Source organism: Bradyrhizobium oligotrophicum, assembly GCF_051168495.1.
Classification (GTDB): domain Bacteria; phylum Pseudomonadota; class Alphaproteobacteria; order Rhizobiales; family Xanthobacteraceae; genus Bradyrhizobium; species Bradyrhizobium oligotrophicum_A.
Window position 1 is genome coordinate 1 of sequence record NZ_JBNPVB010000030.1, and the last position, 56,190, is coordinate 56,190.

General features: G+C 65.3%; 49 protein-coding genes, 1 tRNA gene, 2 pseudogenes and 1 riboswitch (1 of these 53 only partly in view). Of the genes and pseudogenes, 27 read left to right on the top strand and 25 right to left on the bottom strand.

What is annotated here, in order from left to right; all coding sequences use genetic code 11:
• The 11 genes and pseudogenes from ACQR1B_RS33820 to ACQR1B_RS33870 all read left to right on the top strand — a co-directional run.
• Positions 1 to 189, top strand: a pseudogene (locus tag ACQR1B_RS33820) (acetolactate synthase 3 large subunit); the annotation flags it as partial.
• Positions 190 to 556: 367 nt separating this feature from the next.
• Positions 557 to 1,540 carry a threonine dehydratase gene (locus ACQR1B_RS33825; RefSeq protein ID WP_434837182.1) on the top strand — a complete coding sequence of 328 codons (984 nt, stop codon included), beginning with the start codon at positions 557 to 559 and terminating at the stop codon, positions 1,538 to 1,540.
• A gap of 175 nt (positions 1,541 to 1,715) precedes the next feature.
• Complete coding sequence (gene ilvN / locus ACQR1B_RS33830; protein WP_434837183.1) at positions 1,716 to 2,258, top strand: acetolactate synthase small subunit; 543 nt, start codon at positions 1,716 to 1,718, stop codon at positions 2,256 to 2,258.
• A gap of 3 nt (positions 2,259 to 2,261) precedes the next feature.
• Positions 2,262 to 2,951 (top strand): class I SAM-dependent methyltransferase, encoded by a 690-nt coding sequence (locus tag ACQR1B_RS33835; RefSeq protein WP_434837184.1) that lies wholly within the window; start codon positions 2,262 to 2,264, stop codon positions 2,949 to 2,951.
• Positions 2,952 to 3,217: 266 nt separating this feature from the next.
• Positions 3,218 to 3,820 carry a LysE family translocator gene (locus ACQR1B_RS33840; RefSeq protein ID WP_434837185.1) on the top strand — a complete coding sequence of 201 codons (603 nt, stop codon included), beginning with the start codon at positions 3,218 to 3,220 and terminating at the stop codon, positions 3,818 to 3,820.
• Between the two features lie 148 nt (positions 3,821 to 3,968).
• On the top strand, positions 3,969 to 4,988 hold the full coding sequence (gene ilvC / locus ACQR1B_RS33845) for a ketol-acid reductoisomerase (protein WP_434837186.1): 1,020 nt from the start codon (positions 3,969 to 3,971) through the stop codon (positions 4,986 to 4,988).
• A 518-nt stretch (positions 4,989 to 5,506) separates the two neighbouring features.
• Positions 5,507 to 6,433, top strand: coding sequence for a pyridoxal-phosphate dependent enzyme (locus ACQR1B_RS33850; RefSeq protein WP_434837187.1), 927 nt, complete (start codon positions 5,507 to 5,509; stop codon positions 6,431 to 6,433).
• The gene (locus ACQR1B_RS33855) at positions 6,378 to 7,544 is read left to right on the top strand and encodes a serine O-acetyltransferase (RefSeq protein ID WP_434837188.1); all 1,167 of its coding nucleotides are present in this window, start codon (positions 6,378 to 6,380) and stop codon (positions 7,542 to 7,544) included. The genes ACQR1B_RS33850 and ACQR1B_RS33855 overlap by 56 nt, the downstream gene beginning before the upstream one ends.
• Entirely contained in the window at positions 7,541 to 9,067 is a 1,527-nt protein-coding gene (locus ACQR1B_RS33860; protein WP_434837189.1) for a GTP-binding protein, read from the top strand. The genes ACQR1B_RS33855 and ACQR1B_RS33860 overlap by 4 nt, the downstream gene beginning before the upstream one ends.
• A gap of 16 nt (positions 9,068 to 9,083) precedes the next feature.
• Positions 9,084 to 9,827, top strand: coding sequence for an alanine--tRNA ligase-related protein (locus tag ACQR1B_RS33865; RefSeq protein ID WP_434837190.1), 744 nt, complete (start codon positions 9,084 to 9,086; stop codon positions 9,825 to 9,827).
• A 73-nt stretch (positions 9,828 to 9,900) separates the two neighbouring features.
• A pseudogene (locus ACQR1B_RS33870) lies at positions 9,901 to 10,134 on the top strand (ketol-acid reductoisomerase); the annotation flags it as partial.
• Between the two features lie 321 nt (positions 10,135 to 10,455).
• Here ACQR1B_RS33870 and ACQR1B_RS33875 read toward each other — a convergent pair.
• The gene (locus ACQR1B_RS33875; protein ID WP_434837191.1) at positions 10,456 to 11,034 is read right to left on the bottom strand and encodes a hypothetical protein; all 579 of its coding nucleotides are present in this window, start codon (positions 11,032 to 11,034) and stop codon (positions 10,456 to 10,458) included.
• A 70-nt stretch (positions 11,035 to 11,104) separates the two neighbouring features.
• Positions 11,105 to 13,171: a TonB-dependent receptor domain-containing protein gene (locus ACQR1B_RS33880; protein ID WP_434837192.1), complete on the bottom strand. Its 2,067-nt coding sequence runs from the start codon at positions 13,169 to 13,171 to the stop codon at positions 11,105 to 11,107.
• Between the two features lie 111 nt (positions 13,172 to 13,282).
• Positions 13,283 to 13,498, bottom strand: a riboswitch (cobalamin riboswitch).
• Positions 13,499 to 13,710: 212 nt separating this feature from the next.
• Between ACQR1B_RS33880 and ACQR1B_RS33885 the strand changes: the two genes are divergently transcribed.
• On the top strand, positions 13,711 to 15,663 hold the full coding sequence (locus ACQR1B_RS33885; RefSeq protein ID WP_434837193.1) for a sulfatase-like hydrolase/transferase: 1,953 nt from the start codon (positions 13,711 to 13,713) through the stop codon (positions 15,661 to 15,663).
• Between the two features lie 398 nt (positions 15,664 to 16,061).
• On the opposite strand, the gene ACQR1B_RS33890 is transcribed toward ACQR1B_RS33885, so the two are convergent.
• Entirely contained in the window at positions 16,062 to 17,174 is a 1,113-nt protein-coding gene (locus ACQR1B_RS33890) for a DUF2336 domain-containing protein (protein WP_434837194.1), read from the bottom strand.
• Between the two features lie 543 nt (positions 17,175 to 17,717).
• On the opposite strand from ACQR1B_RS33890, the gene ACQR1B_RS33895 reads away from it, so the two are divergent.
• The 4 genes from ACQR1B_RS33895 (at position 17,718) to ACQR1B_RS33910 (ending at position 21,557) form a co-directional block, all read left to right on the top strand.
• Positions 17,718 to 18,575: an SDR family oxidoreductase gene (locus ACQR1B_RS33895; protein WP_434837195.1), complete on the top strand. Its 858-nt coding sequence runs from the start codon at positions 17,718 to 17,720 to the stop codon at positions 18,573 to 18,575.
• Positions 18,575 to 18,886 (top strand): hypothetical protein, encoded by a 312-nt coding sequence (locus ACQR1B_RS33900; RefSeq protein WP_434837196.1) that lies wholly within the window; start codon positions 18,575 to 18,577, stop codon positions 18,884 to 18,886. The genes ACQR1B_RS33895 and ACQR1B_RS33900 overlap by 1 nt, the downstream gene beginning before the upstream one ends.
• Before the next feature lie 176 nt (positions 18,887 to 19,062).
• Complete coding sequence (locus tag ACQR1B_RS33905) at positions 19,063 to 19,806, top strand: DUF3592 domain-containing protein (protein WP_434837197.1); 744 nt, start codon at positions 19,063 to 19,065, stop codon at positions 19,804 to 19,806.
• A 41-nt stretch (positions 19,807 to 19,847) separates the two neighbouring features.
• On the top strand, positions 19,848 to 21,557 hold the full coding sequence (locus ACQR1B_RS33910) for a sulfatase-like hydrolase/transferase (protein ID WP_434837236.1): 1,710 nt from the start codon (positions 19,848 to 19,850) through the stop codon (positions 21,555 to 21,557).
• Between the two features lie 28 nt (positions 21,558 to 21,585).
• Here ACQR1B_RS33910 and ACQR1B_RS33915 read toward each other — a convergent pair whose 3' ends face one another.
• The 4 genes from ACQR1B_RS33915 to ACQR1B_RS33930 form a co-directional block, all read right to left on the bottom strand.
• A complete protein-coding gene (locus ACQR1B_RS33915) occupies positions 21,586 to 22,806 on the bottom strand; it encodes an ABC transporter substrate-binding protein (RefSeq protein WP_434837198.1) in 1,221 nt (406 codons plus the stop codon).
• Between the two features lie 30 nt (positions 22,807 to 22,836).
• Positions 22,837 to 23,823, bottom strand: coding sequence for a Bug family tripartite tricarboxylate transporter substrate binding protein (locus ACQR1B_RS33920; RefSeq protein ID WP_434837199.1), 987 nt, complete (start codon positions 23,821 to 23,823; stop codon positions 22,837 to 22,839).
• Positions 23,824 to 23,910: 87 nt separating this feature from the next.
• Positions 23,911 to 25,107, bottom strand: coding sequence for a CaiB/BaiF CoA transferase family protein (locus ACQR1B_RS33925; protein WP_434837200.1), 1,197 nt, complete (start codon positions 25,105 to 25,107; stop codon positions 23,911 to 23,913).
• A 12-nt stretch (positions 25,108 to 25,119) separates the two neighbouring features.
• The gene (locus tag ACQR1B_RS33930; protein ID WP_434837201.1) at positions 25,120 to 25,956 is read right to left on the bottom strand and encodes an IclR family transcriptional regulator; all 837 of its coding nucleotides are present in this window, start codon (positions 25,954 to 25,956) and stop codon (positions 25,120 to 25,122) included.
• A 240-nt stretch (positions 25,957 to 26,196) separates the two neighbouring features.
• On the opposite strand from ACQR1B_RS33930, the gene ACQR1B_RS33935 reads away from it, so the two are divergent.
• The gene (locus tag ACQR1B_RS33935; RefSeq protein WP_434837202.1) at positions 26,197 to 26,592 is read left to right on the top strand and encodes a rhodanese-like domain-containing protein; all 396 of its coding nucleotides are present in this window, start codon (positions 26,197 to 26,199) and stop codon (positions 26,590 to 26,592) included.
• A 2-nt stretch (positions 26,593 to 26,594) separates the two neighbouring features.
• Here ACQR1B_RS33935 and ACQR1B_RS33940 read toward each other — a convergent pair whose 3' ends face one another.
• The 6 genes from ACQR1B_RS33940 to ACQR1B_RS33965 all read right to left on the bottom strand — a co-directional run bounded on the left by ACQR1B_RS33940 (position 26,595) and on the right by ACQR1B_RS33965 (position 31,678).
• Positions 26,595 to 27,824, bottom strand: a complete 1,230-nt coding sequence (locus ACQR1B_RS33940; protein WP_434837203.1) for an MFS transporter — start codon at positions 27,822 to 27,824, stop codon at positions 26,595 to 26,597.
• Positions 27,821 to 28,150: a hypothetical protein gene (locus tag ACQR1B_RS33945; RefSeq protein WP_434837204.1), complete on the bottom strand. Its 330-nt coding sequence runs from the start codon at positions 28,148 to 28,150 to the stop codon at positions 27,821 to 27,823. The genes ACQR1B_RS33940 and ACQR1B_RS33945 overlap by 4 nt, the downstream gene beginning before the upstream one ends.
• Before the next feature lies 1 nt (position 28,151).
• Positions 28,152 to 28,718: an isochorismatase family protein gene (locus ACQR1B_RS33950; RefSeq protein WP_434837205.1), complete on the bottom strand. Its 567-nt coding sequence runs from the start codon at positions 28,716 to 28,718 to the stop codon at positions 28,152 to 28,154.
• Positions 28,719 to 28,764: 46 nt separating this feature from the next.
• Positions 28,765 to 29,223, bottom strand: coding sequence for a MarR family winged helix-turn-helix transcriptional regulator (locus ACQR1B_RS33955; protein ID WP_434837206.1), 459 nt, complete (start codon positions 29,221 to 29,223; stop codon positions 28,765 to 28,767).
• A 107-nt stretch (positions 29,224 to 29,330) separates the two neighbouring features.
• Positions 29,331 to 30,887 (bottom strand): ABC transporter permease/substrate-binding protein, encoded by a 1,557-nt coding sequence (locus tag ACQR1B_RS33960; RefSeq protein WP_434837207.1) that lies wholly within the window; start codon positions 30,885 to 30,887, stop codon positions 29,331 to 29,333.
• Positions 30,884 to 31,678 (bottom strand): ATP-binding cassette domain-containing protein, encoded by a 795-nt coding sequence (locus ACQR1B_RS33965; RefSeq protein WP_434837208.1) that lies wholly within the window; start codon positions 31,676 to 31,678, stop codon positions 30,884 to 30,886. The genes ACQR1B_RS33960 and ACQR1B_RS33965 overlap by 4 nt, the downstream gene beginning before the upstream one ends.
• Before the next feature lie 124 nt (positions 31,679 to 31,802).
• Here ACQR1B_RS33965 and ACQR1B_RS33970 point away from each other — a divergent pair, with 124 nt between their 5' ends.
• The 5 genes from ACQR1B_RS33970 (at position 31,803) to ACQR1B_RS33990 (ending at position 36,294) form a co-directional block, all read left to right on the top strand.
• Complete coding sequence (locus ACQR1B_RS33970; protein WP_434837209.1) at positions 31,803 to 32,609, top strand: ABC transporter ATP-binding protein; 807 nt, start codon at positions 31,803 to 31,805, stop codon at positions 32,607 to 32,609.
• Positions 32,609 to 33,394 (top strand): ABC transporter permease, encoded by a 786-nt coding sequence (locus tag ACQR1B_RS33975; protein WP_434837210.1) that lies wholly within the window; start codon positions 32,609 to 32,611, stop codon positions 33,392 to 33,394. The genes ACQR1B_RS33970 and ACQR1B_RS33975 overlap by 1 nt, the downstream gene beginning before the upstream one ends.
• A gap of 228 nt (positions 33,395 to 33,622) precedes the next feature.
• Complete coding sequence (locus tag ACQR1B_RS33980; protein WP_434837211.1) at positions 33,623 to 34,651, top strand: ABC transporter substrate-binding protein; 1,029 nt, start codon at positions 33,623 to 33,625, stop codon at positions 34,649 to 34,651.
• Positions 34,652 to 34,654: 3 nt separating this feature from the next.
• The gene (locus ACQR1B_RS33985; RefSeq protein ID WP_434837212.1) at positions 34,655 to 35,371 is read left to right on the top strand and encodes an NUDIX hydrolase; all 717 of its coding nucleotides are present in this window, start codon (positions 34,655 to 34,657) and stop codon (positions 35,369 to 35,371) included.
• A complete protein-coding gene (locus ACQR1B_RS33990; RefSeq protein WP_434837213.1) occupies positions 35,368 to 36,294 on the top strand; it encodes a polyphosphate kinase 2 family protein in 927 nt (308 codons plus the stop codon). Before ACQR1B_RS33985 ends, ACQR1B_RS33990 begins: the two co-directional genes overlap by 4 nt.
• Positions 36,295 to 36,354: 60 nt before the next feature.
• On the opposite strand, the gene ACQR1B_RS33995 is transcribed toward ACQR1B_RS33990, so the two are convergent.
• Both ACQR1B_RS33995 and ACQR1B_RS34000 read right to left on the bottom strand, forming a co-directional pair.
• Entirely contained in the window at positions 36,355 to 39,120 is a 2,766-nt protein-coding gene (locus ACQR1B_RS33995; RefSeq protein WP_434837214.1) for an EAL domain-containing protein, read from the bottom strand.
• A 146-nt stretch (positions 39,121 to 39,266) separates the two neighbouring features.
• Positions 39,267 to 40,478 carry a FecR domain-containing protein gene (locus ACQR1B_RS34000; protein ID WP_434837215.1) on the bottom strand — a complete coding sequence of 404 codons (1,212 nt, stop codon included), beginning with the start codon at positions 40,476 to 40,478 and terminating at the stop codon, positions 39,267 to 39,269.
• A gap of 229 nt (positions 40,479 to 40,707) precedes the next feature.
• On the opposite strand from ACQR1B_RS34000, the gene ACQR1B_RS34005 reads away from it, so the two are divergent.
• On the top strand, positions 40,708 to 42,408 hold the full coding sequence (locus ACQR1B_RS34005; RefSeq protein WP_434837216.1) for a ShlB/FhaC/HecB family hemolysin secretion/activation protein: 1,701 nt from the start codon (positions 40,708 to 40,710) through the stop codon (positions 42,406 to 42,408).
• On the opposite strand, the gene ACQR1B_RS34010 is transcribed toward ACQR1B_RS34005, so the two are convergent.
• The gene (locus ACQR1B_RS34010; RefSeq protein ID WP_434837217.1) at positions 42,405 to 43,652 is read right to left on the bottom strand and encodes a multidrug effflux MFS transporter; all 1,248 of its coding nucleotides are present in this window, start codon (positions 43,650 to 43,652) and stop codon (positions 42,405 to 42,407) included. The two genes, ACQR1B_RS34005 and ACQR1B_RS34010, sit on opposite strands and share 4 nt — an antisense overlap.
• 210 nt (positions 43,653 to 43,862) lie before the next feature.
• Here ACQR1B_RS34010 and ACQR1B_RS34015 point away from each other — a divergent pair, with 210 nt between their 5' ends.
• Entirely contained in the window at positions 43,863 to 44,183 is a 321-nt protein-coding gene (locus ACQR1B_RS34015; RefSeq protein ID WP_434837218.1) for a hypothetical protein, read from the top strand.
• Here the strand turns inward: ACQR1B_RS34015 and ACQR1B_RS34020 are convergent.
• The 4 genes from ACQR1B_RS34020 to ACQR1B_RS34035 form a co-directional block, all read right to left on the bottom strand.
• Complete coding sequence (locus ACQR1B_RS34020) at positions 44,180 to 45,046, bottom strand: MBL fold metallo-hydrolase (protein ID WP_434837219.1); 867 nt, start codon at positions 45,044 to 45,046, stop codon at positions 44,180 to 44,182. The genes ACQR1B_RS34015 and ACQR1B_RS34020 overlap by 4 nt on opposite strands.
• A gap of 35 nt (positions 45,047 to 45,081) precedes the next feature.
• Positions 45,082 to 45,696, bottom strand: coding sequence for a glutathione S-transferase family protein (locus ACQR1B_RS34025; protein WP_434837220.1), 615 nt, complete (start codon positions 45,694 to 45,696; stop codon positions 45,082 to 45,084).
• A gap of 152 nt (positions 45,697 to 45,848) precedes the next feature.
• Positions 45,849 to 46,691, bottom strand: a complete 843-nt coding sequence (locus ACQR1B_RS34030; RefSeq protein WP_434837221.1) for a fumarylacetoacetate hydrolase family protein — start codon at positions 46,689 to 46,691, stop codon at positions 45,849 to 45,851.
• Between the two features lie 77 nt (positions 46,692 to 46,768).
• Positions 46,769 to 47,632, bottom strand: a complete 864-nt coding sequence (locus ACQR1B_RS34035; protein ID WP_434837222.1) for an MBL fold metallo-hydrolase — start codon at positions 47,630 to 47,632, stop codon at positions 46,769 to 46,771.
• 119 nt (positions 47,633 to 47,751) lie between these two features.
• Here ACQR1B_RS34035 and ACQR1B_RS34040 point away from each other — a divergent pair, with 119 nt between their 5' ends.
• Complete coding sequence (locus ACQR1B_RS34040; protein ID WP_434837223.1) at positions 47,752 to 48,207, top strand: DUF3775 domain-containing protein; 456 nt, start codon at positions 47,752 to 47,754, stop codon at positions 48,205 to 48,207.
• Positions 48,208 to 48,477: 270 nt separating this feature from the next.
• On the opposite strand, the gene ACQR1B_RS34045 is transcribed toward ACQR1B_RS34040, so the two are convergent.
• Together ACQR1B_RS34045 and ACQR1B_RS34050 are read right to left on the bottom strand one after the other, a co-directional pair.
• The gene (locus tag ACQR1B_RS34045; RefSeq protein ID WP_434837224.1) at positions 48,478 to 49,260 is read right to left on the bottom strand and encodes an SDR family oxidoreductase; all 783 of its coding nucleotides are present in this window, start codon (positions 49,258 to 49,260) and stop codon (positions 48,478 to 48,480) included.
• A 125-nt stretch (positions 49,261 to 49,385) separates the two neighbouring features.
• Positions 49,386 to 49,901 (bottom strand): CvpA family protein, encoded by a 516-nt coding sequence (locus ACQR1B_RS34050; protein ID WP_434837225.1) that lies wholly within the window; start codon positions 49,899 to 49,901, stop codon positions 49,386 to 49,388.
• Positions 49,902 to 50,012: 111 nt separating this feature from the next.
• Here ACQR1B_RS34050 and ACQR1B_RS34055 point away from each other — a divergent pair, with 111 nt between their 5' ends.
• The gene (locus ACQR1B_RS34055; RefSeq protein WP_434837226.1) at positions 50,013 to 50,774 is read left to right on the top strand and encodes an SDR family oxidoreductase; all 762 of its coding nucleotides are present in this window, start codon (positions 50,013 to 50,015) and stop codon (positions 50,772 to 50,774) included.
• A 27-nt stretch (positions 50,775 to 50,801) separates the two neighbouring features.
• On the opposite strand, the gene ACQR1B_RS34060 is transcribed toward ACQR1B_RS34055, so the two are convergent.
• Both ACQR1B_RS34060 and ACQR1B_RS34065 read right to left on the bottom strand, forming a co-directional pair.
• A complete protein-coding gene (locus ACQR1B_RS34060; protein ID WP_434837227.1) occupies positions 50,802 to 52,397 on the bottom strand; it encodes a GMC family oxidoreductase in 1,596 nt (531 codons plus the stop codon).
• Positions 52,398 to 52,545: 148 nt separating this feature from the next.
• Entirely contained in the window at positions 52,546 to 53,979 is a 1,434-nt protein-coding gene (locus ACQR1B_RS34065; protein WP_434837228.1) for a coniferyl aldehyde dehydrogenase, read from the bottom strand.
• Between the two features lie 518 nt (positions 53,980 to 54,497).
• Here ACQR1B_RS34065 and ACQR1B_RS34070 point away from each other — a divergent pair.
• Positions 54,498 to 54,574, top strand: a tRNA-Met gene (locus ACQR1B_RS34070).
• On the opposite strand, the gene ACQR1B_RS34075 is transcribed toward ACQR1B_RS34070, so the two are convergent.
• Positions 54,531 to 56,190: the 3' portion of a recombinase family protein gene (locus ACQR1B_RS34075; RefSeq protein WP_434837237.1), read on the bottom strand. Its footprint extends 35 nt past the window's final position; the window shows 1,660 of its 1,695 coding nt (coding positions 36–1,695); the start codon falls outside the window, past its right edge; its stop codon occupies positions 54,531 to 54,533. The genes ACQR1B_RS34070 and ACQR1B_RS34075 overlap by 44 nt on opposite strands.

Sequence of the window (56,190 nt, forward strand, 5' to 3'; positions counted from 1 at the left end):
GGCGATCTCGACGGCGCGATCAAGGAGATGATCTCGGTCAGGAAGCCGGTGCTGTTCGACTGCCGCGTCGCGGCGCTGGAGAACTGCTTCCCGATGATCCCATCGGGCAAGGCGCACAACGAGATGATCCTGCCGGCCGAAGCGTCCGATCCGGCCGCGGCGTTCGCCGGCGGCAAGGCGCTGGTGTGAGGACTGATCGTGAGCTCAGCGCGCCCGACACACTCAGCTGTCATCGCCCGGCTTGACCGGGCGATCCAGTACGCTGCGGCCATTGTGGGTCTCACGACGGCCGCGGCGTACAGGATGCCCGCTTTCGCGGGCATGACACGGTGGTGCGGCAGCGGCGCTCTTCACCTCTCCCCGCCTGCGGGGGCGCGACGAGCTTCGCTCGCGCTGAGAGCTCGGATTGCATCGTCAGATGCAATCCGGGTGAGGGGGGCTCCCCGCACGGCCGGTGCGTGTGGCTGCCCCTCACCCCAGCCCTCTCCCCGTAAGAACGGGGAGAGGGAGCGCAGCGGCGTTCGCGGCTATCGGCGAACAACAAATGAGCAGTCCCATGTTCACGCTCGCTGAGCTCGAAGCCGCCCATGCCATCGTCGGCGCCGCCGTGCCGGCGACGCCGGCGCATGCGTGGCCGCTGCTGGCGCAGCGGCTGGGGACACATGTCGTCGTCAAGCACGAGAACCACACGCCGGCCGGCGCCTTCAAGGTGCGTGGCGGGCTGGTCTATGTCGATCAGCTGAAGCGTGCGCAGCCGGATGTCCGTGGGCTGATCACCGCGACGCGCGGCAATCATGACCAGAGCATCGCGTTTGCCGGCCGCCGCAACGGCCTGCCGGTGACGATCTACGTGCCCCAGGGCAATTCGGTCGAAAAGAACCGCGCGATGGCGGCGTTCGGCGCCCAACTGATCGAGCACGGCAGCGACTTCCAGGAGGCGCGCGAGGAGGCCGGCCGGCACACCGCGCGCGAGTCCTTGCGCATGGTGCCGTCGTTCCATCCGGATATCGTGCGCGGCGTGGCCACCTATGCGCTGGAGCTGTTTCGCGCGGTGCCCGATCTCGACGTGCTCTATGTCTCGATCGGGCAGGGCTCCGGCATCTGCGGCTGCATCCTGGCGCGCGACCTGCTCGGGCTGAAGACGGAGATCGTCGGCGTGCAGTCGACAGAGGCGCCGTCCTATGCGCTGTCGTTCGCGGCCCGCACCGTCGTGACGACCAACAGCGCCGACACCAACGCCGACGGGCTCGCCACCCGCAGCCCGGATGCGGATGCGCTGGCGATCATTCTGAAAGGCGCCTCGCGCATCGTCCAGGTCAGCGACGCCGAGATCGCCGAGGCGATCCGTATCTTCTGGACCGATACGCACAATCTCGCCGAAGGTGCCGGCGCGGCGTCGCTCGCAGCTGCGCTGCAGGACAAGCACAAGCTCGCCGGCAAGCGCGTCGGCCTGGTGCTCACCGGCGGCAACATCGATCTCGACCTGTTCAGGCGCTGGGTGATGCCGGCGGCTGCTCATGCCGAAGCCGGAGCCGCATAATGAGCGCTCCGCTTGCCACACACACCGCCGTCATGCCCGGGCTTGACCCGCCTGCGCGGCCGAAGCCGCTTCGGCGCGGCGAAGGCCCGGGCATCCACGAGCCGCGGGCGCGACGCTCGACGTGGATGGCCGGGACAAGCCCGGCGATGACGGCTGAACTACAACGGGGACACCAATGAACCAGCCAGCGTCAGCCTATTTCATGGAAGAGCGTCACGATCCCAACGAGACGCACACGCTCTCAGTGCTGGTGCAGAACGAGCCCGGCGTGCTCGCGCGCGTCATCGGCCTGTTCTCGGGGCGCGGCTACAACATCGAGAGCCTCACCGTCTCCGAGACCGAGAGCCAGAAGCATCTCTCGCGCATCACCATCGTCACGACCGGCACGCCGATGGTGATCCAGCAGATCAAGCATCAGCTCGACCGCATGATCCCGGTCTACCGCGTCGTCGACATGACGCTGACGAAACGGGCGATCGAGCGCGAACTCGCGATGGTCAAGGTGCGCAGCACCGGCGAGCCGCGTGTCGAGGCGCTGCGGCTGGCGGATGCGTTCCGCGCCCGCGTCATCGACGCCACGACGGAAAGCTTTGTGTTCGAGATCACAGGCGACACCGACAAGATCACGCAATTTGTCGATCTGATGCGACCGCTCGGCCTGGTGGAGGTCGCCCGGACCGGCATCGCAGCGATCGGGCGGGGACCGGAAGGGATGTGAGCCATGCTGGCGCGCGACTGGTACTACAACGAACGCAACCGGATCGGGCTCGACCACGCCGTGGCCTCGATCTACGGCTCGGGCGATGATGCCGACGAGCGCGCGCGCGCCGCGCTGAAGATGCTGGGCGTCAAGCCCGGCTGGCGGGTGGCCGACATCGGCTGCGGCAATGGCGTGCTGGCGACGGAGGCCGCGCTGCTGGGGGCCGTCGTCGACGCCATCGACATTTCGCCGGCCATGCTGGCGCTGACCAAATTGTACACCCGCGATCGCCGCACCGCGGTGCGCACGCAATCGGCCGGCCTGCTGTCGTTCGCCTCCGCGCCCGCCACCTATGACCTGATCGCCAGCGAGTTCACGCTGCATCATCTGCCGGACTTCTGGAAGGCGGTGGCGCTGTCGCGCATCTTCGCGGCGCTGAAGCCGGGCGCACAGTTCTTCCTGCGCGACATCGTCTATGTCAGCATGCCCGACGGCGCCGAGCGCTCGGTCGAGCAGTGGGCCGATTTCAACATCAAGAACCACGACTTCTCCCGCGATAGCGTCATTACCCACATGCGCGACGAGAACTCGACCTTCGCCTGGGTGATGGAGCGCATGCTGACGGAGGTCGGCTTCGTCACGGTCTCCGCCGACTACCACGCGCCGATGCATGCGACCTATGTGCTGCAGAAGCCGGCAGGGCAGGGCTGAAAGATGAAGTGTTTGTTGGTGGCGCACGCTGCCGCGCAGCAGCCGGTGCGCCCCCTCTCCCCGTTCTTACGGGGAGAGGGTTGGGGTGAGGGGCAGCCGCGTCCACCGACCGTGCGGAGAGCCCCCCTCAACCGGATTGCATCTCGCGATGCAATCCGACCTCTCCCCGCAAGCGGGGCGAGGTTGCACTGCCCGCGCCGCGACAGGCGCGGCCGTCATGTGCAGGTGACCGCGAGTCACTGCGGGCTTGCCATGGGTGTCCACTAATGTCCCAGCAGCTCCTCATCGCCTTCGTCACCTTCGCCTTCGTGATGGCGTTCACGCCGGGGCCGAACAACATCATGCTGCTGTCGTCGGGCGTGACCTACGGCTTCCGCCGCACCGTGCCGCACATCATGGGCGTCAGCTTCGGCTTCGCCTTCATGGTCGGCGCGGTCGGCTTCGGGCTGGCCACCGTGTTCATCAACTATCCGGTGCTGCAGCAGGTTCTGAAATATCTCGGCGCCGCCTATCTGATCTATCTGGCCGTCGCGATTGCCATGTCGGGCGCGACCAAGCCCGAGGAGAGCCGCGGGCGCGGCCCGATGTCGTTCTGGGGCGCGGTGCTGTTCCAATGGGTGAACGCCAAGGGCTGGGTGATGGTGCTCAGCACCATCACCGCCTATGCGGCGATCGCGAGCTTTCCGGCCAACGTCGCGCTGCAGGTCGCGATCAGCTTCGTGATGGCGGTCGGCTCGACCATCACCTGGACCCTGTTCGGCACGGCGCTGCGGCCGCTGCTGAGTTCGGAAGGCGCAGTACGGGCCTTCAACATCCTGATGGCGGTGCTGTTGCTGGCATCGCTCTATCCCGTGTTCACGGACGCATGAGGGGATGCGCGCCATGCGAGATCGGGGTTTCCAACTCTGCCCAAAATGCTCTAGACACGGGCCGGATTTCGTTCGGGCCCGGCCGTCGATGCGGCACCCAAGCTTCTGATTGTCCAGCCAATTCCGGCATCTCAAAGAGGAAACGACAATGCGTGTCTACTACGATCGCGACGCCGATCTGAACCTGATCAAGGGCAAGAAGGTCGTCATCGTCGGCTACGGCAGCCAGGGCCATGCCCACGCGCTGAACCTGAAGGATTCCGGCGTCAAGGACGTCGCGATCGCGCTGCGCAAGGGATCAAGCTCGGCCAAGAAGGCGGAAGCTGCCGGCTTCAAGGTGATGGAAGTCGCCGAGGCCGCCAAATGGGCCGACCTCGTCATGATGCTGACCCCGGACGAGCTGCAGGGCGACATCTACCGCGAGCATCTGCACGACAACATGAAGCAGGGCGCCGCGCTCGTCTTCGCGCACGGCCTCAACGTCCACTTCAACCTGCTCGACCCGCGCGCCGACCTCGATGTGCTGATGATCGCGCCGAAGGGCCCCGGCCACACCGTCCGCTCCGAGTACCAGCGCGGCGGCGGCGTGCCCTGTCTGATCGCGATCGCCAAGGACTCCTCGGGCAACGCCCATGACCTCGGCCTGTCCTATGCATCGGCGATCGGCGGCGGCCGCGCCGGCATCATCGAGACCACCTTCAAGGAAGAGTGCGAGACCGATCTGTTCGGCGAGCAGGCGGTGCTGTGCGGCGGCCTGGTCGAACTGATCAAGGCCGGCTACGAGACGCTGACCGAGGCCGGCTACGCGCCGGAGATGGCCTATTTCGAGTGTCTCCACGAGGTCAAGCTGATCGTCGACCTGATCTATGAAGGCGGCATCGCCAACATGAACTACTCGATCTCCAACACCGCCGAGTACGGCGAGTACGTCACCGGCCCGCGCATCGTGACGCCGGCGACCAAGGCGGAGATGAAGCGCGTGCTCGACGACATCCAGTCCGGCAAGTTCGCCCGCGACTGGATGCTGGAGAACAAGGTCAACCAGACCTCGTTCAAGGCGACCCGCGCCAAGCTTGCCCAGCACCCGATCGAGGAGGTCGGCGCCCGCCTGCGCGACATGATGCCCTGGATCAAGAAGGGCGCGCTGGTCGACAAGAGCAAGAACTGAGGCCTGATCCAAGGTCTTGCCGTGCGAGATCGCGGCCATACCGCGATCTCGCACGGCAACAGACAGTTGATTGCCGCGTCGTCGACCAAGTCGGGCTAGCAGCCGTTGACCTGGAACAGCTGGGAGCTGCGCGCGTCATTTGGGAATGTAAGCGGCGAGTTTGCGCTAGTTTCACCCGGCTAAATTCAACCGGTGTATTTGCGACGTGGATCTCGGCATATTGCGCCAGGACGCAGCATCGGAGCGCAGATGTGCCATTCAAATCTTAGCGCAACTGAAATTACAACTTGCGCGATATTCCAAAGCATTGTACATTAATCTTGTAGTCGATCCGGCCCGTCGCGAAGCAGACACGCCGTCGCCCTGCACCACGCGCCCTCTGATAGTGCGATACCGTCGAGTCCGATACTTACCGTTCGAATTCGATATTGTTCGAGTTCGATATTCGTCTGAATAATATATTTCCCAATCAGGGCTTTTGACTTCCGCGGGAACGCTCTGTGGATTGGGGGAATCCCATGAACGTCGCGCGCACTCCCATCAAACTTCTTCCTGACGAGACATTCATCAAGTTAGAACACCTTCAGTTGGGAGGTAGCCATAAAGCAAGGGCCGCAAGGCGCGTTATCGCCGCGGCAGAAGCCGAGGGGGCTCTCAAGCGTGACGGCAAGCATCTGATCATCGAAAAGAGCGGAGGAAATTTCGGCCTCGGTCTCGCGACATACGCAGTACCTTGCGGATACCCGGTCAAGCTCGTCGTCAGGCCCGCGTTCAGCGCCTATCGAAGATATCTCCTGGCGCAGCTCGGTGCCGATCTGATCGGTCGCAAAGAAATGGCAAGCGGTTGCAGCAACAAGGAAATCATCGACCTGCATATGGCGAGCTATCGTCATATGGGCCTTGTTCCATTTTTCACGGACCAGTTCAACAATCAAGCCTGCATCGAGGCGCATGAAGAGGGGGCATCCGAGTACGTCAGTCAGTTGATTGAGTGCGGCGTTTCGCCGGAGGAGACCATCTCTCTCGTCAAGTGTGTCGGCAGCGGAGCAAGTCTTTGTGCGTATGAGCGCATATTTCGACGGACATTCTCCAAAGTCAGGGTTGTCGTCGTCCAGCCCAAAGGCTGCGATTTCAAGACGCAGACGTTTGTCGATCATCCGTTCGAAGGCGCTGCCGTCGGGTTGACGCCGCCGTTTTTCACGCGACCGAAATTGGACGACTTCATCACGATCGAACACGCCGACGCTTTGACCGCCTGCGCCGAGCTGTTTGCGACGGCGGGGATATTTGCTGGAAGAACTACGGGGTTGGCGTTTGCTGCCGCGAAATCCCTGAGGACGAGGGGCAGCGGACCAATTGTCATTTTGGCCTATGACGGCGGCGAGGCCTATGCCGCCGACGCTTTCCGTCGATGCGGAGATAGCGATGCTACCTGCAGCGTTTGATCAATTTCAAGCCGAGCAACTCAGAAGTGCAATTGAAGACATTGTAAGCGACGTCAGAGAAAAGATGTCTTCCGTGCTGGCAACGGACGATATGCTCATGAGTTGGGTGAGTGAGGCGACGCCGCAGATTCAGGAGGATCTCACTCGTTACATTTCGATTGATCCCGCAGCCCATGGGTCTTACGAGTTGGTGCATCAGGCCTGCGTGGCGTTTCGCGCGGTCGCGGCCTACCGGATCGCACGCGCTATCTGGCAAGACCAAAACCTGGGCGACGAGTCCGCGCGTATACTGCCGCGATATGTGTCGGAGCGGGCCAAGGTGCGAAGTGGGGTAGAAATACATCCGGGTGCAAGCATCGGCCGCCGATTCGTGGTAGACCATGGCTTCAATACCGTTGTCGGAGAAACTTGTGAAATTGGAGACGATGTCACAATTCTGAACAATGTCGTCCTTGGCGCATTGGCGATCAGTCACAGCGAGCAAAAAAAACGGCATCCGACATTGGGTCATGGCGTCAAGGTGGCAGGCAACGTCAAGATATTCGGTCCTGTCGTCATAGGCGATAACGTCGTGGTGAACGCCGGCGTGATCGTGGTGGGACGCAATATCGCGGCAGATACGCGTCTGAGCCTGGTTGCAATGATCCAGGTTGACCGCGGTGCAGGCCCGAACGCGCGCGCCAGGAGGATCTATGGAGTCGTGCCGGATAGCCCAGGCACCTTCGCGATCCATGGCAAGGGGTTGTCAGAGGCGGACGTCTCGATGCAGATATGTCGGTGGCCGACCGGGCGGGTGCCCCGGGGCGCGCCTGCCGACTGTACCGCCGTCACCGAGGTCGCGTCTGTAGGGAAGGATAGTGCGAACTGGCACATGCAGTGCGAAGTCGTATCCGACAGGCTGTTGCGGGTGGCTGTATCGCGCATTCGTCAGCCCGGGATACATGATGAACAACAGGTGCAGCCGCCGGAATTGCGCGGGGACGACGTCGAGCCAGATCATTTGGAACAAAATGTACGCCTGATTCTGGCGTTCGACGATGGTCAGCATGTCGAATTGGAATCGGAAGAGCTCACGACCGCGGTAATCGAAAGTACGGGGTGTGCAACATGACCCCCTCGGATGTCAAAATCGTTCTGTTTGGGCCGGCCCACTCGGGTAAATCGACCTTGGCCGGCTATCTGTACTATCAATCGCAACCGAGGGTAGCGGAGGCGCAGATCAGGAAGGTCCGCGCGGAGCTCGAGCAGAATTTCGATGAGGCCCAAGCTCTTGCGTACCTGGTCGACATATCCAACGACGAGCGCCGTCGAACGGGCCGCCTGAAGCAGGGGACATCGAAGCGGCTACACGTCAGCCGGTTTGAGATATTGCATCGTGCCAACGTGACCTTCCATACGCTCGATACGCCTGGTGCCGAGCATGGCGCCAACCAGAGGTATAGCGGTATTTTGTTCTCGGATGCCGGCATCTATTGCGTCGAAGCCGCGCAAATCTTCGAAATCATGGCTGCTGATAATCCAAAAACTGCCCTGAGCAGTTCATTATCGCATGTGCTTTCATGGTCGATCATCAGGCCCGGTGCCCCGTTGGTCATTGCGCTGACGAAGATGGACAACACGGAGTGGGATACGAAGCGGCTGGACGACTTCTCGCTCTTAGCTTCGGAGATCTTCAAGATCGAGGACGTCGTCCCGATCTCGATAGATGTTCGCAATCGCGTCGACTTGAACATCAAGGGGCGACGTGAAAGCAGTCGTCCCTGCCTGTTCGATGTCGCTGAAAAGCTATCGCAGAAGTTGATCAAAGCTCCTGAACAGCTGTCCGGGACCATGCCGTTTGTTTTTGTCGGAAGCCGGGCGCAGGAGGATCGAGGGGTTGGCCATCGGATTCTCGGCAAGGTGATGTCGGGTGGCATCAGAGTTGCCGAGACGATCGTGATATATCAACGGTCGAGCCCGAGCGGAATCAGCGCCAGGATCAAAAAGCTTGCGGAGTCGCCGGAACTCCATCCCGGCGTGGAAGAGCTGCACGCGGGTGACCTCGGGGCAATCTCGATAGCGGAGCCTGTGGAGCATGTCTCGGGCACGTTGATCTGCCGGGAAAGCATGGTGGTAAGATGCGGAACGATCTTGAACATCGCCTCGCACGAACTCTCACAGTCATGGCGGGCGATCGGACGAAACATATCTCTGTTGCATCTGGGCGCATCGTTCAAGGCGAGAATTGTGGATCTGCAACGATTGCCGGTCGATGAATCATTCTCGGGCGAACATCGAGACCGGTGGACCCTGACGGTGGTGCTACGGGCCGACTATGTATGGATGCCCATAACGGAAGGCCACGGCATGCTTAATTTGAACACGGTGATGCTCTCGTTTGATGAGACCGGACAGTCCTACGACGTCGGCGGCACGATCGCCGCGTGCGGGAGGCGCGCGAGATTTCAGTTCCGCGATCAGGATTTTGCCAAGGATGCGTCAGAGGCGATCAAGCGATCTGACAAAGATTTGGTCGATCTCGATCAGCTGGAGGTTGGCAGCGAGGGTATTGAATATCTTCTGGGCGTTTGGGCGCACAGGAGCGCGCAACAGAGCAAGGGTATCGCACCGCTAGAGATTTCGATTTGTGGTTAAAACCCTGGAGCAAGCGATGGCGTTCGAACGATTAAAGCTCCTCAATCCGGCCAAAACCGAGAAGCTGTTTCATCGGGACGTCGATTTGGTCGAGTGCCGAGCGAAGGTCCTGGAAGTGCAGAACGAGTATGTCGTTCTCGATAGAACGGTGTTCTACGCGGAGTCGGGCGGCCAGGAGTTCGACACCGGATATATCAACGACATTCGTGTGAGTGACGTGCAGGATCAAGGTGGCCGACTCTTGACGGCTCGGGGCACACGTGTCGAAATTCCTGCAATCAAGATCGATACGACGGTTGTGCATCAGTTGGCGGGGCCGGCCGGGTTCGCAGTCGGCGAAGAGGTGCTTCTTCGCGTCGATCAAACGCGTCGGCGCAATCTGATGCGAAGTCACAGTGCGGCTCATTTTCTCTTTCAGGCTGCGAAGACGGTGGTGAGCACACCGGAAGACCCTCTCTATGTCAAAGGCTGCCATATTGCGGAAGACGCTTGGCGGTTCGATTTTGCAGGTGACATCAAAGCCGATGTTGTTCAAAAGATCGAGGAGGTCGCGAACGGGCTCATATCTCGCGGTGGTGTGATGGAGATGGTGCCGTCCGAGGTTTCAGATGAGGTGTTCTACTGGACCTGGGAGGACGTGGTGATCCCTTGCGGAGGGACACACGTCAGGAAGGTCGATGAGCTGAAGAAAATGCGGCTATCTCGGACAAAGAAGGGCGCGAACCTAACAAGGATCAAGGGAGTTTTCGTCCAGGGGTAGCAAGGAGAATAGCCGGGTTCCTTCAAGAGTGATGGGCCGAAGGGCCAAGGCCGCACCGTCCGCTCCGGAAATCGGCCCGCGCATCGTGACGCCGGCGACCAAGGCGGAGATGAAGCGCGTGCTCGACGACATCCAGTCCGGCAAGTTCGCCCGCGACTGGATGCTCGAGAACAAGGTCAACCAGTCCTCGTTCAAGGCGACCCGCGCCAAGCTTGCCCAGCACCCGATCGAGGAGGTCGGCGCCCGCCTGCGCGACATGATGCCCTGGATCAAGAAGGGCGCCCTGGTCGACAAGTCGAAGAACTGATCGATCGAGAGTGCTGGTCGAGACTGCCTGTCGTGCGGTCTTGACCTTGAGCTCAATCGAAAGCCTCCGTCCTTGTTGGACGGAGGCTTTTTGTTGACGGCGATAGCAAACGGCGTGGTTCAGACCGGCTGCTTGCGACAAACAACGCTGCCGTCCTTGCAAATGCGGGACCCGTAACCGCGTCGTTCGTGGTGACGAACGGTGGTGACTCAGGACCTGTTTCCGCCAGCTCACATCACGCGGTATGGGTCCCCGCGTTCGCGGGGACGACAGCGGAGGACGAGGACACGACTGTCCTCTCCCTCGCTGAAGCTGGTCCGGTCAGGCCACCGTGCGGCGCGAGGCGTGCGGGCTCAGCAGGCGAACGATCTCGCAAACGGCGACGAGGCCGACCAGCCAGGCGGCGCTGGTCAGTCCGAGGCGGGCGACGATCGGCAGCGTGAAGCTCGCGGCGCCGCCGAGTGCAGGCGTCGCGGCGAGCAGCACCAGCTCATAGGCTGCGTAGGCGCCGAGCAGGGCGGCGGCAAAAGCCAGTGGGGCTGGGCTGGAGCGCAGAGCTCCCAGGGCGACACGTGCCACGACGGTGGCCACGAGCGCCGCGGCGCCGATCACTGCACCCCAGGCGAGCGTGGTGGCGTCGACCGGATAGTGCAGGGCGCCGAAGCCGATGCCCTGATTGACCATGAAGGCGCCGAGCATCACCGGCAGCGCCGCGCGCAGCGGCAGCAGGACGGTGGCGATCACCGCGAACGCCGCAAACGGCGTGGCACAGGCGAACACGAAGCTCGCCAGCGCACAGGCGCTCGTCAGCAGCACGAAGCAGAACGCGGCGGCGTGGCGCTGCGAAACCGGCGCGAGGCGGGCCTCGGAACGGGCGGGAGCGAGAATGTCGAGAGCCATGGAACATCTCCTGTTGGTGGAATTGTAGTCCAGTTTTGAAGCGGCTGACAGCCGCTTCGAAAGGTTTGCGTCACTGCAGCCCGGAGGTCGCCACCCCGATGCCGCCGAACACGCCGAGGCCAGGCGCCAGGAACCCGGTCGGGTTCTGATCGTGGCGGTTGAACAGATTATCGATCCGGCCGAACAGCTTGACCTGGTCCGACAGCGCGTAGTCGCCGCGCAGGTTCACGACCGTGGTGCCGGGGGCGATGATCCCGGTCGTCATGCCGTCGCGGCTGACGTCGAGCCAATCGCCAACGCGCAGCACGGTGGCCGACAGGGTCAGTGCATCGGTCGGCAGCCAGGTGGCGGTCGCGCTCCATTTCTCCCTCGGTCGCCGCCGCAGCTGCTGGCCGGTCGCCGCATCGACCGCGCGCGTGAACGTATAATCGGCGCGCAGCGAGATCCGGTCGGTGAGCCTGGCGGCCACGAAGCTCTCGGTGCCCTCGGTCGTGGCGAGGCCGACATTGGCGTAGGACGTGAAGGCCGTGTCGTAGTTGATCAGGTTGGTGATGCTGTTGTGGAAATAGGTCGTGCCGAAGCGGACGCGATCGGCGAACAGCGGCTGCTCGAAGCCGGCATCCCAGCCGGTGCTCTCCTCCGGCTTCAGGTTCGGATTGGCGAAGAAGTTGAACGCCGGAAAATCCTGGTGCAGCTGGCTCAAGGTCGGCGCCTTGAAGCCGGTGCCGTAGCTCGCCTTCAGCTTCGTCTCCGTGACAGGCAAAATGACTGCCGGTGCGACTCGGTAGGTTGCGTGCCCGCCAAACCGGTCCTTGACGTCGTTGCGCAGGCTCGCGACCACGAACCAGCGTTTGGCGAACTCGGTTTGCAGCTCGATGAAGCCGGCCTTGTTGCCATTCTCGGCCGTGAGGTCCGCGGTCTTCAGCCGCTCGCTCTGCTGCTCCAGGCCGACGACGAGATTGTTGTGCGGCGCCAGCTCGGTCACCGCGTGCCAATCATATTTGATGCGCTCGCCGGTCGCGACGGTGGCGATCGGATTGCCGGCCGTCAGATCCGACGACCAGTCGTTCACATAGTTGACGCCGAAATAGTTCCTGATGCGGCCGTCGAGCAGCGACCAGACCGCTTCCTGGCGCGTCGCCAGCTGGTGAACAGTGTGGTTGCTCTGGGTGGCGTCGGGTATGCTGGGAAAACCGCTGTCGCCGGTGAACAGCAGCGTCGCGTCGGTGTAGCGGACCACCGAATTCAGCGTCCAGGCTTCGTTGAGGTCGACGCCGAGCTTGGTCGAGGCGGTGACGTTGTCGTAGGCGTTGCCGATCGCCTTCTGCCCCGGGGGCAGCAGCTGCCACGGCGTCACCGGCACGTCGCCGGCATGCAGATGCGCGACGTTGACCGCGTAGTTGAAATTGTCCTGCGAGCCGCTCAGTCCGGCGCTCTGGTTGAACGTCTTGAACGATCCGCTCTCGACCGCGGCGGTCGCCCGCGCCGGGCCGTCGCCCTTGCGCGTGATCACGGAGATGACGCCTCCGATCGCGTCGGAGCCGTAAAGCCCGCTCTGGGGCCCGCGCAGCACTTCGAACTGCTGGATGTCGGCGGCCAGCAGATGGGCGAAGTCGAACGCGCCGTTGCTGTTGGTGACGTCGCCGACATCGATGCCGTCGATGATCAGCTTGGTATGGTTGGCATTGGTGCCGCGCATGAAGACGTTGGTCTGCCCACCGGGACCACCGGCCTGCACAACGTTCAATCCAGGGACGGTGCTGAGGATGTCCGGCACGGTGCGCGCCTGCTGCGTGGCGATGTCCTTGTCGGTCACGACCGTGATCGCATTCGCGACATGGGCGACCGGCGTGGCAACGCCGGTGGGGCTCACGGCGACAGGGCCGCTGCCCGGTGCCGCCGGCTTGGCAGGCTGCTGAAGAGGTGGCTGCCCGGTGGCGCGCGTCTGAGATCTGCCGGGCACTGCCGGCCTGGCGGAGGCCGGCTTGCGCGGCGGGTCGACCTCGACCGGCGGCAGCAGATTCGGCGAGGCGGATTGCTGTGCAGCTGTCGGGACAGCACCGAGCAGCACGAATGACGTGAGAACGCAGAACGACGAAACGGCGCGATGGCGCCGGGCATGGCAAACGGAAGACACGAGTGACCTCGGCATGACGTCAGTGGCACGTCACCGCGAACGAGGTCTCATGCCGGCCTTTGCAGACCTGCCTGAAAACGATGCCAATAACGCCCCGACCGGCATCCTCGCGTGTGACCACGGCTGACGGCAGGTCTCCTGGCTCGCGGGTCATCACCTCAACGTCGCCTTCCCGGGACCGAGTCTCCCAGTGGCCTGTGACGCGAGATTCGCCGCTTACAGTTGCGGGGGCAGCTGCGGCCTTCGATCACGTCGCTTGCGAGACGCGTCCGGCACCGCATTCCCTTTTGAGCCCCTGTCAGGGGCACCGTCGCGATCACCGTAGAAGCCGGTGCGCGGCGGAGTCAATCGCCGACGAAATCAAACCACTGATCAATCCAATCGATGCGGATTGCGCGACGGCCGGAGCATCCGCCCAAATTTCCACAATGGAAAACTACCTGAGATTGTGATCGGCTTCATATCTCTCCCCTTGGCTGCGTGGGAGAGAACGCGTCGTCCCCGGGTGTCCTCCCGGGGACCGTCCATTGGAGCCTGTCATGAGCCGTCCGAACATCCTGCTCGTCACCTGCGATCAGTATCGCTTCCCGCGCTTCTCCTACGGCGCCGACCACGGCTTCGCCGAGCCGCTGAAGCGCATCCTCGGCTTCAGCGAGGACATCGGCGCCGACAATCCCTATGCGAAATTCTTTCCGGGCCTGCTGCGGCTGCGCCGCAACGCGGTGCTGCTGCGCAACCATACCATCGCCGCCAGCGCCTGCACGCCGAGCCGCGCCACCATCTACACCGGGCAGTACGGCACCAGGACCGGCGTCACCCAGACCGACGGCCTGTTCAAGAACGGTGATTCGCCGAACTTCCCCTGGCTCGCCGCCGACGGCATCCCCACCCTCGGCAGCTGGATGCGCGAGGCCGGCTACGCCACGCATTATTTCGGCAAATGGCACGTCAGCAATCCGCCGGACCATTCGCTGAAGCGCTACGGCTTCGACAATTGGGAGCAGTCCTATCCCGAGCCGCATGGCGCGCAGACCAACAATCTCGGCCTCTATCGCGACGCCGGCTTCACCGATGCGGTGTGCGCCTTCATCCGTCGCCAGGCGCTGGCGCTCAACTACAACCGCGTCGTCGCCGAGGCCGATGCGCGCGATCCGGATGCGGCGGCGCCCGATCCGTCCGACGTCAAGCCGTGGTTCGCGGTCGCGTCCTTCGTCAATCCGCACGACATCGCGACCTATCCTGCCGTGATCAGCCAGGCGCTGCCGACGCCCGATCAAGTGGGCAAGCAGCAGTCGGTGTTCGGGCCGCTCACCGTGCCGCGCGAAGGGCAGGGCACGCCGCCGCCGACGGCCGGCACGGCGGTGGTCCCGCTCAACCCGCTTGACTTTCCGCAAGGCAGCGCCAACGCGCCGCCGACCATGAACGAAGCGCTCGACGGCAAGCCGTCGTGCCAGCACGACTACGCCTACAAGATGGGTTTGGCGCTGGCGGCGAAGACCGGCTACAACGCGCTGTCCGGCAAGGACAAGGGCGACTCCAATGCCGCCGTGGATCTCGCGCTGCGCAGTTCGATCCCGTTCCAGCTCACCGACCATCCCGACGAGGCCTGCCGCAAGTTCATCCAGCTCTATGCCTGGCTGCATGCGGTGGTGGATTCCCACATCGACCAAGTGCTGCAGACCTTGGAGGAGACGGGGCAGGCGTCCAACACCATCGTCGTCTTCCTCAGCGACCATGGCGAATACGCCGCCGCCCACGGCATGATGATGGAGAAGTGGCACGCCGCCTACCAGGAGGCGCTGCACGTGCCGGTGGTCGTGCAGTTTCCGCCCCACCGCCACGACAAGAAGCTGCGGGCGAGCGACGCCCTGACGAGCCATATCGACATGCTGCCGACCGTGCTCGGACTCGCCGGAGTCTCGGCCGGGGAACGCGAGGACATCGCGCGAAAACTGTCCGAGAGCCGGCCGGTGCCGGCGCTGCGCGGCGTCGATCTCAGCCCGCTGCTGCGCGGCGAGACCGATATCGTGATCGAGCCCGACGGCAAGCCGCGCCAGGGCGTGCTGTTTATCACCGACGACGAGATCACCGAGCCGCTGCCGCCGGAGAACAACGCCCATAACCGGCAGTCGCTGGCGGAGTTCGAGCTCTACAACAAGACCGTCGCCGCGGTGCGCGAGGGCCATCATGGCAAGGGTCCGGTCAGGACGCTTGCGCCGGGACCGGTGCGGCAGCCCAATCACGTCCGTTGCGTGCGGACCCAGGACTACAAGCTGTCGCGCTATTTCGATCCCTCCGGCAAGGCAGCCCAGCAATGGGAGATGTATGATCTCAAGCGCGATCCCAACGAGGTCGAGAACCTCGTCCGGGTGGACGGGACGCCGCCGAAGGCGCGCGACCGGCTGCCGGCGTGGACCAGCCAGCCCGTCGTGCAGAAGGCGGCGGATGAACTCGCCGTGCTGCTCGCGGCGCTGGAGCGGCGGGACTTGTAGCTTTGATGGATGCGGTGTTGCTCTTCAGCGCGCGATCGTCCGCGCCATGGCCGCATTGACGGTCTGCTCCCTCTCCCCGTTCTTACGGGGTCGCGACGAGCTCCGCTCGCGCTGAGAGGGCGGGGGTGAGGGGCAGCGGCACGGGCAGTGCAGCTACGAGGCGCCGACTCATGAGTCCGATAGAGCTCCGATCGGGCTCCGTCAGTGCCATGCCCCCCGGATTGCTGCGCAATCCGACCTCTCCCCGCAAAGAGCGGGGAGAGGTTTGCACCGCCCATGCCCGAAAGAGATTGCCTCAATCAGCCAAAACGCTGCGCTCTCTCTCCCCGCAGGCGGGGAAAGGTTTGAAGCGAGCGAGAGGCATTCGTGGCCGGCAGCGAGGCGGAAGCGACTCCCGCTCACTTCTCGACCTTGTTGTGCACCATCCAGAACCGCAAGGTGCGCTGGGCGGTCTCGAGGGACAGCCGGCCGTAGTCGCGCTCGGCGAGCTTCAAGGTATCGCTGTCGATGGCGTGCTTGATCGGGCGGTGGGTCAGAATCTTGGCCACCACCGCCCAGGTCAGCCCGGCGGCGCGGCAGGGGATCAGCACGATGTCGGTGCGCGGCCCTTCCAGCACCTTGGCCATCATTTCGGTCGGGACGTTGTTGAGCAGGCCGAGCGCGGCGGCGACCTCGCCGAAGCGGCGGGTCTCGGCGAAGAAGGCAAGCGCAGAATCGTTGAGCTCGTTCAGCCCCTTCATGCGCTTGACGGCCTCTTCGGCCAGGGTGAAGTCGCGGCCGATCAGGCCGCCGTCGCTGCGTGCGACGTCGGCGATCGCCTTGAGGACTTTCTTGATCTCCTGCTGCAGCGCAGGCGGCGCCGAGGCGGTCAGCTTGTTGCGCACGGCGTCGGTGGCGCGGCGCAAGAGGTCGCGCAAGTGCTTGTTGGGGAGGTCGACCCGCAGCCCGATGATCTCGGTCAGCTCGTCGTCGTCCTCGGCATGCGCCATCATGCCCGAATAGCCGGTCTCGGAGAAGCGGGCGGTCTGGTTGTTGGCGAGCTTGCGGATGACCCGGCGTTCGCCGCGGTCGACGATGATGTCGGTCACCGCTTCGGTCAGATGTGGGCGGCTGGAGATCGCCATCAGGTGGTCCTGGCCCTTGGTCGTCGCGACCTCGACCAGCGTATGCTCGCTGAGCCGGGTCGAGTGCATCAGCACGTTCCCGGCGACCGAGATCTCGTCGTCGCGGGCCAGTTGCTGGATGACGTCTACGGGAGCGTAGTCGACCGGCGCGAGATGCTTGCTGAGCTCGGCGCGGGCACGGGTCTCGACCCGGGCGACCAGCATGCAGAGCACGTTGTCGAACACCTTGATCTGATCCTCGCTGAGGCGTTCGCCGTCATGCAGGAACAGGTTGGTGACCTGGCGCAGGGTGTTGACGCGCTTCTCGGAAGAGCCGCCGCGGACGGCCTCTTCGAGTTCGCTGATGATCGAGTGTTCTGAAGGCGGAAGCTGTTCTGGCTGGTGCACGTTGGCGCTCGTCTGGTCCGGATATCCGGGAGCGGCAGCATGCGCTTCTGGTCCGCTGCAGGGCTCTCGGCGGCCCCAGTCTTCGGCACGGGCGATAACAATGTGTTAGGGCAGCGGAACGTAGTACTCCGGGGAAACACGGATACGGAAAATTAAGACGAAGCGTGTAGCGCTTGCAGAAGACTGAAAGCGGCGCTCGACCTGCGCCGCAGAGACACTCGATCGATCGGGCCGTTCTACCCTCGCGCGGACGTCGCGCGGCCAGCGTGAGAGACCGAAAGGTTAATGATCCCATGAGGTCATTGGCCTTCCTTCATCCGGTTTCATCGCCGCCATCGATTTCACGTCAGCTGTCATCCCCTCAAGGATCGAATTTTAAATCACATTCTTGACATGGCCCGTTTTGCCCCGGCCGTGCCGGATCCGGCGTTGTCTGCGGAGCTTCGATCGACGAAGCTCCGGGCACGATCCGGCGTTGCAAAACAGCGTCAGCATGATGCCGCATCCCGTGCGATAATCGGTTCGCAACCATCTGAGGCCGCCATGAAATCCGTCGTCATCACCGGGGCATCCACCGGCATTGGTCACGCCTGTTCGAAGCTGCTGCTCGCACGCGGCTTCCGCGTGTTCGGGAGCGTTCGCAAGCCTGAGGACGCGGAGCGGCTGCGCAGCGAGTTCGGCGCCGGCTTCACGCCGCTGCTGTTCGATGTCACCGACGAGGCGGCGGTGAAGGCTGCGGCGCAGGAGGTGCGGGCGGCGCTCGACGGCGAAGCGCTCGCCGGGCTCGTCAACAATGCCGGCATCGCGGTCGCCGGTCCCGTGACGGAGCTGCCGATCGATCAGTTTCGCCATCAGATCGAGGTCAACGTGATCGGCCCGGTCATCGCCACCCAGGCGTTTGCGCCGCTGCTCGGCGCCGATCCCGCGATGACCGGCGCGCGCGGGCGGATCGTGATGATCAGCTCGGTCGCGGGCCGCAACGGCAATCCGCTGCTGGCGCCCTATTCGACCTCCAAGCATGCGGTCGAGGGGCTGTCCGAGAGCCTGCGCCGCGAATTGATGCTGTTCGGCATCGACGTCATCATCATTGCACCGGGGGCGGTGAAGACGCCGATCTGGGCCAAGGCGGAGGAGGTCGACCTGTCGCCGTATCAGGCCTCGCCATTCTTTCCGGCGCTGCAGAGAGTGCGCAACTTCATGCTGAAGCTCGGCAAGACGGGATTGCCGGCCGAGACCATCGGCGAACGCGTGGTCGAGGCCCTGACCGCGCCGACGCCCAAAGTGCGCTACGAGATCGCTCCCGATGCTCTGCAGCAATGGATCGTGCGCGTGCTTCCGAAACGGACGGTCGACCGCATCATCGCCAAGCGGCTCGGCCTGATGCCGGTGACGAAGGCCTGATGCCGGCGGTGGTGACGATCGGCAAGACCCAGGCGGAGCTCACCCGCCTGGTGGAGGACGCGATCCGCGAACAGCCGGGATGCGACACGGCGCGCGTGCCCGCCGTCCAGGGACTCGACGTGCGCAGCGGCCGCAACTGGCAGATCCCGCACGTCATCCTCGGCGACAGCCTGATCAGCGACATCGACCGCGCCGTGATGAGCGTGCAGCGCCGGCTGGGGCGGGCGTTTCATCTGGTCGAGGATCAGGACACCGCCGACTCGGCAATGCCCGCACGGCAGACGCAACACATCACCTCGGACGACTCCTAAGGCGTGTGTGGGCGCGGTGCGACACCCGCCGTCAAATGTGATGATCGCAAATTTGGACGCGGCCATTGCATGACGCGTAAGCCGCGGACTTCACGCGACTATCGGATCGGTGGCGCGCGCGATCGATGGTTGCAGGGGATTCGCGTGTCGTATTTTGCCCATGTTTGGTTTTTTCGATGCGGCTTTCCGCGGAGCGCATCGATATGTTCGATCATCAATTCTTCGACGGGCCTGCTCACGACCAGATCGCCCTGCTGGTCAGGGCCGCCGTGGCGAAGGCGTCCCGCCGGCACGCGGCGCGTGTGCTGGCATTGTTGGCCGCCATCGCAGCGGCCGTTCTGCTCGTCGCGACGATCGTCATGGCGTGGTACGTCTGCCGGCTGGAATTGGCGGGATGGCGGACCGGCGGCCAGGTGATCGCGATCCGGGTCGATGCCGGCGATCGTGACCGGGAGCCGATCTATTACCCCGTGATCGAGTTCACGACCGCGTCCGGTGCGCGGCTGCGTTTCGAGGATTTCGGCGGCAGTTCGCCGCGCTACCGTGTCGGCGACCGGGTGACGGTGCTCTATCGCAGCGATGAGGCGTCGCGGTTCGCGGTCGTGGATCGTGGCCGGGGTTCGAACCTGCTGCTTCCGCTGCTGCCGTTCGGCGGGGCGGTCCTGGCCGGCTGGCTCTTCGTCCACCGCATGTGGCCGGCTCCGAGGTTCAGGACATCCGGCCGTGCGGCACCTCGGATGGCGCGGCGCGGTGCGGCCGCACCGGCGGCTGGTGAACGTCGGCCCACGATCGCAGCAATGTCGGCGGTCATCGCATCGCTGCTGAGACGCGAGAGGAGACCGCTCGCTCCGGGCAAATCCGGACTGTTGTCATTTGTGACGATTTCACTACGGTCACATGACAGGATAGAGCGTTCTTGATCTGCCGGCATGCGCCGGCGAAGGACGCCTTCGACCGCCGCATGTCACTGACCCCGAACCACGAACCGATCACGACGCTCGCCGCGGCGAACGCGACACGGTCGGCCGTCGTGCGGATGTCGGCCGTGGCTGCCCCGCACGTCGCCGCGCTGGCCTTGATGCTGCACACCGAGACCGATTTTGGCTCCCGGCTCGGCTTTGTGCTGGCCTGGGGCATCCTGAACGGCTTCTGGCTGGTGCTGCTGCGGCGGCCCGCAGTGTCCGGCGCGCTGGCGCTGACCATGGTCGTGGTGCTGGTGCTGCTGTCGCAGCTCAAGCACGCCGTGGTCCAGATGACCGCGAACTTCGTCGACGTGATGCTGATCGACCACGACAGCGCGGCGTTTCTGTTCACGATCTTTCCGAACCTCAAGCTGTCGGTGCTGGTGGCGGCGGCGGTGGTGCTGCCGCTGATGGGACTGCTGTGGTGGGCCGATCCGTACCGGATCGCGCGGCTGCCGGCGCTGGCCGGCAAGCTCGCCTGCCTGGCGGCGCTGACGCTGTATTCGCTCAACTGGCGCGACGAGGCCTGGCGCGGCTATTACGACGACGGCTACCTGTCGAAGTTCGCGCGCTCCGGCGTCACCGCGGTGTCGGATTTCCTCGCCAACGGCTTCATGGAATCCGACGCCACCGCCGATCGCAAGCTGGCCGCTGCGATCCCGGATTCGTGCCATCCCGCCGGGCGGCGCCCGAACATCGTGCTGATCCACGACGAATCCAGCTTCGACATCCGCTCGGCCCCCGGCATCAAGGTGCCCGCGGGCTATGGCGGCCACTTCCAGTCCTTCGACGGCAAGGCGCGCCGGTTCATGGCCGAGAGCAATGGCGGGCCGAGCTGGTTCACCGAATACAACGTGCTCGCCGGCCTGTCGTCGCGCTCGTTCGGCCGCTTCGCCTATTTCGTGACCCGGATCGCCTCCGGCCGTGTCGAGCGAGGCCTGCCGCTGGCGCTGCGCCAATGCGGCTACGAGACGGTCTCTTTGTACCCGGCGCACGGCGCCTTCATGAGCGCGCGCAGCTTCCAGACCACGGTGGGCGTCGACCGCTTCCTCGACGCACGCGATCTCGGCGCCAAGGGCGTCGAGCCCGACGGCTTCTTCTATGACGCGGCGCTCGACCTGATGCAGCAGCGGCAGCACGGCAAGCCGCTGTTCATGTTCGTCTATCTCGCCGCCAATCATTTCCCGTGGGAGACCACGTTCCGGCCCGATCTGACGCCGTCCTGGCGCGCGCCGGGCAATGTGCCGGCGATCGACGAATATCTGCGCCGGCAGGCGATGAGCGCGTCGGACTATCAGCGTTTCGTGGCGAGCCTGAAAAAGCGCTTCGGCGACCAGCCGTTCCTGATCGTGCGCTATGGCGATCACCAGCCGGAGTTCTCGCCGCACATCCTCGATCCCAAGCTCGACGAGGCCGGCATCGGCGAGAGGCTGGAGAGCTACGATCCGCGTTACTACGCGACCTATTACGCCATCGATGCGGTCAATTTCGAGCCGCGCCGCAGCGACGTCGTAATGGACAGGATCGACGCCGCCTATCTGCCGCTGGTCACCTTGGAGGCCGCCGGCATTCCGCTCGATCCGTCCTTTGCCGAGCAGAAGGACATCATGCTGCGCTGCAAGGGCGTGTTCTACACCTGCGGCGACGGCGCCGAGGCGCGCCGCTTCAACCGCATGCTGATCGACGCCGACCTGATCCGGGGGCTGTGACCGGCCGGCGTGATCATCCGGGCCGCAGCTACTCCGCAGCGGAATCGGTGACGATGCCGCCGATGTTCTGCCAGTGGGCGCCGTCGAACTGGATCATCTGCAACTGCTTGTTGACGCGATAGTCGGTCGGCGAGGTCGTGATGCTGATGCCCGGCAGCAGCATGCCGAGCTCGACATGGTCGAGATGGGTGGCCTGCTTCAGCACGTTGTCCCGCGTCAGCTCGTCGCCGCACTGCTTCAGCACCTGCACCAGCAGCTCGGCGGTGATGTAGCCATAGACGTTGAAGTTCGAGCCCTTGTCGCCGTCGGGATAATACTTCTCCATGAAGGCGAGATAGCGCTGCACGCCGGGGTCGCTCTTGAAGCTCTCCTCGAGCGGGTCCTTGACATAGCCGACGCTGATCAGGCCCTTGGCGTTCTCGGGCCCGGCCGGCTTCAAGGTCGCGCCCATCGAATTGGCGTTGATGTCGACGATGTGAACCGGCTTCCAGCCGAGCTCGGCGACCTTCCTGATCGCCTGCGCCGCCTGCTTGGGCGTCGAGGCGCTGAACAGCAAATCGGCGCCGGCGTCCTTCAGCTTCAGGATCTGCGAATCGATCGTCGGCTCGGTGATCTCGTAGGACGTCTCGGCGACGATCATCTTGGCGGCCTTGTCACCCAGCCCCGCCTTGATGCCGGCGAGATAGTCGCGGCCGAGATCATCGTTCTGGTAGAGCACGCCGATCCTGGCGTCGGGATAAGTCTTGAGAATGTACTGGCCGTAGATGCGGCCTTCGACGACGTAGCTCGGATTGAAGCCCATGGTCCAAGGAAATTGCTTGGGATCGGTGAAGCGCGAGGCGCCGGTGGCCGCGAACAGTTGCGGCACCTTCTTGTTGTTGAGGTATTTCTGCACGGCGACGTTCGGCGCGGTGCCGATGATCTGGAACGTCAGCAGCACCTCGTCGCTCTCGACCAGCTTGCGCACCTGTTCGACCGTCTTCGGCGGCGAGTAGGCATCGTCATACTGGATCAGGTTGATCTTGCGCCCGTTCACGCCGCCCTGGTCGTTGACCATCTTCATGTAGGCGGACTGCGCCTTGCCGATGGTGGCATAGGCTGAGGCCGGGCCGCTCAGCGGCACGGTCTGCCCGACCTTGATCTCGCTGTCGCTGGCGCCGGTGTCGTACTTCTTCTCGGCGGCAAGCGCCGGCGCAGTGCACGCGAGCGACAACAGCGTGAGCGCGGCCACAATAATCCCATTCCTCATGACGTCGTTCCCTAATTTCATTTGTGAAACTCATTCGGCCTTGATGGCGGCGTCGCGGATGACCGCGCTCCACTTCCGGGTTTCGTCGGCGATGAACTCGCCGAACGCGGCGGCGTCGCGCGGCTGGGCGTCGAGCCCCTGGGCGAGCAGCTTCTGCTTCACGTCCGGCGCGGCCAGGTCGGCGAGGATTTCGCGCGACAGCCGGTCGACGATCGGCTGCGGCGTCGCGCCCGGTGCCATGAAGCCGTACCAGCCGGACGCAACCACGTTCGGCAGGCCCTGGTCGCGCAAGGTCGGCGCCTGCGGATAGATCGCGCTCGGTGCGGTGGCGGCGACGCCGAGCACGCGGAACTGTCCGGCTTGGATATAGGGCAGCGCCGTGCTGAGCGCGGTCAGCGTCGCATCGACGCGGCCGGCGAGCAGCTCGGTGTAGGCCATCGAATCGCCGCGGAAGGGAATGTTGAGGCCGGTGACCTTTGCATCGCGGAACAGCAGCTCGGCGGCGAGATGCGGCTGCGAGCCGGCGCCGGGCGAGGCGAAGGTCAGGCCTTCGGGCCTGGATTTGCCGTAGGCGATCAGCTCGGCCAGCGTCTTGAACGGCGCGCTGGCGCTGATCATCAGGAAGATCGGCGCCACGACGGTGCCTGCGACGGGGCGCAGGTCCTTCGCCGGATCGTAGGTCAGCTTGCCGAACAGGGCCTCGGCGGTGACGTAGGGGGCGGCAGCGTAGAGCAGGGTGTAGCCGTCGGGGGCGGCGCGGGCGACGAGATCGTTGGCGATGCGGCTGCCGGCGCCCGGCTTGTTCTCGATGATGAACTGCTGGCCGAGATGATGCTCGAACTCGGTGGCCAGGAGGCGCAGCGAGATGTCGCTGGCGCCGCCGGCGCCGTAGGGACAGATCAGTCGCACCATGCGGGTCGGCCAGTCGTCCTGCGCCTGCGCACGATGGGCGTGGCCCAGCGCCAGCGCGGCGCCGGCGCCGAGCAGGGCCCGGCGCGTCATCGTCGGTGGTCTCATCACGTTTCTCCCTGGCTGCAGCGTCCTCTGTCTGCATTGTCCGGCGCGTTCTTCTGGCGCCTTGTGGTCGTTGCTTCTCTGCCGCCTTCAGATCACTTTCCTGCGGGCGAGATCGTCCATCTCCTCGTCGGACAGTCCGAGCCAGCCCTGGTAGACGTCGCGGTTGTCTTGGCCGATGTCGCCGGCGGCGTGGCGCAGCGCCGCAGGATCCTTACCGAAGCGCGGCACGACGTTCGACATCGCGACCGAGCCGAAGTCGCGATCGGGCACGCGCGTGATCATCTCGCGCGCGATCGCCTGCGGATCGGCTGCGATCTGGTCGATCGCGTAGATCGGCGCGATCGTTCCCTTCGCCGCGGTGAAGCGGGCGAGGACGTGCTCCAGGTCGTGCGCGGCGCACCAGGCGGCGAAGATCGCGTTCAGCTCCGCGGCATGCGTCACGCGGGACGCGTTGTCGGCGAAGCGCGGATCGTCGATCAGATCAGGACGATCGATGGCGCGGCAATTGGCGGCGTAGAGCACGTTGGTCGAGCCGGCCAGCGTCACCCAGCGGTCGTCACGGGTGCGGTAGACCGCGGCCGGCGCCGAGTAACCGTTGGCATTGCCGATGCGGCTGCGGCTGAAACCGAGCTGGTCGTGCTCGACCGGCAGCACGTCGAGCAGCCGGAACACCGCTTCTGTCAGCGCCAGATCGATCTCTTCGCCCGGCGCGTCGGGATCGCGTGCCCGCTTCCACAGCGCCGCCAGCACGCCGAGTGCGCCGAACGCGCCGCCGATGGCGTCGCCGATCGGATAGCCCGGATGGGTCGGCTCGCCCGCGGCCTCGCCGGTGATGTAGGTGAGCCCGCCCATCGCTTCGAAGATGCGGGCAAAGCCCGGCCGGTCCTTGTAGGGCCCGTTTTGGCCGAAGGCGGTGGCGCGCAGGATGACGAGGCGTGGCTGGATCGACCACAGCACCTCCTTCGACAGTCCCCAGCGATCGAGTGTGCCGGGACGGAAATTCTCGATCAGCACGTCGAAGCGCGGCAGCAGCCGCTTGAACAGCGCCAGCCCGTCCGGCGTGCGCAGGTCGAGCGTGGCGAAGCTCTTGTTGCGGTTGGCGGTCTTCCACCACAGCGGCTTGCCGTCCTTGAACGGTGGAAAGGTGCGGACGCCGTCACCATGGCCCGGCATCTCGATCTTGAGCACATCGGCGCCGTAGTCGGCGAGCAGCGTCGCCGCCAAGGGTGCAGCGATGATCGTCGCGATGTCGAGAACCTGCAAACCCTGGAGCGGCCCGGCCATGTCGTACCTGTCTCAGCCGCGTTCGGCGGCGGGTGCCGGCCGTGGCGCGCGGCTGATGATCTCGGGCTCCGCCTCGCCGATGAGCGCGCGGATGCCGGCTGCAAGCGCCTTGATGCGCGGGCCGATCTCGGCCTCGAGCTGGCCCGGCTGCAGCCGGAAGGCGGGAATGCCGCAATTGATCGCGAAGGCGCGGCCGGAGTTGGCCACGTAATGCAGCGGCGCAGCCACCGCATGGATCGCGGGCATGTATTCGCCGGCGCAGGTGCAGAAGCCGCGATCGGCACATTGCGCGATACCGCCGAAATAATTCTCCCCAAACCTGCTCCATTGCTCGGCATCGCCGGCCGCCAGCCCTGCGTCGAAACGTGCGGCCTCGGCGGGCGGCAGGATTGCAGCCGCCGCGCGGCCCATCGCGGTCGCGACCACGGTGATCGGCATGCCGATGTCGGGAACATGCGGCCCGACGTCGCCGGAGCGCGCCGTCTCGACATAGATCACGGCGCTGCCGTCGAGCAGACCGATCGAGACCGTCCCGCGCACGCTCGCGGCGAAGTCCTGCATCAGCGGCCGCGCGATCTGGCGAAACGGCATGTCGGCGAGCAGCGGATGCGCCATCCGCAACGCCCGGACGCCGAGGCGATATTTCGCAAGGCCCTCGTCGAAGGAGAGGTAGCCGAGCTCGGTGAGTGTATGGGTCAGCCGGGCAACGGTCGGCCGCGGCATGCCGGTACGCACCGAAATGTCCATGTTGCCGAGCAGAGGTGATCCCGTCCCGAACGCCTCCAGCACGAGCAGGCCCTTGGCCAGCGTCGTCGCAAAGGCAGCATCACCGGCGCTCTCGGCCAGCATCGTTTCGACGGGGCGGTCGCGAACGGCGGGGGAGGATGGGGGGGCGGCAAACATGCCCTAAAGATGATGCATTGCCCTTGTCATGTCCATATAATTGTAATTTTCTGAGAGTATCGTCCATTATGTGGACGATTATCGCTGCAAGCGGCTGTGGCGCAAAGCCTCGCTCCTCCGATCGGGGGTTGTGAGGCAGCTCCAGGCTCGCTACCGCTGCCGTCTCAACTTTCGGGAGGCCAATCGATGCCGACATCCGTCAAGCAGATGCTGGAAGCCGCCAACGCCGTGGTGCCGAAGATCTCGCCGGCCGAGGCGCAGGCGATGATCGCCAAGGGCAACACGCTCGTGCTCGACGTGCGCGATGCGCCGGAGGTCGAGAAGAGCGGCAAGATCGAAGGCGCCGTGCACGTCTCGCGCGGCATGCTCGAATTCCGCGCGGACCCTGACTCGCCCTATCACGACAAGACTTTCGCCAAGGACAAGAGCGTCATCCTGTATTGCGCCTCCGGCGGTCGCGCAGCGCTGTCCGGCAAGACGCTGAAGGATCTCGGCTACGACAAGGTGTTCAACGTCGGCGGCTTTAAGGACTGGGCCGACAATGGCGGCGCGGTCGAGAAGCCGATCGAACCGGGGATGTGAAACTACGCTTGCCGCGGCGCTCGCATCGCTGCGATTGCAACGAGCGCCGCGGCGAGACCTGACGCCGCGCCGACGCCGAGCGCCCAGCGCGGGCCGAAACCGTCGGCCACCCAGCCCACGATCGGCGCGCCAATCGGCGTGCCGCCGAGTGCGACGCCGACGCGCAGCGCCATCACCCGGCCGCGCATGGAGGGCTCGGTCGCGAGCTGCATCAGGCTGTTGGTGGGGTTGGTGAACATCAGCGCAGCGACGCCGATGACGACGAGCGCGGCGCCGAACAGCCAGATGGTCGGGGCGAGCGCGGCCAGCGTGCAGCCTAATCCGAACAGGCTGGCGCCCGCGAGCAGCGCGCCAAATCTCGGCCTGTGCTGGCTGGCGTTGAACAGGGCGCCCGCGACAGTGCCGACGGCCATGATCGAGGACAACAGGCCGTAGCCGCGTGCGTCGCTGTGGAAGACCTTGATCGCCATGGTCGAGACGAAGATCTGGAAATTGAGCCCGAACGTTCCGATCAAAGCGAGCATGATCAGAGTGGCCCGAAGCTCCGGATGCGACCATGCATAGTGAAAGCCGGCGGTGACGCTCGCCAGGACGTCGCCCTTGACGTGCTGCGCCCGCGGGTTCGGACGCAGATCGGCGATGCGCAGCAGGCACAACGACGCCAGCACGGCCATGAAAGACGCGCCATTGATCAGGAACGCCCAGCCGGTGCCGAAGGCGGCGATCACCATGCCGGCGATGGCAGGCCCGATCATCCGCGCGGCGTTGAACGATGTCGAGTTGAGCGCGATCGCGTTGGGTAGATCGTCGTTCCCGACCAGCTCGGCGACGAAGGTCTGGCGCACCGGGGCATCGAAGGCCGCCGCGCAGCCGAACAGGAAGGCGAAGATGTCGACCTGCCAGAGCTGGACGACGCCGCTGACGGTGAGAAGGCCGAGTATCAGCGCGAACGCGCCCATCGTCGCCTGGGTGGCCATCAAGACCCGTCGCTGATTGAAATGGTCGGCCACGTAGCCGGTCAGAGGCAACAGCAGCAACTGCGGCCCGTATTGCAGCGCCATCACCAGGCCGACGGCGGAGGCGTTGTGCGACGTGAGCTGGATCAGCACCAGCCAGGTCTGGGCGGTGCGTTGCATCCAGGTGCCGATATTGGAGACGAACGCGCCGGCCGCCCAGATCCGGTAGTTGAACTTGTACAGCGACCGGAACATGCCCGGCGCCGTGCCCGTCATGACCGCTCCCGCAGGTCGCCGCCATGGAGTGCGCCGAAGTGTCGGGCGAGCATCAGGCCGATGGCGAGCGAGCCGAGGCCGAGGGCCACGACGTCGCTCGTATTCCTGAGTTCGAAATCGCCGACGCGGCAGACGAGCACATAGCCGACGGCGACGTTGAACAGGCCCCAGAGCACGTTCACCGTCGACGAGGAGAGGCCGCGTCCCGACGGTTTCGCGAACGGGCTCTGGAACGGCTGACCCATCAGGCCGGCGACGACATGCGGAACGGCGTTGGCCAGGAAAGCGCCGCCGAAGAAATAGCAAACAAGATCGAGCCAGCCCATGTCAGGATTTCCTCGCATCGAGCAATCTGATGATGTCCGCGGACGTGCCGGTCTCGCCCAGTCGCGGAAAGACCTGGGCGATGCTGTACTGATGCGCCTCGGGGCGCGTGTCGGTCATGGCGTCGACGGCGAGCGTGACGTTGAAGCCCTGCTCATAGGCCTGCCGCGCCGTGGACTCGACGCCGGTGCCGGTGGCCACGCCGGCAACGACCACCTGCGTCACCTCGCGCGCCTTCAATTGGGCTTCCAGATCGGTGCTGGCGAAGGCGCCCCAGGTCCGCTTGGTCACCACGATATCGGTCGGCTGCGGTTTCAACTCGGCGATGAGTTCGATCCAGTCGGCAGGGAACGGCGTGGTGTGGCGTGGCGGCCGCTCGGTTCGCCCCGGCGCGGTGCCGGCCACGTTGACCAGCACGACCGGAAGCCTGAGCGCGCGGAAACGTTCCGCCAAGGCGGACGCGCGTGCGACGATCTCGCCGATCGGATGCAGCAGGGATGCGCCGACGACGCCTTTCTGCAGGTCGACGACGATGAGCGCGGTGTTCGGATCGAGCTGCGTGAGCGCCATCGATCATCTCCTTTTGCATGGGGCGCGTTCGCGCGGCCGTGACGCGTCAATCGTCGACCAGCCGCTTGAGCAGACCCATGGCCGAACCGAGCTGCTGTTGCTCTGCCGGTGAGAGCCGCGCCGCGATGGTACGCGACAGCCAGTCCTGCCGCGCGGCGCGCCCTTCGTCGATCCGCACGCGGCACGCCGCCGTCAGCGAAAGGATGGTCTGCCGGCCGTCGCTGGGATCCGGGGATCCGCGCACCAGGCCCGCGCTTTCCAGCGCCGCGATGATCGGCCCCATGGATTGCGGCCGCATCCCCTCGATCCGCGCGAGGTGCGAGGCCGTCGCAGGCCCGTCTTTCTCGAGGCGAAGCAGCACGGACACCTGTGACGGCGTCAGATCGCCCGCGTCGGCAGCCTGTTCGCGCAGCCGGCGCTTCAGCTTCCCGGCGAACGCCCGCAGCTCGCCAGCCAGGGCATGGGCATCGGACGGGGCGACTTTCCGCGGCGGCTTTCGGTTCATGCCGCAAAGCTAAGGCAGGTGGTTTATAAAGTCAATCTGATAAGTTTAACTGAATATATCGGCGCGTGATGTCCAGGGCGATCTTGGAGAGATCGCAAAGCGAGGCTCTATTTCCGTATCTTTTCCCACAGCCAGCGCGCCACCGCCTGCGGCGAGGACTCCGCGTCGTTGCCCGAGGCCCGCAGATTGGCCTGCTGCATGGTCGCGATGTCGATGCGGCCGAGCAGGGGGCGCAAGGCATCCTGCAGCGCGCGGTCGTCACTGCGCTTCGGCGCCAGCAGCAGGATCGCGTCGTAGGGCGGGATCGCCTGCTTGGGATCGTCGAGCACGACGAGATCGTATTTCGCGATCAGCCCGTCGCTGGTGTAGCCGGCGATGACGTCGACCTCGCCCGAGGCCACCGCGGCATACATGAAATCCGGCTGCATCTGGCGCTGCACGCGGAAGGCAAGGCCGTAGGCATCGCGCAAGGCCGCCCATTCCGGGCGCGAGAAGAACTCGTAGTCGCCGGCAATCGACATCGTCGAGGTGTGTCGTGCGAGATCTTCGATCGAGCGGATGCCGAGCGCCTCGGCCTTCTTGCGCGGCATCACCAGCGCGTAGGCGTTCTCGAAACCGAGCTCGCCGAGCAGGGTCACCTTGTCCTTGGCGAGATCGGCCTTCAGTGCCGCGAGCAGCGCGTCGCGCGGCAGCTGTTCGGTGTGGTGAAACTGGTTGGCCCACAATGTGCCGGAATAATCAATATAGACGTCGATGTCGCCGCTCTTGAGCGCCTCGTAGATCACGCTGGAGCCGAGGCCGGCGCGCGAGGCCGCGGAGAGGCCGGCGGCCTGCAGCCGCTCGCTCAGCAGCGCGGACAGCACATATTGCTCGGTGAAGGTCTTGGCGCCGATCGTGTAACGCGCGGCGCTGTTGGCGAGCGAGGGCAGGAGGCTGACGCCCACCATCAGCGCGATGGTCGCCGTCCCCAACCCGACACGGGCGCGGCTGCGCGCGCGCAGCCCATTCTCGATCAGCGCCAGCAGTTGATCGACCGCGAGCGCCAGCACCGCGGCGGCAACGCAGCCGAACACGACCAGCACCCAGTTCTGCGTCTGCAGCCCCGCAAAGATGTAGTTGCCGAGCGAGGTCTGCCCGATCGGCGTCGACAGGGTCGCAGTGCCGATCACCCACACCGCAGCGGTGCGGATGCCGGCCATGATGACGGGCAGCGCCAGCGGCAGCTCGACCATCGTCAGCGCCTGGCGCTCGGTCATGCCGACGCCTTTCGCGGCTTCGATCAGGCCGGCATCGACACCGTTGAGCCCGGTGATGGTGTTGCGCAGCACCGGCAGCATCGAATACAGCGCCAGCGCCAGCACCGCCGGCAGAAAGCCGAACGCGGAGAACGACAGTCCGAACCAGCGCAGGCTTACGGCGGCGAGCGCCAGCAGCAGCGGATAGAACAGCGCGAGCAGCGCCAGTCCCGGCACGGTCTGCACCACGCTGGCGAGGCCGAGCAGAAGATTGCGCAGCGGGGGGCGGTTGCGCGCGAGCAGCGCCAGCGGGAAGCTGACGGCAAGGCCGAGCGCGAGCGCTGCGATGCTGACGCGCAGATGGCTGCCGAGATAGTCGGCGAGATGTGAAAGCGCCTCGGCGAAGCGTGGATCCGACAGTGTGCTCATGCGGCGCCACTCTCGGGCAGCAGCGCCTTCAGCCGCGCGGCCTGCCGGCGCGGCGTGCTCATCAATTCCGTCACATAGGGCTCGCGACTCGCTGCGAGCAGAGCCGGCGTGCCGACCTCGACCAGGCGTCCGCTGCGCATCACCGCGATCCGGTCGGCGAGCAGCAGCGCTTCGGTGATGTCGTGCGTGATCATGATGGTAGTCAGCGCGAGCCTGTCATGCAAAGCCCGGTAGTCGCCGCCGAGCGCATCGCGCGTCAGCGGATCGAGCGCGCCGAACGGCTCGTCCATCAGCACGATGGCAGGCCGGGCGGCGAGCGCGCGGGCGACGCCGACGCGCTGGCGCTGACCGCCGGAGAGTTCGTCGGGCAGGCGGTCGCGATGCGCCTTGCGGTCGAGCTGGACGAGGTCGAGCAGCTCGTCGACGCGGGCGGCGATCTCGTCGGCCGGCGTGCCCAGCAGCCGCGGGGTGATGCCGATATTGGCGGCCACCGTCATGTGCGGAAACAGCGCGCCGTTCTGGAACACGTTGCCGATGCGGCGGCGCAGGCCGACCGGCTCGAGGCCGCTGATGTCCTCGCCGGCGATGCGGATCGTGCCGCTGTCCAATTCGATCAGGCGATTGGTAAGCCGCAGCAAGGTGGTCTTGCCCGAGCCGGAGCCGCCGACAATGGCCAGGAACTCACCCTCGGCAATCTCCAGCGCAACGTCGTCCACCGCGGCCACGGCGCCCGCCGGGCCGGGGAAGCTCTTGCGAACGTGGTCATAGGCGATGAGGGGCGTGCGCGGCATGCGGCGTTTCGGGGCGGGAGACCTCGGCTTGGACTGACCTAGCACGTCCGGCGCCTGCGTTGAACTTCGCCGCGCAAGCGGCTAAGCCGTCCCGGCCATTTCGGGGAGGAACTTGGACGTGACGATGCCTATGGCTACCGCGGTTTCGCTGGACGGGACCACGGTTGCATTCCGTCTCGCCGGCGGACGCACCTACACTGCCGTCGAGACGGCGGATCTCGCCGTCGCCGACGGCGAGTTCGTCGCCATTGTCGGCCCGACCGGCTGCGGCAAATCTACGCTTCTCAACGTCGCGGCCGGCCTGCTGAAGCCGGCGGCCGGCAGCGTGCGCATCTTCGGCCAGCCGCTGGCGGGCCTCAATCGCGACGCGGGGTACTTGTTCCAGGCCGATGCGCTGTTTCCGTGGAAGACGGCGCTCGAGAACGTCGCGATCGGGCTGGAGGTCGCCGGCACGCCATCGCAAGAGGCGTCGGCCAAGGCCCAGCAATGGCTGACCTCGGTCGGCCTCGGCGCGTTCGGCAACCGCTATCCGCACATGCTGTCGGGCGGCCAGCGCAAGCGCGTCGGCCTCGCGCAGGTCCTGATCCGCAATCCCCGCATCATCCTGATGGACGAGCCGTTCGGGCCGCTCGATGCGCAGACGCGGCAGATCATGGGCAATCTGCTGCTCGATCTCTGGAATGCCGACCGTAAGGCGGTGTTGTTCGTCACCCATGATCTGGAAGAGGCGATCGCGCTCGCCGACCGCGTCGTCATCATGTCGGCAGGCCCCGCTTCGCGCATCATCGGCGACTGGCGCGTCACCCTGCCGCGCCCACGCGACATCTTCGAGGTGCGCATGAAACACGAGTTCCACGAGCTGCATCGCGAGATCTGGCAGACGCTGAAGTCGGAGGTCGAGAAGACCTACAAGCAGGCGGAGGCGGTGTGATGTCGCGTCTCGGTCTGCTCGCGCTGCAACTGCTGGTCGCGATCGTCGTGATTGCATCATGGCAGTTCCTTGCCACGGTGCCGGTGTTCGGGCGCATTCTGCTGCCGCCGTTCTTCTTCTCCAACCCCGTCGACGTCTCAGCTCAGGTCGTCAAATGGTTTTCGACCGGCGCGATCTGGAAGCATCTTGCGATCACATTGTGGGAATCGATCCTGGCGTTTGCGATCGGCTCGCTCGGCGGCGTGCTGGTCGGCTTCTGGTTCGCGCGCAAGCCGCTGGTCGCGGCCGTGTTCGACCCCTACGTCAAGATGGCCAACGCGCTGCCGCGCGTGGTGCTGGCGCCGATTTTCACGCTGTGGCTCGGGCTCGGCATCTGGTCCAAGGTCGCGCTCGGCGTGACCTTGGTGTTCTTCATCGTGTTCTTCAACGTCTATCAGGGCGTCAAGGAGGTCTCGACCGTGGTGCGCGACAACGCGCGCATGCTGGGGATGAGCGAGCGGCAATTGATGCGCCATGTCTACTGGCCGTCGGCGCTGTCGTGGATGTTCTCGTCGCTGCACACGTCAGTCGGCTTCGCGGTGGTCGGCGCCGTCGTCGGCGAATATCTCGGGTCCGCGGCCGGCCTCGGCTACCTGATCCAGCAGGCCGAGGGCGTGTTCGACGTCGCCGGCGTGTTCGCCGGCATGTTCGTGCTGTCGGCCTTCGTCATCCTGATCGACGTCTGCGTGACGCTGGTGGAGCGCAGGCTGCTGGTGTGGCGACCGGATGCGGCGGAGGGCCGGTGATGATGATGGGCGCGATGCTTCGACGAACACCGCTGTCGTCCCTGCGAACGCAGGGACCCATAACCACCGGCAGCAGTTTGTGGCACGCGGGACGTCCAGTGTTTTCTCGCCGCGAGATCACGCGGTATGGGTCCCTGCGTTCGCAGGGACGACAGCGGATAATGGAGCGGCCTTCTCAGGCAAGCCGCGCGGGCTTAATCTGATCGGCAATCGGAACGGAGGAAATCAATGAACAAGATGTTGGGCCGGGTGACCGGCGCGCTGCTGGCGCTGACGATGAGCACGGGACTGGCGAGCGCCGCAACCAAGGTAACGATCGCGATCGGCGGCGGCGCCTGCCTGTGCTATCTGCCGACGGTGCTGGCCAAGCAACTCGGCGAATATGAGAAGGCCGGGCTCGAGGTCGAGCTGGTCGACCTCAAGGGCGGTTCGGATGCGCTGAAGGCCGTGCTCGGCGGCAGCGCCGACGTCGTCTCCGGCTATTTCGATCATTGCGTCAATCTCGCCGCCAAGAAGCAGGAGATGCAGTCCTTCGTCGTCTATGACCGCTATCCCGGGCTCGTGCTGGTGGTCGCGCCGTCGCACAACAAGGAGATCAGCTCGATCAAGGATCTTGCCGGCAAGAAGGTCGGTGTGAGCGCGCCGGGTTCCTCCACCGACTTCTTCCTGAAATACATGCTGAAGAAGAACGGTCTCGATCCCACCGGCACGGCCGTGATCGGTGTCGGTCTCGGCGCCACCGCGGTCGCGGCCATGGAGCAGGGCCAGATCGACGCCGCCGTGATGCTCGACCCCGCGGTAACCGTGCTGCAGGGCAAGCATCCGGACCTGAAGATCCTGAGCGACACCCGCACCCAGCACGACACGCTGGAGGTGTTCGGCGGCGAATATCCCGGCGGCGCGCTGTATTCGACGGTGGCCTGGATCGCTGGCCACGAGAAGGAGACGCAGGCTCTGACCAATGCGATCGTGGCCACGCTGGCCTGGATCCATTCGCATACGCCGGAAGAGATCATGGCCAAGATGCCGGAGGAACTCGTCGGCAAGGACAAGGCGCTCTATCTCGCGGCGCTGAAGAACACGATCCCGATGTACTCGCAGACCGGCAAGATGGACCCGAAGGGCGCCGACGCCGTGCTGGCCGTATTCTCGACCGGCTCGCCTGAAGTCGCCAAAGCCAATATCGACGTCAGCAAGACCTTCACAAATAAGTTCGTCGAGCAGGCGAAGGGCACCACCGGCACGAGCACGAAGTAGGGGATGACGGACGTCGTCATCCACCGCGTCACCACGCTCGACCTGGAGGTCGAGCGCTGGGACTGGCCGTTCGCGAACCAGCGCCGCGACGAGATCGCGGCGCATTTCGCCGCGCAGCAGCACGACAAGCCCGGCCTGTGGAACGGGCGCATTCTGCTTGGGCGCAACGCCCGCTTCGACAACGGGCAGTTCTCGGCCAGCTATTTCGAGACGGATTTCGCCAGCCTGCTGGCGTGGCGGGACTGGGGCTATCCCGATCGTGCGGTGTTCAACGGTTTCGGCATGGGTGCGCTGCGCGCTGCGGACGGCGCTTTCGTTCTCGGCGAGATGGGCGCGCATACGGCCAATGCCGGCCGGCTCTACTTTCCGGCCGGCACGCCGGATCTTGCCGATGTCAGCGGTCACACGCTCGATCTCGCCGCCAACGTCGCGCGCGAGGTCGAGGAGGAGACCGGGCTGACACCGGCGGACTATCGCGCGTCGGCGCATTGGGACTGCGTTGTGACCGGCGCGTCGGTTGCGCTGATGCGCATGCTCGACGCCGCCGAGACCGGCGAAGTCCTGCAGCGCCGCATCGAGGCCAATCTCGCCGCCCAGGACGAGCCGGAACTCGCAGGCGTCCGGCTGGTTCGAAGCAGGAGCGATCTGACCGCGGCCATGCCGCGTTTCGTGACCGCCTTCCTCGAAACCCAGTTCAGCGCCGGAGAGCCGTCCTCATGAGCAAGACAACGCGCACGCCTGCGACCGAGCTCGATCGCTTCATCACGCCGTTCCGCGTCGATGGCGGGCACAAGTTTCACCTCAAGTCGCACAAGACCAAGGTGAAGGGCGGCCTCGACAAGGACGAGGGCGAGGCGATCATCGAGCAGAACCGCAAGCGGCTTTCCGACTTCCAGGAGAAGCTGTACGCGCAGGACCGCTGGTCGGTGCTGGTGCTGCTGCAGGGCATGGATGCCTCGGGCAAGGACAGCGCCATCAAGAGCATCTTCGAGGGCGTCAATCCGCAGGGCTGCGAAGTGACCTCGTTCAAGCAGCCGACCTCGAAGGAGCTGGATCACGACTTCATGTGGCGCAGCGCCATCGCGCTGCCCGAGCGCGGCCGCATCGGCATCTTCAACCGCTCCTACTATGAGGAATGCCTGGTCACGCGCGTGCATCCGGAGATTCTCAAAGCCGAGAAGCTGCCGCCCAAGCTCGTCACCAAGAACATCTGGCACGAGCGCTTCGAGGACATCTCCGCTTTCGAGCGCTACCTCACCCGCAACGGCACCGTGATTCTGAAGTTCTTCCTCAACATCTCCAAGGAGGAGCAGCGTGAGCGCTTCCTCGACCGGCTGGAGGAGCCGGCGAAGAACTGGAAGTTCTCGATGGGCGACGTCACCGAACGCGCCAGATGGCATCGCTACCAGGCGGTCTATCAGGACATCGTGCGCCACACCTCGACGCCGTTTGCGCCGTGGTACGTCGTGCCGGCCGACCACAAATGGTTCGCCCGCGTCGTGATCGGCTCGACCATCGTCGCCGCGCTCGAAAGCCTCGACCTGCATTTCCCGCGCGTCGATCCGTCGGCGCTCGACGAGTTCAAGGCCGTGCGCAAGGCGTTGGAGAACGAAGGCAAGGGCGGGAAGAAGGGCCGCGGGTGAGGTGTGAGGCCGAGCTGCGACCGGCGCGACGCCGTGCGATGAGCTTGGCTTCGGCTCACATCACGCCGCGCCGGCCTGCCGCGCGGTACTGTCCATCGCCAGGAAACGCTGCTCGAATTCCGCAACCGGCATCGGCTTGCCGAAATGATAGCCCTGGCCATGCTCGCAGCCCAGCCGCAGCAGAAATTCGGCGGTCGCCTGGTTCTCGATGCCTTCGGCGATCACCGAGAGATCGAGCTGCTTGCTGAGGCTCACCGTCGAGCCGGCGATGGCGGCGTCGTCGGCCTGGGTCAATACATCGCGGACGAAGGAGCGGTCGATCTTGAGACCGTCGAGCGGAAACTTCTTGAGATAGCTGAGGCTCGCATAGCCGGTGCCGAAATCGTCGAACACCAGGCTGACGCCGAGCGCCTGCAGCCGGTTGAAGGTCTCCAGCACGCCGGGCTCGTCGTGCAGCAGGATGTCCTCGGTGACTTCAAGTTCGAGCAGTCCGGGCGACAGCCCCGTCGCCATGAGCAGCTTGCCGACGAAGGCTGCGAGATCGCCCGACTGGAACTGTGACGGCGACAGGTTGACGCCGACGCGGATCGCGTGGCCGGCGAGCTGCCAGTGCCGCGCCTGCCGGCAGGCCGACGTCATCACCCAGGCCGCGACGGCTTCGGACAAGGGCGAGATGTTGACGACGGACATGAAATCGCTGGGAGGCAGGAGGCCGCGCGCCGGATGGTGCCAGCGGATCAGCGCTTCGGCGCCGATCACGCGGCTGCTCAACAGCTCCACTTGCGGCTGGTAGAACAGCTCGAACTCCCCCCGCTCGACGGCGCGCGCGAGCTCGGCCTCGAGCGTCAGCCGCCGTTCGAGCTCATGGCGGATCGCCGGCTCGAACATCACATGGCCGCCCCGTCGCTCCGTCTTGGCGCGACAGAGCGCGAGATGGGCGTTGCTGAGCAACTCGCCCGCCGTCTGTCCGCCTTCCGGATGAACCGCGACGCCGAGGCTGACCTTGATGCGCTGCTGCCGCGTGCCGACGTCCAGCGGCACCTCGAACAGCTGCGCGAGATGCTCGGCGAATTGGGCCACCGTGCCGCTGACGGCGGAACATGGAAGTGCGATCGCAAACTCGTCGCCGCTGAGCCGCGCCACGCGGCCCCTGATCCCGATCTTGCCGCGAAGCCGCTCGGCCGCGGCGCGCAGGACGTTGTCGCCGAAGGCATGGCCGAGCAGGTCGTTGATGTGCTGGAAGGCATCGAGCCCGATCACCAGCAGCACCACGCGGTCGGATGCGGCATCGGCGGTCTCGATCATCTCAACGAGTTCGGACTGGAACGTGTTGCGGTTGATCAGAGTGGTGAGCGTGTCGTGCTCGGCCAGGTAACGGATGCGCTCGGCCTCGCGCTTGCGCACCGAGATGTCGCGCAGGATCACGCCATATTGCAGGCCATCGGCGCCGTGCCAGGCGGAGAAGCTGGCCTCGACCGGAAACACCTCGCCGTCCTTGCGGCGGCCGTCGAACTCGAGCGTGGCTCCGCCCGGCAGCAGGGGTGCCGGCAACACCGCCTCCTGCTGCCGGAACAGATCGTCGGTCCCGCCATCATCGGCGCGCAGTCGCGAGAAGGGCTGACCGATGACCTCGTCGGCGCCGTAGCCGAAGATCGCGACGGCGCCCGGATTCCACACCGTGATCCGCTTGTCCTGATCGGTGCATACCAGTCCGTCGCCGATCGACATCGCGATCCGCTCGAAGCGGCTCTCGGCGACGTTGCGCAGCAGACCGCGGAAGTCGATCTCGTCGAGTGCGGTCGCCGTGAGATAGGCGATGAGCGCGATCTGCAGCAGCGCGGTGTCGAGCACCAGGGCATGGCGATGATGCAGCAGCAGCGCGACCGCCTCGATGCCGATGCCGAGACATGCGATCAGCAGGCCGCGCCGGGCCGCCGAGAGGCGCCCCCAACTCGCCAGCATGATCACGATGATCAGCAGCAGGCCGGCCACCGTGGCCGCGGTCGTGGTCTTGAGCAGGGTGCGATGCTGAAGGATGGATTCGGCCGCCAGTGCCTGCAGCACGACGCCGGGCAGGACGCGGCCGTTCGGCACGCTGTAATAGTCGCCGAGCTCGATGGCGGTTGCGCCGACGATCACTCGCTTGTTCTCGAGCCGCGCCAACGCCGCCGCGTCGCCGCGCAGCACGTCGACATAAGACACCTTCGGGAGCGACGATGGATCGATGCCGTAATCGATCAGAAACGAGCTGCTCTTGACCGCGTCGCTGCCGCCGAGGAACGCGCCCATCGATTGCAGGAATGTCGTCTCGCGGCCATTCTCGGTAGAGCCGCCGAAATCGTAGTGTCTGACGCGGCCGTCCCGTGCCACCTCGATGTTCACCAGGGCCGACCATGCCAGCCGTTCGAATTGCGGCAGCGGCCGGTTGACGTGAACGGCGGTTTCCTTTCCCGTCACGTTGAGCTGTTTGAAGGCCGGCAGCGCGACCGAGCCCTTGGCGTTCTCGAGCGCGTTCAGGAAGGCCTGGTCGGCGGCCGCATCGGACGGCGCGCTGAAATCGACGTCGAAGGCGACGTCGCGCGCACCGGCGCGCTGCAATCGTTGCAGCAGCTGCGCGTGAATCGTGCGCGGCCACGGCCAGACGCCAATGGCCTCGATCGAGCGCGGGTCGATCGCCACGACTGCGATCTCGCCGCTGGCGGGACGTTGGTCAAGACGAAGGCGCAGATCGGCGAGCGTGTTGCTCAGCAGCTCGGAGCCGCCGGACAGGCCGACTGTCAGCAGCGCAACGACGACCAGAAAATGCGGCGTGAACCGCCTGACCATGCCCCCTCCCGAATTCACGGACCGGTCTGACGCCCCGTGCCCACGATCCGTCTCACGTGTGTGTCCCCATCTGCAGCGCGTTCGTTCGCCCTGACGGCCGCCTTGGCATGAGTCCGATCGCATCCGGTGGCGTGGGAGGCATCGCGTCAGTTCTTGGTGTGGCCGTAGGCATGGCCGCGACCGCGGCCGCTGCCATGGTCGTCGTCGCCGCCGCTGTTGCTCCTGCCGCTGTTGCCGCTACCACTATTGCCGTTGCTCTTGTCGCTGCCACCATTGCCACCATTGCCACCATTGCCGCCGGATGCGGCGTGGCTGGTGCCGGCATTGCCGTTCGAACTGGTGCTGCTGGCCGATGCGCTCGGTGAGCCGACCGCGGCGGTCACGGCGGCGGCCACCGGCGAGGGGCCGGACGTGCCGCTGGCCGCCGAACCGGCCGTGCTGTTGCCGTTGCTGCCCCGCGGATCACTCCAGGCGGTGGCGCGTGCCTTGCTGCTGGTGCCGCTGTGGGCGTCATGAGCGAGGCCGCGCGTCGCCTTCTGGATGTTGAGATTGACCTCACCGATCGAGGTCGAAATCCGCACGACGTTCGGCCTGGCTCCGGCGGTCGTGGTTACGGCCTGTCGTGGCGCAGGGGCCGGTGCACCCGGGCGGACCGTGCCGCCACTGGCGTTGAGTGCGTGGATCACGCTGCCCTTGGCCTCGCGCGGCGCATGCAGGCCGTCGCGCGGCACCGGAACGCGATCGATTGACGGCGTGCGCGGACGACCCTGCTCGATCGGGCTGAAGCTGCCTGTGCCCGACAGGCTGAGGCCGGATCGGCCGGCGTTGAAGGTGGTCGCGGCCTGGCCGGGCATGACCTGGGCGATCTGCCCGGTCTTGAAGTCCGAGACCTGCACCTGGCCGCGGCTGACATCGACCTTGGTGCTGCGGCCGCTGATGGTGACGCTGAACTGCGTGCCTTTCACGACGGCGGCGAGATAGGGCGTCTCGACCTCGAAATGCTGGACGTTGCGCTTCTCGACATCGAGCAGGATCGAACCGGCGCGCTGCAGGATCGTGGTCGCCATGCCGTCCTTCGCCGCAGCGGGCAGGCCGACTTCCGAGTTCGGTGCGATCACGATGGTCTCGGCGCCGCGCGTCAGCTGCACGCGCCCGTTCGGACCGGTGCGGATCATGTCGCCTGGCTTCAGCGCATCCTCGCGGCCCAGCGACACTTGTTGTGCGCCTCGGCTCGTGACCCAGACATCGCCGGACGATTTGCTCACCAGCCATGGCTCGCCGTCCGCTGCGATTGCGGAGGTTGCGCCGAGACAACACGCAGCGATGAGTGCCGGTATCAGGAGGCGCTTTGATGACATGATCGTACTACTCGCGTCGTTGTCCGACCCGCCAAACTAATCAAAATGTTTCAAGAGACCCTTAGGGGTTGCAGCGGCGTTTTCTTCGCGCATTTACGCTTCATTGACCCTAACAAACTAAGAATGGAGCATGTGTAGTTGTTGTGTCGAGGGAGTAGGAAGTCCTGCGGGCCGGCACACCGGTATGCCTGCACGCCGCGCATCGTGCTCCTTTCGGCGAACTGCGTGGATGACGTCGATCTGCGTGGCGGCGATCTGGTCCGCCGGCGCCGCCCATGCGCAGCAGGTCAGCCAGCCGGGCTTCGATCCGCGTCAGACCGAGAGGTATTTCGATCAGCAGTCGCGCTCCGCCCAGCCGGCGCCGCCGCGGCCGCGGGCTCCGCACTTCGAAAGGCAAACGGGCGGCGGTGACCGCAAGCCTCTGTTCACCATGCGCGGCGTCGTCCTGACGGGAGCTTCAGTGCTGCCCCCCCAACAACTCGCTGCGTCCTATCAGCCCTATCTGGGCAAGCCAGTGTCGCAGGCCGATCTCGCTGACATCGCGACCGCGATCGGCGATCAGTATCGCACCGCCGGTTTTCATCTCACGCGGGCGATCGTCCCGCCGCAGGACATCAGCAACGGCCGGGTGCAGATCCAGATCATCGAGGGCAGTATCACCGAGGTGAGGCTGAAGGGGGAGGGCGCGGAGGAGTTCGGCATCCGGCCGATGTTCGGGCCCGTGCTGGCGGAGCGGCCGTCGCGCCTTGCGACGCTCGAACGGCAATTGCTCCTCATCAACAGCCGCGGCGGTGTTCGCGTGGTCGATTCCGCGCTGGAGGAGATCGGCGGCACCACCGGCCGCTTCCGCCTCGTGCTCGAGCTGAAGACCTGGCACGTCTACGGTTTCACGGGCGTCGACAACCTGGGCTCCTCAACGGTCGGCCCCTGGCAGAGCTACGCCACGGCGGCCTTCAACTCCTATCTGCGGCCGGGCGACACGCTGACCGCCAACTTGTCGACGACATCAGGCGATCCGCGCCAGCTCGCGTTCGGGCGGCTGTCCTACGACGTACCGGTCGGCACCGACGGGGCTCACATCGGCGCCTCCGCATTGCACAGCGAGGTACGGCCGGGCGACGTCAGGCGGCTCTTCAACGACAACACCGTGACCGAGACGCTCGAGTTGCGCGGCAGCATCGCACCGGTCCAGTCGCAACGCGCGTCCCTGAACCTGACGCTCGCGGCCGCGTTCAGCAACGTGACCGAACGCGATCTGGCCGGCATCTGGTATCGCGACCGCATCCGGACGCTGACCTTCACCTCGGACTATCGCTGGAAGGATGATCTCGGCGGCGACAGCTATCTGACGCTGGCCTACAGGCAGGGGCTGAACGCCCTCGGGGCCACGCCGGCCGGCGATGCCCTGGCCTCGCGCGCCGGCGCGTCGCCGAGCTTCTCCGTCGTCAACGGCTGGTTTGCGCGCGACCAGACCCTGTCGGAGTCGTGGTCGCTGAGACTCGCCGCTGCCGGCCAACTCGCCTCGGGGCCGCTCTACAATTCGCAGCAATTCTATCTCGGCGGCCAGTCCTATGGCCGCGGCTATGGCAGCGCCGAGATCAGCGGCGACAACGGCGTCGCGGGCACGTTCGAGGTTCGCTTCGAGCAGACGCCGGACAGGATCTATCTCAAGAGCTATCAGCTCTACGGTTTCTTCGATGCCGGGCTCGCCTGGAACGACGGTTTTCGCCCGTCCGACGGGGTGGCGCTGACCTCGGCGGGAGCCGGCGTGCGCTTCACCTTCCCGAACGATTGGCGCGCCAATGTCGGCGTCGCCGTGCCGCTCGGCTACCGCGCGCCCGACAATTCGACGCGCAGCGCGCGGCTGCTGCTGACATTGTCGAACATGCTCAAGCTGTGTCCGCAACGCGGGCAGGGCCCGTGCATCTAGACCGGCTTGCCGTGCCCGTGGAACAGCCGGCCCTTCTCGGTGATCAGCACGATGACCAGCGCGCCGGAGGCGCAGGCCAGGAAGCCGGTCGCGAACGGCAGCGGCGTGCCGTCGAAGGCCTGGCCGACCACGGCGCCGGCGGCCATGCCGAGCAGGGTGGTGATCGAGCCGTAGAGCGAGGAGGCCGTGCCGGCATTGGCGCGCTGCGGCTCCATCGCCAGTGCGGTGAAGTTCGCGAACATCAGGCCGAACGAGAACATCATCGTCGCCGACAGCGCCATGAACAGCCACAGCGGCAGCATGTCGAGGCGCGCCGCGGAGAAGTCGATCAGTGCGATCACCACGCATCCGATCAGTGCGCCATGCGAGATGACGCGCATGCCGAGCCGGCCGACGAGGCGGGCATTGAGGAAGCCGGCCACCGCGATCGTCACCGCGATCGCCGCAAAGGCGAGCGGGAAGTAGTGGCCGAGATGATAGACGCCGGTGAACAGCTGCTGCGACGACAGCACATAGGCGAGCACGGCGCCGAAAATGCCGCTGGCGGCGAGCGCATAGCCCAGCGTCTGGCGGTTGGTCAGCGTGGCGCGGAAGGCGGCGCTGATGGCGGCGACCGAGAACGGCTTGCGCTCGTTTTCCGGCAGCGTCTCGGGTAGTCGCTCCGCGGTCCACAGCAGCGCAATGATGCCGTAGGTCGTCAGCACGACGAAGATGCCGCGCCATTGCGTCAGCAGCATCACGGCCTGGCCGAAGGCGGGCGCGACCACGGGAACGGCGATGAACACCATCATCGCCAGCGAGACCACGCTCGCCATGCGGCGGCCGGCGTAGCAGTCGCGCACGATCGAGGTCGCGATCACGCGGGTCGCGGCGGTGCCGAGTCCTTCCAGGGCGCGCGCCAGCAGCAGCGTCTCGAACGACGGCGCAGCGATCGCCAGCAGGCTGGCAATGACATAAAGCACCATGCCGCCGAGCAGCACCGGGCGGCGCCCAAAACTGTCCGACAGCGGGCCGATCGCGAACTGGCCGAGGCCGAAGCCGATCACGAAGGCCGTCAGCACCGCCTGCACCCGGTTGGCGACGTCGATGTGGAACGCCGAGCCGATGTTCGGCAGCGCCGGCAGCATCATGTCCATGGCGATAGGGTTCAGCGCCATGATCGCCGCGATCACGATCACGAATTCCGTGAAGCCCATCGGACGGTGGCGGACGATCTCGATGGTGTCGGCACTGGTATCAGCCAAGGCGCGCGCCTTCCGTGATGTCTGGGAGTGTCAGGGTGTGACCGCTGATCTGTATCTGACTTGCTGCATTGCACAAGGTGCGTTTCGGAATGGCTGTCATCAGCCCGCCGCCCGGCGTTGACGGGATTGTGACGCGGCTGAGGCCGCGAAAATTGCGCAGCCGCGGCTCCGATGGTAACGCGCGTGTAGTCGAGCCAAACGCAACAGCGCATGAAGACCTACAAGATCGTCGTCTATGTGCCTGTCACGGCCGGAGAGGCCGTGCGCAGCGCCATGGGCGAGGCCGGCGCCGGGCGCATCGGCAACTATGATTACTGTTCGTTTACTGTGGTTGGCACCGGGCGGTTCCGCCCGCTTGCCGGCGCCAACCCTGCGATCGGTGCGGTTGGCCGGATCGAGGCGGTCGAGGAGGAGCGCATCGAGACCGTCTGTGCCGCCGACCGGCTGCGACCCGTCCTGGCCGCGATCCGCGCCGCGCATCCCTACGAGGAGCCGGCGATCGACGTCTACCCGATCGAGGAGGTGGATTAGATCCCCTCGCAGGCGAAGCCGCTGCCTTTGCGCCGGATGCGGCCGACCGTGGGCGACGGGAAATGAGCTGCACAGCACAGCGTCGCGGTGTCGCAATAGCGGTCGAGGAAGGCGCGGCGGGTGAGCGCGGCTTGAGCGGGGTCGACGTCGAATTTCGGCGACAGCTCGGGAAGCCCGAGCTGCAGCGGCGAGTGAATCAGGTCGCCGGCGAACACCGCGTCGTCCTTGCCCTTGCCGACGGCGACCGCGACATGGCCGGGCGTGTGTCCCGGCGTCGGCAGCAGGCGGACATGATCGCCGATCGAAAAGTCATCCCTCACGATGTCGGCGCGCCGGGCCTCGACCACTGGCAGCACGCTGTCGGCGAAGGCGGGCACCTCGGCCTTGGCGTTCTGCGCGACCCAGTAGTCGTATTCGGCTTGCGCGAATACGTAGCGCGCCTTGGGGAAGGTCGGCACCCAGCGGCCGTTGTCGAGCCGCGCGTTCCAGCCGACGTGATCGGTGTGCAGATGCGTGCACATCACGACGTCGATGTCGTCGACCGAGATTCCGGCGGATGCCAGCGCCCGCATGTAGGTGTCGTCGGTCTTCATGTTCCAGACCGGGCGGGCGCGCGGCTTGTCGTTGCCGATGCAGCTGTCGATCAGGATGGTGTGGTCGGGCGTCTTCACCACATAGGACTGGAAGCACAGGATCAGCGTGTCCTGCGCGTCGAGCGCATTGCCGGCACGCAACGCGCCCCGCTCCGCGGCCAGCATCTCCGGCGTCAGGTCCGGAAACATCTCGTGCGCCGGCAGGAAGGTGGTTTCCTGCTCGATGATGCGATGGATCGTGAGATCGGCAACCGAAAACGTCAGAGCCACGGCATTGTCCCCTGGAATGATGTCCGTTGTAATGATCAGGCCGCCGGCGGCACCGAGATCTTCACGGATTCCCGCTCCAGCATCTTCTTTTGGAAGGCGTCGAGCGCCGGAAACGCTTGGCGCCAGCCGCAATCGGCAAAGCGGAAATCGGCATAGCCGAGCACGCAGACCAGCCCGATCGAGACGATGTCGAACGGCCGCGTCAGCAGGTCGCTCTGCGCATTGAAGCGGGCCATACCCATCCAGGCTCTGTTCCAATGATCGTCGGACCAGGCCTGCCAGCGCGCCCCCTCCGGCCGCACCATCGCCTCGTAGCGGCACAGCAGCATGGAATCGAGCATGCCCTGCAGCATCGAATGCTCGCTCTTGACCTGCCAGCGCCTCGGTCCCGCTGCCGGAATGAGCTTGTTGCCGCCGGCGAGCTCGTCGAGATATTCGACGATGACGTAGGAATCCAGGATCACGTCGCCATTGTCGAGGATCAGCACCGGCAGCTTCTTCAGCGGCGTGATCTTCGAATACTCCTCATTGGCCTGGCCCGGCAGCACCGCGGCGGCCACGAATTCGATCTTGTCGATCAGCCCGAGCTCGATGGCGGCGATGCGCACCTTGCGGGCGAACGGCGAGGCGGGCGAGAAGGTGAGTTTCATGTGCTGCTCCTGGAATGCTTTTTCCGTCGTCATGGCCGGGCTTGACCCGGCCATCCACGTCTTTCTCATCGGTACCAGTTCAAGTCGTGGATGCCCGGGCCAAGCCCGGGCATGACGGCGTTGAAGAGTGGGACCGCCTCACGTCTCGATCATCAAGCCTCGACGATCTCCTGGCGCTGCTCGCCCAGGCGCTCGATGCCGAGGGTGACGACGTCGCCGACGTTGAGGAAGGTCGGCGGCTTCATGCCCATGCCGACGCCGGGAGGCGTGCCGGTGGTGACGATGTCGCCCGGCAGCAGGGTCATGAACTGCGAGACGTAGGAGATGCACTTCGCCATCGTGAAGATCATCGTCGCGGTCGAGCCGGTCTGGCGGCGCTGGCCATTGACGTCGAGCCACATCGACAGGTTCTGCACGTCCGGGATCTCGTCCTTGGTGACGAGCCACGGACCCACGGGACCGAACGTGTCATGCGACTTGCCCTTGGTCCACTGGCCCAAGCGCTCGATCTGGAAGTTGCGCTCGGAGACGTCGTTGCAGATCGTGTAGCCGGCGATGTGGTTCAGCGCCTCGGCCTCCGACACGTACTTCGCGCGGGTGCCGATGATGGCGGCGATCTCGACCTCCCAGTCGAGCTTGGTCGAGCCGCGCGGCTTCTCGACCTGGTCATAGGGGCCGCACAACGCGGTATTGGCCTTCAGGAAGAAGATCGGCTCGGCCGGAATCGGGTTGCCGGTCTCCTTGGCGTGATCGGAATAGTTGAGGCCGATCGCCACGAATTTCGAAATGCCGGTGACGGGGGCGCCGAGCCGCGGCTTGCCGGAGACGGCGGGCAGGGAGGCCGGATCGAGCGCGGCGAGCTTCTTGAGGGAGTCCGGCGCATAGGCGGCGCCATCGAGGTCCTTCACATGGGCCGACAGGTCGCGCAACTGGCCGGATGGATCGATCAGGCCCGGCTTTTCCGCGCCCTTCTCGCCGTAGCGAACAAGCTTCATTGGTTTCTCTCCCTCAACGCCTTGGTATTCCAGGGCCCTGTCATGGAGCATGGCCGGGCGAAATTCAACCTTTCGGGCTATGCGCTGCCGCGACCCCGCACTGCCTCAAAGCGGAAGGCCGCTCCGTCGCGCCTGATGTGGCCGGCGTCGAAATGACCGCCGATCACCAGCGTGCCGGTGTCGGCGAAGCGCGAGAACAGCGCCTGCCGCGTCGCGATTGCCTGCGCCGGATCGGAGTCGGCAGTCGAGCTCCAGTCGAGATGCGCCATCTGGCAGGGGTGATGCGCGACGTCTCCGCTCAGGAGTGCCTCCGCACCATCAGAGCGGATGTGCAGGCTGACATGACCCGGGCTGTGGCCGGGTGTCGGGATCAGCGTGATCTCGTCGCTGATCACGGCATCGCTTGCCACGAGCTCGGCCTTGCCAGCGTCGACGATCGGCTGCACGGAATCGGCGAAGGTCGCCGTCTCGTTGGCGGTGCTGCTGTGGTCGCGCCAGTGCTCATATTCGGCGCGGCCGAAGACATAGCGTGCGCTGGGGAAGGTTGGGACCCAATGGCCGTCAAGCAGCCGCGTATTCCAGCCGACATGGTCGACATGGAGATGCGTGCAGATCACCATGTCGATGCTGTCAGGCGGAAAGCCGGCTGCGCTCATCATCTCCAGGAACGGCGTGGTGCGGTTGTTCCACACCGGCACGCTGCGGCCCTCCTTGTCGTTGCCGAGGCCAGTATCGACGACGAGACGCGTGGTCGGCGTCTCCAGCACCAGCGTATGGATCGACATCTTCAGCCGGCCTTCGTCGGTCGCGAAATCGGGCGTGAGCCAGGACAGCTCCCGGATCGCCTCCGGCGTTGCCTGCGGCAGGATGAAGCGGGTGCCGCCGACGGTCTCCAGCTCGACGAATTTGGTGATCCTGACCCGGCCGACCGTCCATTGCATTGGGCATTTCCTCGTCTTGGTCTTTATGCCGGCGACGATGCCGCGTCGCGTGTTTCAGTGCAATGGATCGACTCTCCGGACCGGGCGTTGTCGGGGCCACAGTCCATGAGGAGACGGTCATGCCAGAGCTGACGATTTCGCCCGAAAAAGTTGCCTTCCTGATCGAGAAGGCGCGCGAGTTCGACGTCAAGGAGGAGGTCACGGATGCCGACTCCGGCTCGAACGGCGCCGATGACGACATGATCGACGTGCTACAGGATGGTGGCGACGATCCGGTCGTGCGCGAGATCACCGGCTTCATCAATGCGATGTCCGAGGACGAGCAGGCCGACCTCGTCGCCCTGATGCGGCTCGGCCGCGGCGACGGCGATATCGACGAGTGGGACGATCTGCGCCGCGAGGCCGCGGGCCAGCGCGACCGCCACACCGCGCGCTATCTGCTGGGCGAGCCGATGCTCGGCGACCTGCTCGCGGAGGGCCTCGATGCCTTCGGCATCGACTGGACCGGCGAGCGCATCACGGCCGATTCATCGAGCCCGAGCGAGCGCGACCAGGACGAGGTCACGAAGCAGTAGTCTTTGGCTTAGTGGGATCTGCGCTCGGGTATGCAGAACGCTGATTGAACCTTCGCGCGTTAGAGCCAAGCTCTCGCGTCGGCGGCGGTGAGCTCCCTCTCCCCGCTTGCGGGGAGAGGGTGGGGGTGAGGGGGACTCTCCACGCACTCCAGACGCGCGGAGAGTCCCCCTCACCCGGATTGCATCTTCGATGCAATTCGACCTCTCCCCGCAGGCGGGGAGAGGTAAGAGACGCCGAGCATCTTGCCCAGCCGACTTCGAACACGCGCCTTACAGCGTCCCCGGAAACGCGCCGCCGTCGAGCAGGATGTTCTGCCCCGTGATGAAGCCGGCCTTGGCGCCGCACAGGAACGCGCAGGCAAGGCCGAATTCTTCGGGATCGCCGAAGCGGCCGGCGGGGTTGGTCTTGGCGCGATCGGCCAGGATCTGCTCCGGCGTGACGCCGCGCTTCTCGGCTTCGCCTTTCGCCGTCGACAGCAGCCGGTCGGTCTCGAACGGGCCGGGGAGCAGCGCATTGATGGTCACGTTGTTGATCACGGTCTTGCGCGACAGGCCGGCGACGAAGCCGGTGAGGCCGGCGCGGGCGCCATTGGACAGGCCGAGAATGTCGATCGGCGCCTTCACCGCGGCCGAGGTGATGTTGACGATGCGGCCGAACTTGCGCGCCATCATGCCGTCGACGGTCGCCTTGATCAGCTCGATCGGCGTCAGCATGTTGGCGTCGATCGCCTTGATCCAGTCGTCGCGGGTCCAGTTGCGGAAATCGCCCGGCGGCGGGCCGCCGGCATTGTTCACGAGAATGTCCGGATCCGGACAGGCGGCGAGCACGGCGGCGCGGCCTTCCGGCGTGGTGATGTCGCCGGCGACCTCGGTCACGGTGACGCCGGGATTGGCGGCGCGGATTTCGGCTGCTGTCTTGGCCAGCGCCTCGGCGCCGCGTGCGGTGATCGTGACATGCACGCCCTCATTGGCAAGCGCGATGGCGCAGGCGCGGCCCAATCCCTTGCTGGAGGCGCAGACGATGGCGCGGCGGCCCTTGATCCCGAGATCCACGATTGATCACTCCGATATGTCAGTGAGGCTGGAAGAACGATGCGCCCATTCTATCCAACCGGATGGCCGCTGATAAGGGCAGCCGGCCCGTGCTGAATTGCATGGCTCGCGGAGGGCTTCCGCGCTCAGATGTGCCGCTCCTGCTTGAGCCGGTCGATCAGGTTCGCGACCTCCGGCGGCAACGAGCGGAAGCCTCTTGCGCCCGCCAGCGAGAGCAACGGCCGCAATCGCGATCCCTCGAGGAAACGCGGCTGACGCTCGGCCGGGACGATCCTGTCGAACACCAGCACCAGCGTGGTCGCGACCATGCCGACCCTGATCGCGCCGAGCAGGGCGCCGCCGAGCCGGTCGCCGAAACCGGCCTCGGAACCGATCGCCTCGTCGAGCATGATGCGGCCGACCTTGCCGAGCGCAACGCCGATCACCACGAACGCGGCGAAGAACTGCAGCCAGTTCTGCGCCAGCGGCGTGCCGTGCACGTCCTGCAGCTGCGGGCTCATGGCGGCGACCGCGCCCATCGCCAGGGGCATCGCGAGCAGATAAGCGAGGATGGTGATCGCGCTGCGCAGCAGCCCGGTCGAAAAACCGCTGTAGACGGCGATCATCAGGGCGGCGGAAGCGGCAAGGTCGAAAGTATTCATGGCTGATATGTTTCGGTTGTAGGGCGGCGGCGTAAACAATTCGCCTTTGCGCTGTTTCAAATCGTCTGTATCAATGCGCCGCAACACACGAGGGAAACGCAAGGTGGTGTCATGTCGGGCCTGTTCGACGTCAGCCAGGAGGTGATTCTGATCACCGGCGCGAGCCAGGGACTGGGCCGGCAATTCGCCCGCGTACTGTCCGCCCATGGCGCGGCCGTCGCCCTCGCCGCGCGCCAGACCGGCAAACTCAAGGTGCTGGAGGAGGAGATCAAGGCCAAGGGCGGCCGCGCCGCCGCGGTCGAGATGGACGTGACCAGCAATGCCTCGATCGCGAGGGGATTGGACGCCGCCGAGGCTGCGCTCGGGCCGGTCACCGTGCTGATCAACAATGCCGGCATCGCGGTGGAGAAGCTCGCGGTCGAGCAGAGCGAGGCGGATTGGGACGCCGTGATCGGCGCCAATCTGAAGGGCGCCTATTTCGCCGCGACCGAAGTCGCGCGCCGCATGATCGCGCGGAAAGCGCCCGGCAACATCATCAACATCGCCTCGGTGCTCGGCTTCAGCGTGGTGAAGTTCATCTCGCCTTACGCGATCTCCAAGGCCGGCGTGGTACAGACCACCAAGGCGCTGGCGCTCGAACTCGCCGCCAACGACATCCGCGTCAATGCGCTGGCGCCCGGCTATATCGACACCGACATCAATCACGACGTCTGGGCAACGCCGGCGGGCGAGAAGCTGATCAAGCGCATTCCGCAGCGGCGGGTCGGCCGCGACAGCGATCTCGACGGCGCCATCCTGCTGCTGGCGTCGAACGCCTCGCGCTACATGACCGGCAGCGTGGTGACGGTGGACGGCGGCTTCCTGCTGACGTGATCCGTCACCGCGCTGATGCTCAACCCATCAGCGCAGCTCCGCCTTGATCATGTCGGCCGCCTTCTCGCCGATCATGATGGTCGGCGCGTTGGTGTTGCCGCCGATCAAGGTCGGCATGATCGAGGCGTCGACCACGCGCAGGCCGGACAGGCCGTGCACCTTGAGGCTCGGATCGACCACCGCGAGCGGATCGTTCGTGCCCATCTTGCAGGTGCCGACGGGGTGATAGACGGTGTCGACGCGGGCGCGCAGCAGGCTGCGGATGTCGTCGTCGGTCCTGACATCGGACGTGAACAGGTCACGCGTCTGCAGGCTGCGCATCGCCGGCGTCTCCATCAGCCGCTGGGTGGTCTTGTAGCCCGCGACCATGGTCTCGACATCGTCCTCCTCGCCGAGGAAGTTCGGATCGATCAGCGGCGCTGCCAGCGGATCGGCGCTCTTCAGCGCCACCGTGCCGCGGCTCTTCGGCCGCAGCAGGCAGAAATGGCAGGAGAAGCCGTTGCCGTGGCGCTTGCGGCCGTGATCGTCGGTGACGGCCATGCCGAAATGCAGCTGGATGTCGGGGATGTCGCGGTCGGGCCGCGACTTCAGGAAGCCGCCGCATTCGGCGAAGTTGGAGGTCAGGACGCCGCGCCGCTCGCGACGGTATTGACCGATGCCGGCCAGCAGTCTGCGGATGCCCTTTGGTGACAGCGACGAGAAGTTCGGGTTGTCGGAGGTGTAGGCGAAGATGAAGTCCGGATGGTCCTGCAGGTTCTGGCCGACGCCCGGCAGATGGTGAGTGCTGGCGATGCCGAGCCTGGCCAGCGCGGCGGCGTCGCCGACGCCTGAGAGCATCATGAGCTGCGGCGTCTGGAACGCGCCGGAGGCGAGGATCACCTCGCGCCGACAGCGGATCTCCTTGACCTCCTTGCCCTGGCGATATTTCACGCCAACGGCGCGCTTGCCGTCGAACAGGATCAGCGAGGCATGCGCCGAGGTCTCGACCCGCAGATTGCGCCGGTGGCCCAGATGCGGCTGGATGTAGGCGCGCGCCGCGCTCCAGCGCTCGCCATTCTGCTGCGTCACCTGATAGAGGCCGAGGCCTTCCTGGGTCTCGGCGTTGAAGTCGTCGCGGATCGGAAACTGCGCCTCGCGCGCCGCCTGCAGGAAGATCTCGTGCACGGGATTGCCGGTGCGCAGCCGGTTGACGGGCAGCGGTCCCGATTGGCCGTGATACTCGCCGTTGAAGTCGAAGTTGTTCTCGGCGCGCTTGAAATAAGGCAGCACGTCGTCATACGACCAGCCGCTGTTGCCGAGCGCGGCCCATTGGTCGTAGTCGGCACGGTGGCCGCGGATGTAGACCATGGCGTTGATCGCCGAGGAGCCGCCGAGCCCGCGGCCGCGCGGCTGATAGCCGGTGCGGCCGTTGAGCCCCTTCTGCGGCACGGTCGTGAACGACCAGTTGTTGACCGGACCCGCCACCATCAGGAACAGCATGTAGGGCGTCTTGATGATCCAATTGTCGTTGCGTCCGCCGGCATCGAGCAGCATCACCGAGGTCGCCGGGTCTTCCGACAACCGGCCTGCAACCGTGGCTCCGCCGCTGCCGCCGCCCACGACGATGAAATCGACCTCCGTCACGCGTGTCTTCTCCCTGATGAAATTTATGATTTGTTTGGCCGTCATTCCGGGGCGCCGCGCAGCGGCGAACCCGGACTCTTGAGGTTTGAGTCTCGATCCTCTCCGGATTCCGGGTTCGCTGCGCGCCCCGGAATGACCGGGTGGGGAGCTAGCTCAGAAACCGCAGCAGTTTCATGATGCGGGCGACGCTGGCGCCGTAGGGCGGATAGAGATCCTTCATGCGGTTGAAGGGCGAGCGATAGAACACCGGCTTCAGCTTGCTGAAGCTGTTGAAGCCCCATTCGCCGTGATAGTGGCCGATGCCGGAGGCGCCGACGCCGCCCATCGGCTGACTCATCTGCGCGAAATGCAACAGGCAGTCGTTGATCGTGACGCCGCCGGAGACGGTGCGCGCCAGCACATTGTCGCGCGCGGCCTCGTCGCGGCCGAACCAGTACAGCGCCAGCGGTCGGTCATGGGCGTTGATGTAGCGGATCACTTCATCCGCGTCGCGATAGGTCAGGATGGGCAGCAGCGGACCAAAAATCTCCTCCTGCATGATCGCCATGTCGGCGGTCGCGCCGACCACGACCGTCGGCGGGAATTTGCGCAGCTTCTTCCAGGCGGGATCCTCGGGGCTCGTCGTGCTCAGCGGCCTGGCGCCGCGCGCGATTGCATCGCGCAGCTTCTCTTCCAGCCGGGCGTAATGCCGGTCTGAGATGATCGACGTGTAGTCGCCATTGGCGGGATTGGTGCCGAACATCCTGATCATGTGACCGTGGAGCCTGCCGGCGAACTGATCGCGCTGGACCTCGGGCACGAACACGTAGTCCGGAGCGATGCAGGTCTGGCCGGCGTTCAACAGCTTGGCATAGGCGATGCGCTCCGCGGCTTCGTCGATGTCGGCGGAGCTGTCGACGATGGTCGGCGACTTGCCGCCGAGCTCGAGCGTGACCGGCGTCAGATTGCGCCCCGCCGCTTCCGCGACGATGCGGCCGACGCGGGTCGAGCCGGTGAATACCAGATGATCGAACGGCAGGCCTGCAAAGGCCTGCGCGATGCCATCCTCGATGCCGGTGACGGAGAGGTCGTTCGGGTTGAAATTCGCCGCGATCAGCTCCTTCAGCAGCGCCGAGAAACGCGGCGTCAGCTCGCTCGGCTTGATCAGCACGCGGTTGCCCGCGGCTATCGCGCCGATCGCCGGCGCCAGGGTCAGCTGCAGCGGATAGTTCCAGGGCGCGATGATACCGACCACGCCGAGCGGCTGTGGGATCAGCCGGTTACGGGCCGGAAAGAACTGCAGCGAGGTCGCGATCCGCCGCGGCGCCATCCAGCGCGGCAGCATCTTGATCGTATGCTTGATCTCGGTCTGCAGGAACAGCGTTTCGGCGATCGTGGTCTCGACTGCGCAGCGGTGGCCGAAATCGGCCGAGATCGCCTGCTCCAGGCGCTTCTCATTGTCGGCGAGCATCGCCCGCAGCCGCTTCAAGCCGTCCAGCCGGGCGCCGAGCGACGGCGGGGGCGTGCTGCGCGAAGCCTCGACCATGGCATGGAAGGCGTCATCGAGCGCCGACTGTGGCGGGCTCTTCAGGGATTGATCCATGGATGTCTCCTCGCGTGTCCTGCGGCGGGGCAGGCCATCGTTCTGGTTCGCCGCGCGAAGCTGCCGCGTCGCGGAACCCTTGGCAAGCGTGCGTGGCAACCGTTTCCCGGGAGATCGCCGCCGAGGGCGTCGCCCGGGCCGCCGTCCATGCTCGCCATGCGGTGCCGAGACCGGATCGGCGGGCCGACCTGGAACTCGCCCGCTTCGCCAGCCGAGTCCTCCCGCGGCGCCGCCAGCAGCTTGAACCTGGTCTATAAGCGTATGAATCGACGAGAGTTTCACGATGGTAACGCGCGTGGCGGCCGCTGTCACAATAAGGCAAAAAAACTTCCGAAAAGCTCTTTCCAAACCGGCCCTGCATTGGTACATACCGCCCGCACCCGACGGCCGGCACGGCCTCCGGGCTCAAGCCTTCTCAGGAAGCCTCTTCTCAGGAAGTCATTGGGATGTGATCGGTGGCGCTCTTGAGCGTCAGCCAGGAGCGCCCGGCACTTCTCTGAAGGCTGTGCAAAAGTTAACGCGGGGTGGAGCAGCCCGGTAGCTCGTCAGGCTCATAACCTGAAGGTCATAGGTTCAAATCCTATCCCCGCAACCACTGAGACCGACACTCCCGCAGCCGACTCGGCTGCGGGAGTTTTGGTTTTTGCTCCCTTGTCCCTCTGAGCCACTGTCCAGCTGAATACGGTGCCGAGTTCCCCATAAAGCGTGGCGTTGATCTGGCCCCGCTTGTCGCCCGGCCGGAGCACGATGCGGTCGATCAGGCCACGCAGAGCCTGGGCGGCTTCGGCGCGGTCTTCCGGATGGTTAAGGGCCTCGGTGAGGTGGGCGACCTTCTTGGCGTAAAGCTGCGAGGCGCTCGGCAGCATGTCAGGTATGTCGGCCGGAGCTTCGGCGAGTAGAGCCGTGAGCTCATCCTTGCGAGCCTCAAGAGTGTCCATCGCTGCGATCATCGATCGTTGGAAAAGCCCATCCTTGACCGCTTCGACGATTCCTTGGATCTGCTTTTCGACCTTCGCCAGTTCGGCGCGCCAGGCATCACCGCTGGCGCGTCGCTCACGGTTCAGCCGGTTCAGCTCTTCGGCGTAGGCGCGCATGGCTTCGGCAACGACGTCCGGCGCCAGCAGCCGGTCCTTCAGCCCCTCCAGAACGCGCTGCTCGAGTTCACTCCGCTTCAGCGTGCTGCCATTCGTGCAGGACCCATTGCTCACATGAGCCGAGCAGACGAAACGATCAGCCCCGCGGAGTGAACAAGGTCCGTCGCAACGACCGCAGAAGACCAGCCCCGAGAACAGTGACTTTGGTCTTCGTGCACTGTTGATGCCCTTGTTCGAGTGGTGCTCACGAACGGCTGTCGTGACGTTGACGAACTTTTCGGCAATCTCCTTCTGCTTGGCCTTCACTGCCTGCCACAGCTCGTCGTCGACGATCCGGAGATGTGGGACGTCGGTCACGATCCACTCGGATTCTGGATTGAGACGCGAGATGCGTTTGCCGGTCGATGGATCCTTGACGTAGCGCAGCTTATTCCAGATCAGTCGGCCCAAGTAGAGCTCGTTATTGATGATCCCCGTGCCGCGCTTGAGATGGCCACGGATGGTTGTGTCGTTCCATAGCTTGGTCTCAGGACCTGCAATACCTTCGGCGTTGAGCTTTATCGCGATCGCGCGTGGACTCATGCCGGATACAAAGTCGCGAAAGATGCGCCGGATCACGTTGGCCTGAGCGGGATCGATCTCCCGGTCGCCCCTGATGCGGTCGCCTCGTTCATCCAGCTTCTTGATCACACGGTAACCGTAGCACAGCCCTCCGCCAGACTTACCGCCCTCTACCCGTCCACGAAGGCCGCGATGTGTCTTTGCGGCAAGATCCTTTAGGAAGAGCGCATTCATTGTCCCCTTCAGGCCGACATGAAGCTCGGTGATTTCCCCCTCCGCCAGCGTGACAATCGGCACGCCGGCAAAGCGCAATTGCTTGAACAGGGTTGCCACGTCCGCCTGATCGCGGCTGACTCGGTCAAGTGCTTCGGCGAGCACCACATCAAATGCGCGGCTCTGCGCGTCTTGGAGTAATGCCTGGATGCCAGGGCGAAGGATCATGCTGGCGCCGGAGATGCCCGCGTCCTTGTAGCACGCGACGATCGTCCAGTTCTCTCGCGCAGCGCGCTCCTTGCAGATGCGGAATTGATCCTCAATCGAAGCGTCGCGTTGATTG

Bases quoted from the DNA above. Each gene is read 5' to 3' on its own strand.
- ACQR1B_RS33825 (WP_434837182.1), top strand. From the start codon at position 557: ATGTTCACGCTCGCTGAGCTCGAAGCCGCCCATGCCATCGTCGGCGCC.
- ilvN (WP_434837183.1), top strand. From the start codon at position 1,716: ATGAACCAGCCAGCGTCAGCCTATTTCATGGAAGAGCGTCACGATCCC.
- ACQR1B_RS33835 (WP_434837184.1), top strand. From the start codon at position 2,262: ATGCTGGCGCGCGACTGGTACTACAACGAACGCAACCGGATCGGGCTC.
- ACQR1B_RS33840 (WP_434837185.1), top strand. From the start codon at position 3,218: ATGTCCCAGCAGCTCCTCATCGCCTTCGTCACCTTCGCCTTCGTGATG.
- ilvC (WP_434837186.1), top strand. From the start codon at position 3,969: ATGCGTGTCTACTACGATCGCGACGCCGATCTGAACCTGATCAAGGGC.
- ACQR1B_RS33850 (WP_434837187.1), top strand. From the start codon at position 5,507: ATGAACGTCGCGCGCACTCCCATCAAACTTCTTCCTGACGAGACATTC.
- ACQR1B_RS33855 (WP_434837188.1), top strand. From the start codon at position 6,378: ATGCCGCCGACGCTTTCCGTCGATGCGGAGATAGCGATGCTACCTGCA.
- ACQR1B_RS33860 (WP_434837189.1), top strand. From the start codon at position 7,541: ATGACCCCCTCGGATGTCAAAATCGTTCTGTTTGGGCCGGCCCACTCG.
- ACQR1B_RS33865 (WP_434837190.1), top strand. From the start codon at position 9,084: ATGGCGTTCGAACGATTAAAGCTCCTCAATCCGGCCAAAACCGAGAAG.
- ACQR1B_RS33875 (WP_434837191.1), bottom strand. From the start codon at position 11,034: ATGGCTCTCGACATTCTCGCTCCCGCCCGTTCCGAGGCCCGCCTCGCG.
- ACQR1B_RS33885 (WP_434837193.1), top strand. From the start codon at position 13,711: ATGAGCCGTCCGAACATCCTGCTCGTCACCTGCGATCAGTATCGCTTC.
- ACQR1B_RS33895 (WP_434837195.1), top strand. From the start codon at position 17,718: ATGAAATCCGTCGTCATCACCGGGGCATCCACCGGCATTGGTCACGCC.
- ACQR1B_RS33900 (WP_434837196.1), top strand. From the start codon at position 18,575: ATGCCGGCGGTGGTGACGATCGGCAAGACCCAGGCGGAGCTCACCCGC.
- ACQR1B_RS33905 (WP_434837197.1), top strand. From the start codon at position 19,063: ATGCGGCTTTCCGCGGAGCGCATCGATATGTTCGATCATCAATTCTTC.
- ACQR1B_RS33910 (WP_434837236.1), top strand. From the start codon at position 19,848: ATGTCACTGACCCCGAACCACGAACCGATCACGACGCTCGCCGCGGCG.
- ACQR1B_RS33915 (WP_434837198.1), bottom strand. From the start codon at position 22,806: ATGAGGAATGGGATTATTGTGGCCGCGCTCACGCTGTTGTCGCTCGCG.
- ACQR1B_RS33920 (WP_434837199.1), bottom strand. From the start codon at position 23,823: ATGAGACCACCGACGATGACGCGCCGGGCCCTGCTCGGCGCCGGCGCC.
- ACQR1B_RS33925 (WP_434837200.1), bottom strand. From the start codon at position 25,107: ATGGCCGGGCCGCTCCAGGGTTTGCAGGTTCTCGACATCGCGACGATC.
- ACQR1B_RS33930 (WP_434837201.1), bottom strand. From the start codon at position 25,956: ATGCTGGCCGAGAGCGCCGGTGATGCTGCCTTTGCGACGACGCTGGCC.
- ACQR1B_RS33935 (WP_434837202.1), top strand. From the start codon at position 26,197: ATGCCGACATCCGTCAAGCAGATGCTGGAAGCCGCCAACGCCGTGGTG.
- ACQR1B_RS33940 (WP_434837203.1), bottom strand. From the start codon at position 27,824: ATGACGGGCACGGCGCCGGGCATGTTCCGGTCGCTGTACAAGTTCAAC.
- ACQR1B_RS33945 (WP_434837204.1), bottom strand. From the start codon at position 28,150: ATGGGCTGGCTCGATCTTGTTTGCTATTTCTTCGGCGGCGCTTTCCTG.
- ACQR1B_RS33950 (WP_434837205.1), bottom strand. From the start codon at position 28,718: ATGGCGCTCACGCAGCTCGATCCGAACACCGCGCTCATCGTCGTCGAC.
- ACQR1B_RS33955 (WP_434837206.1), bottom strand. From the start codon at position 29,223: ATGAACCGAAAGCCGCCGCGGAAAGTCGCCCCGTCCGATGCCCATGCC.
- ACQR1B_RS33960 (WP_434837207.1), bottom strand. From the start codon at position 30,887: ATGAGCACACTGTCGGATCCACGCTTCGCCGAGGCGCTTTCACATCTC.
- ACQR1B_RS33965 (WP_434837208.1), bottom strand. From the start codon at position 31,678: ATGCCGCGCACGCCCCTCATCGCCTATGACCACGTTCGCAAGAGCTTC.
- ACQR1B_RS33970 (WP_434837209.1), top strand. From the start codon at position 31,803: ATGCCTATGGCTACCGCGGTTTCGCTGGACGGGACCACGGTTGCATTC.
- ACQR1B_RS33975 (WP_434837210.1), top strand. From the start codon at position 32,609: ATGTCGCGTCTCGGTCTGCTCGCGCTGCAACTGCTGGTCGCGATCGTC.
- ACQR1B_RS33980 (WP_434837211.1), top strand. From the start codon at position 33,623: ATGAACAAGATGTTGGGCCGGGTGACCGGCGCGCTGCTGGCGCTGACG.
- ACQR1B_RS33985 (WP_434837212.1), top strand. From the start codon at position 34,655: ATGACGGACGTCGTCATCCACCGCGTCACCACGCTCGACCTGGAGGTC.
- ACQR1B_RS33990 (WP_434837213.1), top strand. From the start codon at position 35,368: ATGAGCAAGACAACGCGCACGCCTGCGACCGAGCTCGATCGCTTCATC.
- ACQR1B_RS33995 (WP_434837214.1), bottom strand. From the start codon at position 39,120: ATGGTCAGGCGGTTCACGCCGCATTTTCTGGTCGTCGTTGCGCTGCTG.
- ACQR1B_RS34000 (WP_434837215.1), bottom strand. From the start codon at position 40,478: ATGTCATCAAAGCGCCTCCTGATACCGGCACTCATCGCTGCGTGTTGT.
- ACQR1B_RS34005 (WP_434837216.1), top strand. From the start codon at position 40,708: ATGACGTCGATCTGCGTGGCGGCGATCTGGTCCGCCGGCGCCGCCCAT.
- ACQR1B_RS34015 (WP_434837218.1), top strand. From the start codon at position 43,863: ATGAAGACCTACAAGATCGTCGTCTATGTGCCTGTCACGGCCGGAGAG.
- ACQR1B_RS34025 (WP_434837220.1), bottom strand. From the start codon at position 45,696: ATGAAACTCACCTTCTCGCCCGCCTCGCCGTTCGCCCGCAAGGTGCGC.
- ACQR1B_RS34030 (WP_434837221.1), bottom strand. From the start codon at position 46,691: ATGAAGCTTGTTCGCTACGGCGAGAAGGGCGCGGAAAAGCCGGGCCTG.
- ACQR1B_RS34035 (WP_434837222.1), bottom strand. From the start codon at position 47,632: ATGCAATGGACGGTCGGCCGGGTCAGGATCACCAAATTCGTCGAGCTG.
- ACQR1B_RS34040 (WP_434837223.1), top strand. From the start codon at position 47,752: ATGCCAGAGCTGACGATTTCGCCCGAAAAAGTTGCCTTCCTGATCGAG.
- ACQR1B_RS34050 (WP_434837225.1), bottom strand. From the start codon at position 49,901: ATGAATACTTTCGACCTTGCCGCTTCCGCCGCCCTGATGATCGCCGTC.
- ACQR1B_RS34055 (WP_434837226.1), top strand. From the start codon at position 50,013: ATGTCGGGCCTGTTCGACGTCAGCCAGGAGGTGATTCTGATCACCGGC.
- ACQR1B_RS34065 (WP_434837228.1), bottom strand. From the start codon at position 53,979: ATGGATCAATCCCTGAAGAGCCCGCCACAGTCGGCGCTCGATGACGCC.